A 56,686-nucleotide genomic window follows, 5' to 3' on the forward strand; every position below is an offset into this window, starting at 1 on the left:
CCCGCATAGGTGTTGAGCTTGATGCCCATCTCCTCGGCTTTCGCCGTCGCACCCTCCTTCATCTTCACGAAGAACGGGTTGGTGTCAGTCTTCGTGATCAGGCAGGCGGTCGTCTCCGCCCAGGCCCCGGTCGCCATCAGGCCAAGCGCCGTCGCTCCCAGAATCGCGGTTCTCTTCTTCATGTCAGGTCTCCTCCCTTGCTGAGATGCATTCAGTGCATCCATTGAAACTTCATGGAAAAGTTTTCTCGCGTCCGATCGGGATGCGCGTCGCACCCGCATTCACGATGCCGCAGCATCGCCGGCGAAGCCTCCTCCTTTCCCCGAAGTCACCAAGAGCTAGCGCCCGGAGCTTCCACCTGTCAATAAAAACTTCCAGATGAATTTTTATTTAGGTCAAATTTTCGATGTCGCTTGCGCCCCTCCGGGCCGCCGCGTAGCATCCGATCACCCACGAACCACGCAGGACTAAGCTGCGTGACCTTCCCCGCCGGTGAGAGATGACGACAGCACGCCCCGACAAAACCCTGAATGCCGTGCCGCTCATGGGCACCAACCAACTCACGGTAAGAGACCTTAACGAGCGTCTCGTGCTCCATCTGATCCGCCGCCACGGCACGCTGACGAAAGCCGAGGCGACCCGCGCAACCGGGCTGTCCGCCAACGCGGTCTCAGAGATATTCAAGGCGCTCGAGCAGGACGACCTGTTGCTGCGCGGCGATCCGGTCCGGGGCCGCGTGGGCCAGCCCTCCGTGCCGATGCGCCTCAACCCAGAAGCGAAACACTACCTCGGCCTGAAGATCGGCCGAAGCAGCTTCGACATGGTCGTGGTCGACTTTACCGGCGCCGTCATGGCCCGCCGCTCGGCGCGCCACGGCTTCCCGACCCGGACGGCGCTGGTCACCTTCATCAAGGACAATCTCCGCCCGCTGCTACGCTCGGCAAAACTGAAGCGTGAGGACGTGGATGCCAGCGGAATCGCGATCCCCTCCGAGCTGTGGCACTGGGCCGAGGACTTCGACGCGCCGACCGACGAGTTGGAGAAATGGCGCAGTTTCGACGCCCGCACCGAGCTCGCATCGCTGCTTCCCGGGCCGATCTCCGTCGAGAATGACGGCACCGCGGCCTGTCGTGGAGAGCTGGTTTTCGGACCGCCCACCGACAAGCAGGACTACATCTATTTCTTCGTCGGCACCTTCATCGGGGGCGGCGTCGTTCTCAATGGCAGCGTGTTTTCCGGGCGGTCGGGAAACTCAGGCGGCTTCGGGCCGCTGCGAATTCCCGACGAGCCCGGTGGCCACCGCCTGATCGACCATGCCTCGCTCTCTGTGCTCGAGCGCCTTCTGGCGGAACGGCAGAGCGACCCCGAACGGATTCACGACGACCGTGCCGACTGGTCGCCTCTCGAGCCTGCGCTCTCGCTCTGGATCACGCGCGCGGCCAGAAGCCTCGCCCATGCGATCGTCTCCGCCCAGGCTGTGATCGATTTCGAAGCCGTCATCATCGACGGCGCGTTTCCGCAAGATATCCGCGACAGGCTGGTGGCGGAGGTCGACCGGCATTTCTCGCGCCTCGATCTGCAAGGAGTCTATCACCCCAAAATCCGCGCAGGGCATTTCGGCTCGGTCATCCGCGCCGTGGGCGCCGCGGCTTACGCAATTTCCACCGAATTCATGATCGACCAGAATACCTTGCTCCGGAAAGCGCCTCCCGGGCAGCTGGCGCGGTAAACCCCCATCGCATGACGCGGTCACCCGCGAGCCGGCACGAGCGGCCCCGGGCAAACATTGTTTGCCGCCGCAGACGCCACGCGGAACCGGCATCCCGAATTCTGCGTGGCGCGCGGATCAGCGTCCTTTTCCGCGGGCGCGCCCGTTCCCTTCCCGTCCATTTCTGACGCATACAAACGCGATTCGACTGATTTTCGGCCAGCTGGAAGGGCTTTCCCATGCGGGCATGGCATCATCTCGCTCCGGCGCTGCCGGCATTCCACGGGCGCGAACAGATCCGGGCGGGCCTCGGGGCGCTGCTCGGCATCAGCCTCTGCGCCCTCGTGGTGAGCCTCGGCGCACGGTTCGGGCTTTCCTCGCTCTATCTCGTGGCGCCTCTCGGGGCGACGGCGGTGCTGGTGTTCGGCGTTCCGAACTCGCCCCTTGCGCAGCCGTGGTCGGCGATCGTCGGCAACGTCACCTCGGCCTTGGTCGCGCTGCTCGTGGCCCGCAGCCTGCCCGGCTCATGGTCGGTGGGGATTGCCGTCGGCGCCGCGATCACCGCTATGATGTTCGTGCGCGCGTTGCACCCGCCGGGCGGTGCCGTCGCCTTGCTGACCGCGCTCGATCCGACACATGCGCTCGAGATCGGACCGCTCTTTGCGTTGGTGCCGGTCGGACTGACGACCGCCACGCTGGTCCTTGCCGCGATCGTCTATAACCGGGCCACCGGGCGGGTCTACCCGTTCCGCCAGCCCGAGACGGAGCCGCCGGCGGATGCGCCGCCGCGGCTGGGATTGTCGAGCGCGCAGCTGGGCGAACTGCTCGACCGGTTCAATCAGACGGCCAATCTCGGGGTGGCGGATCTCGGGCGGCTGCTGGCCGCCGCAGAGGCCGAGGCGGCGCAGCACCGCTTCGACGGCACGACCTGCGCCGACATCATGACCACCGATCTCATCACGGTGCGCCCTGACACACCGCTGCCGGAGGCCGCGCGCCTGTTTCGCGCCCATGCCATCAAGAGCCTTCCTGTCATCGACGCCGAGACCCGGCTCTGCGGCCTCGTGCTGCAGGCGGATCTTCTCGACGAAGTCGCCGCGCAGGGCCGGCCGCGCGCCCTGCCCCGGCGGGCGCGGCCCCGCACCGTCTCGGCGGTGATGCGTTCGCCCGACCGCGCGGTCGCCCATGACCTGCCCGTCGGCACCCTTCTCAACCGTCTCGCGGCGCAGGGAACCGAGGTCGTGCCGGTGACGCGGGAGGGCCGTCTCGCAGGTATCCTCACCCGCTCCGATATCATCCGTCTGTTGCTGGACGGGGCCGACGACCGCGCAGCGGCGTAGGCGCGCCTGAAAAGGCGGCGCGCGATCGCGCGGGAGCGGCGGAGATCCCCCCGCCCGTCTGACACGTTCATTGGTTGGTAATATCGCCCTTGAGCGAATAGCCGATCATCAGCACGTCCTTGCGGGTCGTCTCGTCGACCTCATGCGCCGCAAGGACCGACATGATGTCGTCGATTGCGGCCATGTATTCGCTCGTGCTGATATTCATGCCGCGATGCGCCGCCACCATGTCGCGCCCGGTATATTGCTCGGGGCCGCCGCTGCCCGCGCCGAAGAACGCACAGAGTTGCGCCTTGGCGTCGTTCAGGTCGTCCGGCCTTTCGCGATACGGCAGGAAGCGGGCGCTGATCGCGGGGTTTTTCATATGCGCCTCGAGGACATCGTCGACGAGCGCCTTGATCCCGGGCTTTCCACCGAGCCGTTCGTAGAGAGTCTGTTCCATCGTTCTAGCTCCTTGCTGTCTGGAGGCCGTGGCCCCGGGCGCATTCGCGTCCGGGGCGCGACGGCTCATTGCGCGGCCTGCCGCACCTGCTGCGGCTGGATGTTGTGATTGACTCGGAAGAGGTTCGTCGGGTCGTAGCGCGCCTTGATCTCCTGCAACCGGTTCAGGTTTCCGCCATAGGCCTCGGCGAGGCGACCCGCGTCATCCGCGGGCAGGAAGTTCACGTAGACGCTCGGCGCCGCATCCGCCGCCGTGGCGTCGAACAGGTCGCGCGCCCAGCCGATGCAGTCCGCATCCTTCGCCGGGTCGTCCCAGCGGGTGTGGACGTTCATGGTGAAGTGGCTGTCGCGCTGCGGATAGGCGGTCGCGTCCGACGGGACGCGGGCCATTGCGCCGCCGACATGGGCGATGAAGATCTCGCATTGCGGATCGGGAAGCTCCTCCACCGCGCCGAGTATCGCCTCGATCGTGCCGCGGCCGAGCTTCAGGAAGTCCCGGCTCTTCCAGTAATTGCGCGCGCCGGGCGTCAGCAGCGGATCGAAGGCCGCCTGCCATCCGGTAAAGGGATGCGGGCCGATCACGTCGACGATGGGCGTGCCGAGGGCGCGCAGCTCCCGCATCGCCTCTTCGCCCTTGGCCATATCACCCACGTAACAGGCCGCGAAGATCAGCACCTCGCGCCCGTGCCAGTCCTCCGGCAGGAACGGCAGCGGCGGCGCCTTGCGCAGGACCGACCAGACCGTCAGCTCGTCCGGCGCCTTGTCGCATATCTCCTGGAACTTCGGCAGCAGAGTGGCGGCCTCCGCGAAGGGATGGATCACGAGGCCCGACAGAACCTCGGTGCCGATGGCGTGCCCCTGGAATTCGAAGGAGGACACCACCCCGAAATTCCCGCCCCCGCCGCACAGCGCCCAGAAGAGGTCCGGATGCTCCGTCTTCGAGGCCCGGATGCAGCGCCCGTCGGCGAGCACCACATCAGCCGACAACAAATTGTCCACGGTCATCCCGTATTTCCGGGTGATCCAGCCGAAGCCACCGCCAAGCGTCAGCCCCGCGATCCCGGTGGTCGAATTCACGCCGACGGGCACGGCAAGCCCATGCACCTGCGACTCGCGATCGACGTCGCCCAGCGTCGCGCCCGGCTCGGCCCGGACGGTCCCAGCTTCGGGATCGACGTGAACCGAGCGCATGCCCGACAGGTCCAGCATCAGCGAGCCCTCCTCGACCGCGAGACCGGCGATCTGATGGCCGCCGGACCGCACGGCCATCCGAAGTCCCTTTTCCTTGGCAAAGGCGACCGCGCTCTGGATGTCGCTGGCCCCCATCGCATGCACGACCAACCCCGGCTTGCGGTCGATCATCCCGTTCCAGATTGACCGCGCGGCGTCATAGCCTGCGTCTCCCTCGATCAGAGTTTTGCCACGCAAGGCGGCGGCAAGGGCCTCCCGGTCCGCGCCGGTGATCTTCTTGCGCGTGCCGTCCAGCCCGTTCATTTCAATGATATCCGACATGTCTTCCTCCCTCTGAGACCATGGCGCACGGCGACGCGCTCTACCCCTTGCGCGTCTGCCGCGTTTCGATTGCTTGCGGTTCTGAAAGGATGAGCGCGCGGCGCGTCTCAAACCAGTGGCGAAACTGGACCGGCCCGCCCGAGCGGAGAGCATGGGCACGAAGCCGACTAAAGGAATCGCAATTCGTGCTATGCTGGAAACAGCCATGGAGGAGATCTCCGATGTCCAACGCCACCTACTTCCAGTTTTGCCCCGTCGCGATGGCGGCCGAAATCCTCTGCACCCGATGGACGATCGTCCTCGTGCGCGAGCTCGTGGCGGGATCGACGCGCTTCAACGATATCAGGCGCGGCGTTCCGCGGATGTCGCGCACCCTGCTCGCACAGCGCCTGCGGGAACTGGAAGCGGCCGGGATCGTCGAACGGCATCCTGTCGAAGGCTCTCAGGCTGTCGACTATCTCCTGACCGACGCAGGAAAGGACCTTCTGCCGGTTGTCGAGGCCTTCGGAATCTGGGGCCAGAAATGGGTGGAATCCGAGCCGTCTCTGGAACGGCTCGACGTATCTTTGCTGATGTGGGACATGCGCCGCAATCTCGATCCGGCGCCGCTTCCGCCGGGGCGCACCGTCCTCAATTTCCGGTTCCCCGAGCTTGCGGCGTCGAAATCCTCATGGTGGCTGATCGTGGAGGCGAGCGGCGATGTCGATCTGTGTCAGGTCGATCCGGGCTTCGACGTGGATCTTTTCGTCACGACGGATCTGCGCACGATGACAGAGATCTGGATGGGCCTCACCACCGTGTCGAAAGCCGCCCGGAAACTCGATCTCGACGGGTCTCGAGACGTTGTGGCCTCGATGCAGAGCTGGCTGGGCCTCAGCCCCTTCGCGACCGAGCGAAAACTGGCCTCCTGAGCCGCGTCGCCCTGCGCGGGCATGCCCAGGGCGCGCGACGCACCCTCGCTTGAGCGAAGCCATCTCGACAGCGCTCCACCGTTTTCGGCCCGGCCGTCACAGTGGCGTGAGACGTGATCTGGGTCAAAACGGGCCCTCCGCCAAACACGTTATCCCTCTTCTCGAAGGTCGAAACCTCAACACCGAGAAGGGAATAGAAGATGAAACTCACAAGACGCACCGCCCTCGCACTCGCCCTCGCGGCTCTGCCGACGCTGACGATCACGCCTGCAATGGCCGCCGATCCCGCCACCGTGCAGGTCTCGCTCTGGGACAAGGGCGACAACGCGATGGACGATCTGGGACAATTGCCGCCCATGGGCTTCAACATGGCTGGCGCCGGCGAGCGGGTCTCGAAGGCGACGATGGGCGTCACCGCGACACCGGCGGTCGTGCCTGCGGGCAAGGTCACCTTCGAGGTCAAGAACGACTCGAAGGGCACCGTGCACGAGATGATCGTGGCCCCGGTCAAGAGCGCGACCGAGGAACTGCCCTATAACAAGGACGAGATGCGGGTCGACGAAGAGAAGGCCGGCCATCTCGGCGAGGTCTCCGAGCTCGATCCCGGTCAGAGCGGTTCGCTCACGGTGACGCTGAAACCGGGCGAATACATCCTCTACTGCAACATCCCCGGCCACTACGTCATGGGGATGTGGACGCTGGTCCGTGTAGAATAACTTCGACAGGTCCGGCCAACGTCATGCAAAGGCACGGCCCCGGGGCGAGGCTCTAAGGCTAAACCCCGAGGCCGGGACGCGGCGAAGGTCAGCCGCGCCCGCGATAGGGCGGAACACCCTGATCGGGAATCCAGACTCCCTCGGGCATTGCCCCGGTTTGCCAGAATACGTCGATCGGGATACCGCCGCGCGGATACCAGTAGCCACCGATGCGCAGCCATTGCGGCTCGAGGAAATCCGCCAGCCGCCGCGCGATGGAGATCGTGCAATCCTCGTGGAACGCGCCGTGATTTCGGAACGACGTCAGATAGAGCTTCAGCGATTTCGACTCCACCAGCCACTGTCCGGGCACGTAGTCGATCACCAGATGCGCGAAGTCGGGCTGCCCCGTCATCGGGCAGAGCGAGGTGAACTCCGGCGCCGTGAAGCGGACGTTGTAGCTGATATCGGCCTGCGGGTTGCTCACCCTTTCGAGTTCGGCCTCCTCGGGGCTTGCCGGGATGCGGGTCGCGCCGCCGAGTTGCTTGAGATCGCTGTAGATCGAGTTGGTCATTTGGGTCTCCGATGGATCAGACGCCGCGCTTGTTGCCCCAGATCAGGACGTGCAGCTGCGGCAAAATACGGGGGGCGAACCAGCGGTCCGCCATGGCGGTTTCCGTCAGCCAGCCCAGCCGGTCGGCAAGCGCCTGCGGATCGACCGGGACGTCCGGATCGACCTCGGGATTGCCCGGCTGAAGATAGAGCGGCAGATCGGGGTGACGGGCATGGGCGTCCTTGGCCCAATCATAATCCGCACGGTCGAAGATCACGATCTTCATTACGGTGCTGCCGGCAGAGCGTCCGGCCGACACGCAATCGGCGAAGACGTCCCAATCGACCTGCTCCCCGCTCGAGGGCGGCTTCGGCGACAGCACCAGCGTATCCAGATCGCCGAGCCACGGCCGCGTGACAGAGCCCTGCGTCTCGCAGGCGAAGCGGTAGCCGGCGGCTCGCCCAAGCGCGATCAGCGGTCCGAAATCCTGAATGGCCGGGTTGCCTCCGCTGAGCGAGATCGTCAGCGGGCGGTCGCCCGACAGGCGGCGCAGCTCTGCCCAGACTTCCTCGGAACTCATCGGAGCCCACGTATGGCGATAGGCGCTCTCGACCGCGTGGAGACTGTCGCACCACGAACAGCGGTAGTCGCAGCCGCCCGCCCGCACGAAGAGTGTGGGCGCGCCAATCAGCGCGCCTTCGCCCTGAATGGTCGGGCCGAAAATCTCGGCGATTCGCAGCGTCGTCATGGACGGTATTCCGCCCAGGTCTTGGGCGTCTCGCTGACCAGCGCCGCGCTGGTCTCGGGCCAGCGCGCCTTGCACCAGTCGTAGAAATGCTTGGCCATGTTCTCGGCGGTCGAAGGCACGTCCATCACATCGTTTAGGTGCCGATGATCGAAACTCTCGTCGATATAGGTCTTGAGCGGTTTCAGATCGTGATAGTCGCGTACGAACCCGTTCCCATCGAGCGTCGCGGCAGCCAGCTCGACGACGACGATGTAATTATGCCCATGCAACCGCGCGCATTGGTGATCGTCGGACAGATGGGCAAGCTGGTGCGAGGCGGAGAAGTGGAATTCCTTGCGGATGCGAAACATCAGCGGGCCTCCTTGTCGGCGACGGCCTTGGCCCAGAAATCGGGATCGGCATAGACGGTCGGGTCTTCGACGCCCGCCAGATGGAACGCCTCGCGCCGCTCGACGCAGGTGCCGCAACGCCCGCAATGCACCTCGCCGCCCTTGTAGCAAGACCAGGTCTCGGCAAAGGGCGTGCCGTGTCTGGCGCCCTCCGCCACGATGTCGGCCTTGGAGCGATGCACGAAAGGCGTGTGCAGCCGCACATCGGCATAGCCGTCGAGCGCCATGCGCTGCATCGCATCGAAGGCCTCGGTGAAGGCAGGGCGGCAATCGGGGTAGATGAAGTGATCGCCCCCATGGACCGCGGTCGCCACGGCTTGGTCGCGATTTGCGGCAGCCACGCCGAAGCCGATTGCCAGCATGATCGCGTTGCGGTTCGGGACGACAGTGATGCGCATGGTCTCTTCGGCGTAATGCCCGTCGGGCACGTCGATATCGTCGGTCAGCGCCGAACCTGTCAGCGCCGCCCCGATTGGGCGCATGTCGATAAGGTGATGCGGCACGCCCAGACGGCGCGCGGCGGCGGCGGCGTAATCAAGCTCCTTGCGGTGCCGTTGGCCGTAGTCGAAGGAAACGAGCCGCGTGAGATTGCCCTCAGCGGCGACGATATGGGCGAGCGACACGGAGTCGAGGCCGCCCGAGCAGATGACGAGAGTCTTCATTTTTGAACCCTTGTTTTGATGACCGGGTAGGCTGCGACCGGTTGAGCGGGCGTCTAAAGGAAGGACCGCTCCGCCGCAAGGGCGCGCGCGTTGGTCCGTCAGATGGAGGTCCCGGCGCGCAAGGAAGGCAGCGCCCCGCAAACCGGGCAAATTGGAACCGGCGCTTTACCCCAATTTTTCTTGGCTGCGAGCGATGCGGTGGCGATAGGCGTTCCTCCTGAATCCGGGCGAATATCGCATCCCAGTCTCGACGCCTCGAGATCACGCAGGATCAACTTCTGGCGCGCGCTCGCAAGAGGGCAGGCAATCGCTTCCGTCGTTCAAAAGGAGGCGGTAGCGTAATCTTCATGCGCGCTCGAACAGACACATTCCCTGACTGGGTTCCCCGAATTGAGACGGATCGGCTCTTGCTGAGGGCTCCGGTCGAAGAGGATTTCCCGGTCTATTGCGATTTCTTCAGCGACGCGGAGGCCTCCCGCTTCTATGGCGGGCCGCTGTCGCCCGCTGCGGCTTGGGCGAAACTGACGGCGGATGTCGGCCACTGGGTGCTTCGGGGGCACGGTGTCTGGGCGATCGACCTCGTCGAAGAATGGCGATGTGTCGGAACATGCGGCATCGTTCACGCCAACGGCTGGCCTCGCCACGAGCTGACATGGTGGATCGCGCGCGATGCCCGGCGCCGCGGGATCGCCGCCGAGGCGTCGCGAGGGGTGATCACATGGGCGTTGGGTAATGGTTGGGACGCGGTGGAAACGCATATGCGAGACGAGAACGAAGCCGCTCAGCGCCTGACCGAAAAGCTCGGTGGCGAACAGGTCGCCAGAGAGAGATTCCCCGACGGTATCGAGAGAAGCGTGTATCGTTTTCCCCGGCCCCGCGCTTGAAGCCCGGGCTCCGTTGACCACCCGACCACGCGGCGAGGGGCCGCTTTTTTCCGAGCGATAGCAAAAGGCGCCGCGCACCAGAGGCCGCGAGGTGGTGCCCATCCGCACATCGCGGCACCGCCAGCCTGATTATAGATAATAGTTAGCGTTTACGCCTCCGTGCACCTCGATTGGGCAGAGGCTTCATTGATTTTTATTTTATTTCATACTATTAGACGACCCCCAAAGCGCGCCGACAATAGATTTCTTTGCAAATTGAGATATGCCGCGCCGCGTCATCTTCTGACGACCACAGTCAAAAGATGGGTCGCCATGAAAGATCGCGCACATAAAATCTATACTCTTCCGCTGATGGACTTGCTGTCCCGCGCCCATGGCGTGCACAGGGCGAATTTCGATCCGAACAGGATCCAATGCGCCAAGCTGCTTTCGATCAAGACCGGAGGCTGCCCCGAGGATTGCGCCTATTGCGCACAGTCGGCGCGCAACGGCTCCGAGCTCAGCGCATCGAAATTGATGGAAGTGGAGAGGGTTCTTGCAGAAGCGCGCGAGGCCAAGGCGGCAGGCGCCACGCGCTACTGCATGGGGGCGGCGTGGCGCTCGCCAAAGCCACGCGACATGCCCGCGGTCATCGCCATGGTCGAGGGGGTCAAGGCAATGGGGCTGGAGACCTGCATGACCCTCGGGATGCTGGACGACGAACAGGTGGTACAGCTCAGGCAGGCGGGGCTCGATTACTACAACCACAACATCGACACCTCCGAGGAGTTCTATCCCGCCATAGTATCGACCCGCAGCTTCGCCGACAGGATCGAGACGCTCGAGCGCGTGCGGCAGGCCGGGATCAATGTCTGCTCGGGCGGCATTCTGGGCATGGGCGAGACGGCGGAAGATCGCATCAGCATGATCCAGACCCTCGCTGATCTGCCGGAGCCGCCGAAATCCATCCCGATCAACCTCCTGATCCCGATGCCCGGCACCCCGATGGCCGACACGCCGCCGCTCGATCCGTTCGAGCTCGTGCGGGCCATCGCCACGACGCGGATACTCGCGCCGAGCTCCTATGTCCGTCTCTCTGCGGGGCGCAGCGCGATGTCCGATGAGCTGCAGGCGATGTGCTTCTTCGCGGGGGCGAACTCGATCTTCGTGGGCGACACGTTGTTGACGGCTGACAACCCCGAGGACAGCAAGGACGCGTTGCTCTTCGCCCGTCTCGGACTGGTCCCCGAGGCGCTACCAGAGACTGCGGATCAGCCATGACCCCCTATCCTCGTCATGCCTCGCGCCTCGCGCAGCTCGAGGCGAGAGGGCGGCTTCGGGAGCTGATCCCCGGCAAAGGTCTCGATTTCGCGTCGAACGACTATCTGGGACTGCGCGACTCCGCAGAACTCGCCCAAAGCATCACGGACGCGCTGGCACGAGGTATCCCGGTGGGATCGGGCGGCTCGCGGCTGCTGCGGGGCAATGACGCGGAATTCGAGCGGCTCGAAACCGAAGCCGCCGCGTTCTTCGGGGCGGAAGCCTGTCTCTACATGGGCGGTGGCTTTCAGGCCAATCAGGCGATCCTCACCTGTCTGCCGATGAGCGGCGATCTGGTGCTGCACGATGCGTTGGTCCACGCCAGCATGCATGAGGGGATGCGGCTCGGCGCGGCGGACCTGCGCAGTTTTCGCCACAACGACGCCCAGGACGCCGCCGCCCAGATCCGGAGCTGGCGTGAGCATGGCGGCAAAGGCCGGGTCTGGCTGGCCCTGGAGACGCTCTATTCGATGGATGGCGACTTCGCGCCGCTGGTGGATTTCGTCGCGATCGCTCGGGACCATGACGCCACCCTGATCCTCGACGAAGCCCATGCGACGGGTCTCTACGGCGCCGAGGGCCGGGGGCTCGCCCCGATGGGCTGCGACGTGCCGATGATCGTGATCCACACCTGCGGCAAGGCGCTCGGCGCGAGCGGAGCGCTGATCTGCGCCGACAGCGTGATCATCCGAACCCTGATCAACCGGGCGCGGCCCTTCATTTATGCCACGGCGCCCTCGCCGCTGATGGCGGCGGCCGTCCGGCACTCGCTGCATATGCTGCAAACCCAGCCGCGATGGGGAAACCATGCCGCAGCGCTCCGCCAGCACGCCCATCGTGCGGCGGAAAGCTTCGGCCTGGACCATCACGGCAGTCAGATCATACCGCTGATCGTCGGCGAAGATCATGCCGCTACCCGTCTCGCGCAGGGGCTGCAGGCGGCGGGGCTCGACCTGCGGGCCGTGCGCCCGCCGACGGTCCCCAAAGGCACGGCACGGCTGCGCATCTCGCTTACGGGCGGGTTGCAGCCTCGCGACATCGACACCCTGTTCGGCACCCTGTCCACCCTTGCACCGGAGCTTACCCCATGACCTCACCCATCGTCGTCACCGGCACCGATACCGGCATCGGCAAGACCGTCTTCAGCGCGGCGCTGACATTGGCGCTTCAGGCGAGCTACTGGAAGCCTGTGCAGGCCGGGCTGGACGAGGAAACCGACAGCGAAACCGTCGCGCGGCTCACGGGGCGGCCCACCCTGCCGGAGGCATGGCGTCTGCGGACCCCGGCCTCCCCCCATCTCGCGGCGAGGCTGGACCGGGTTGAGATCGGTTCTCTGGAGCTTCCCGAGGTGAAAGGCCCGCTCGTCATCGAAGGCGCAGGCGGTGCGCTGGTGCCCTTGAACGGCAACCGTCTCTATGCCGACCAGATGGCGGACTGGCGCGCGCCCGTGATCGTCGTCGCGCGGACCACGCTCGGCACGATCAATCACAGCCTGCTGACAATCGAAGCCCTGCGCGCCCGGGGCGTGCCGCTCGTCGGTATCGCCTTCGTCGGCGACGAGGTGGCCGACAGTCAGGACACCATCTGCCGCATCGCCGAGCTGCCTTCGCTGGGCCGCCTACCCTTCATGTCCGATCTGACGACACAAGGATTGCGCGATGCGGCCCGGCGGCTCGATCTCGATCGCATCCGGGGAGCACTGTGATGAAGGATATGGCTTTCGAACAGGCGCATGTCTGGCACCCCTATACCGAGCGCGCCCGCCCGCAGCGCCTGCACAGGATCGTTGCGGCGGAGGGAATCTGGCTGACCCGCGACGACGGGGGACGGATGATCGACGCCATGTCCTCGTGGTGGGCCGCGGCCTTTGGCCATGCGCCGGCGCCCCTCGTTCAGGCGCTGAAGGATCAGGCCGAGGTTCTCCCGCATGTGATGTTCGCAGGCCTCACCCATCAGCCCGTGATCGATCTCACCAGACAGCTCGTCGCGGCGATGCCCGCGGGGCTCGATCAGATCTTCTATTCCGACAGCGGGTCGGTCGCGGTCGAAGTGGCGGTGAAAATGGCCGCCCAGTCGCAGGTGAACCGAGGCCATCCCCACCGCACGGACCTCGCAACCGCGCGGGGCGGCTATCATGGCGACACGTGGAAGGCGATGAGCCTGAGCGACCCCGAGACCGGCATGCACGCCCAGTTCGGACGCGCCCTCTCGGCGCAGCACTTCATCCCGCGCCCGCCGATCTCCTTCGACGCGCAGTGGAGCGAGGATCCCGTGCGCAATGGGCTGGCAGAAGTGGAGACGCTGTTCCGCACCCACGGCGACCGCATCGCGGCCTTCATCATCGAACCCGTCGTTCAGGGAGCCGGCGGAATGCATTTCCATCACCCCGGCTACCTGCGCGGATTGCGCGCCCTGTGCGACCACTTCGGCATACACCTGATCTTCGACGAGATCGCCACCGGGTTCAGCCGCACGGGGGCCGATTTCGCGATGGAGACGGCAGGCGTCACCCCCGACATCCTCTGCCTCGGCAAGGCGCTCACCGGCGGCATGATGACCCTCGCCGCCACGATCACGACCAAGGAGCTGGCCGCGACTGTCGGCGCCCTGATGCACGGCCCGACCTTCATGGCCAATCCGCTGGCCTGCGCCGTGGCCTCGGCGGCCATGGATCTGTGGAAAGGCCGCGACTGGTCGGCCCGAGCCCGCGCCATCGAGACACAGCTCGCCACCGAACTGGCCCCAGCCCGAGCCATGACGGGCGTTCGCGACCTGCGCACGCTCGGCGCGATCGGCGTCATCGAGATGGAGGCCCCGCTGCCCGTCGGTCGCGTGCACCGGTTCTGCATGGAAAGCGGTGTCTGGCTGCGTCCCTTGGGACGGCTCCTCTACGCCATGCCGCCCCTGAGCATCGAGCCCGACGAGCTGAGCCGCGTCACCCATGCCATGCTCACCATTGCGAAGGGGCTTTGATGCGAGCGCGTTGGACCAGGCAGCGGGGGCATCCGCATCTGGTGATGTTCTATTCCGGCTGGGCCACTGAGACCGCCGAGATTGAACTTCTGGCAGGCGACAGTGACCTGTTGATCCTGAGCGATTACCGTGACGAAACCTTCGATCCCGCATGGATAGAGAGGCATGACCGGATCACGCTCGTCGCCTATTCGATGGGGGTGGCAGTGGCGGCGCGGCATCTGGGTGGTCTGCGCCCCGAGCGTGCCATCGCGATCTGCGGCGCGACCGACCCACGCCGCACCATCGGCGCGGACATTTATGACGGCACCCTCGCTGGACTCGATCGCCAGAGCCTTGCCCGCTTCGCGCGCCGCGCGGGGCTGCCGCAACCGCAGGCGCCCGACATTGCCGCATTGGGCGACGAGCTGCGCGCGCTCAGAGCTCGCCCCCCGGCGCCGGTCGGCGCATTCGACCGGATCATCGCGGCGCGCAAGGATCGCATCTTCCCCGCCGACGCGATGACCGCTGCCTGGCCAGGCCAGCCGATCGACTGGGTCGACACGGGCCATTTCCCGTTCGCCCACTGGCGGAACTGGCAGGAGATCATCGAATGAAAGAGCGTATCGCCGCAGCCTTCTCGCGCCATTTGGCAAGCTATGACGGGGCAGCCTTGGTTCAGGCCCGGATCGCGGCACGGCTGAGCGAACGCCTGACCCCGATGATGCAACGCGGGGGGCGGGTTATCGAGCTTGGCCATGGCACCGGCCTTCTGACGCGCCACCTTCTGCAGCTGGAGCCACGGGAGCTCTGGCTCAACGACCTCGCAGCGCCGCTGCCCGATCTGCAATGGCCAGAGCGGACCCGCGTCCACGCCCTCGGGGGGGATGCGACCGAAATCGATTTGCCGGATCGCCTTGATCTGGTCGCCTCGACGTCGATGCTGCAATGGCTGGCCGCGCCGCGTGAACTCCTTCGCAAGGCGTCCGACACCCTCGTCCCCGGCGGGCTTCTCGCCGTCACCAGTTTCGGCCCAGGGAATTTCCCGGAACTCGCACGGCTGGGGCTTGCCGCGGGTGCCCCCTCCTATCGTGACGCGGACGGACTGTGCCACGACATGCCCCGGAACATGGAGGTGATCGCCGCGTGGGACGAGACCATCCGTCTGGATTTCCCCGATGCCCGGGCCCTGTTCGGGCATTTGCGCGCGACCGGGGTCAATGGGCTGAGGGGCGGGCAACTGTCGGCGCCGCGCCTGCGTCACCTGATGAAGCGGATGGACCGAGACGGCGCTCTGACTTTGACCTACCATCCGTCCTGCTGTATTGCCCGCATGCCCTGACCTTCGGCCCACACGCCCCCTTGAAAGTCCGAGACCATTCCTGCCGCGCCCACCCCCGACCTGATCGCCGACGAACTGGCCCGCCGCATCATTCGCGGCGAATTGATCGCGGGCGAACGTCTCCGGCAGGATTATGTCGCCGCAGAGTTCAACGTGAGCCATGTGCCGGTCCGCGAAGCCCTGCTCAAACTGTCCGCGCGCGGGCTGGTGGTGTCCCGGCCCAACAAGGGGGTTCACGTCGCGCCGCTGGATCCGCTGGCGCAGCGCGAGCTGAAACTCATGCGGCTGGCGCTCGAACCGCTCACGCTTCTGCACTCGGTGCCCAACCTGACGCCCGCACAGGTGCAACAGGCAGACGAGCTGCGTCAGGCCTGCGATCAGGCCTCCAACATCTACGACTGGGAAGAGCAGAATCGCGCGTTCCACATCAAGATCTACGAGGCCTGCGAGATGCCGCGCCTGCTGGAAGCGGTCGAGAACATGCAGAACCTCGCGGCCCGCTACATCCTCGTTCATTACCGCGCTCGCTGGCGCCCCCGCATCGACAAGGATCACCACGGCATCATGAGCGCGATCCGGCGTCAGGACGCCAAGTCCGCCGCCGCAATTCTGACGCGCCATCTGCAGCGGCTGAACTGAACCGGCCGCGCCGCACGCGGCCTCGACGCGGGAACCTCCGGCGCTGCATCACCCATCCGCCTTGGCGGCGAGCAAGGCGAGCGCCTCGAAACCGCGTTCTTGAAGAACGCGCGCGGCCCGCCACGCCCGAAGGCCCGAGGCGCAGCACAGAACGACCCGCTGACCGGAGGCGGGCTCCAGCGCCGTCAGTTCCGAACCGGGCAGCCTGACGGCCCCGGCGGAAATCGGCGAGGGCGCTTCGTCTTCACCGCGCAGGTCGACCACAAGATCGCCTTCACACAGCATGTCGGCCGACACAAACCGCAGAGGCCTTTCCGGCTCGGGCGTGCCGAGAAAGCTGAACCCGCCGAAGGAAAGCTCCGCCAGATCGGCGGTGAGCATCCGGCCCAAGGCGGGCGGGTCGGTCCCGAGGAGCACGCGCAGCGCGATCTGCGCCTGCAGCGAGCCAATCACACCAACCACCGGGCCCAGCACGCCCGCGGTGGCACAGCTCGCGCCGGAAGCGAGAAGGTCCGGGAAGACCGCGCGCAGCGAGGGTGCCTCACCGCAAAAGCCGCCGACATAGCCGGTCTGGCCCAGAACGCTCGCGGAGATCAGCGGGGTCTGCGCCCTCAGGCAAGCATCGGAAAGGATGTAGGACACCGCGAAACTATCGGCGGCATCGATCACCAGATCTGCCTCCGCCGCGATCTTCTCCGCCCGTTGCGGCCCGAGCGCGGTAGCGCGCGCCTCGACCGCGATCTGCGGGTTGAGGGCGCGCAGCGCGTCGCGCGCGGCTTCGACCTTGGGGCGTCCGAGATCGGCCATCCGATAGAGCGGCTGGCGGTGCAGGTTGCTTTCCTCGACCATGTCGGGATCGAAGATCGTCAGCCGTCCCACGCCCGCCCCGGCGAGATATTGCAGCACCGGACAGCCCAAGCCCCCGGCCCCGATGACGGCAACATGCGCGGCAGTTAGCTTCGCCTGCCCCGCCGCGCCGATCTCGGGCAGGATCATCTGGCGGGCATAGCGGCTCATGGTGCGCAGACCCTCAGCCACGCGCGCACGCGCGCCTCCGGGTCGGGCGCCTGCTGGATGTCGGTCACGACGGCAAGACTATCGGCGCCAGCCGCAAGCACACCGGGCGCGCGCTCTGGCGTCAGCCCCCCGATCGCGACGATCGGCACGTCCCCCGCATGGGCCTTCCAGCGGGTCACACGCTCCAGCCCCTGCGGCGCCCATTTCATCTTCTTCAGCTTCGTCGGATAGACCGGCCCGAGCGCCACATAGGCAGGGTCCTGCCCTAGCGCCCGGTCCAGCTCTGCCTCGTCATGGGTCGACAGGCCAAAGCGTATCCCGGCGCGGCGCAGCGCGGGCAAGTCCGCCGTGTCCATGTCCTCCTGCCCGAGATGGACGAAGCTGCAGCGCAGGTCGAGCGCCTCCTGCCAGTAGTCGTTTACCACCAGCTGCGCACCATGCACGGCGCAGATATCCCGCGCCCGCGCGATCTGGCGGCGGGTCTCGGCGGGCGGGACGTCCTTGAGCCGCAGCTGCACCAGCCGGACGCCCTGCGGCACCAGACGCTCCAGCTGCGCGACATTCGAGGTGATCAGGTAGAACCGCTCCATCACATCAACTCCGCCAGCCCCAGAACCGGGGTCGATGGCACGGCCATGTCGCGCCGCTCCATCGGATCGGCAAGATGCCCCGCACGACCCGCCTGCACCGCCAGCGCCATCGCGCGTGCCATGCCGACCGGGTCGCCGGCTTTCGCCACGGCGGTGTTCAAGAGCACCCCGTCCATCCCCAGCTCCATCGCCTGCGCCGCATCCGAGGGGCGCCCGACCCCCGCATCGACGATCAGCGGCACGGTCGGGAAATGCGCCCGCATCGCGCGCAGCGCATCGGGGTTGCGCAGCCCCTGCCCCGAGCCGATCGGCGCGCCCCATGGCATCAGCACCTCGCACCCGGCCTCCAGCAACCGCTCGCCGACGACCAGATCGTCGGTCGTGTAGGGAAAGACCTTGAAGCCATCCCGCGCGAGGGCCCCCGCCGCCTCGACGAGCGCGAAGACATCGGGTTGCAGCGTGTCGGCATGGCCGATCACCTCCAGCTTGATCCAATCGGTGCCGAAGACCTCGCGCGCCATCCGCGCGGTGGTGACGGCCTCCTGCGCGGAATGGCAACCCGCGGTGTTGGGAAGCACCCGCATCCCGGTCTCGCGCAGCATGTCCCAGAACTGCGTGCCCGCGCCGTCCGTGGCCTCGCGGCGCAGGCTTACGGTGATGACCTCGCAGCCGCTGGCGCGGATCGCCTCGCACAGGATCGCGGGCGAGGGATATTGCGCCGTGCCCAGAAGCAGCGCCGAGGTGAGTTCGGTGTCATAGAGTTTCATCTCAGCCCCCCTGCATCGGCGCGAGCACTTCGAGCCGGTCGCCTTCGGTGAGCCGCGTCGCCGCGCGGTTGGCCCGGGGCACGAACTGTCCGTTCAGCGCGGTGGCGACGGCGGGATTGGCAAAGCCCAGCTCTGCCAGCGCGGCTGCGAGGTCCTGCGCGGCAATCTCATGCGGTTTCGCGTTGACGATGATCTGCATCGGAGCCCTCCGGAAAGAAATGTTGCGTCACACGGGCCGCCATCGCAGGCGCAAGCAGGAAGCCGTGGCGATAAAGCCCGTTGAGATGAAGCGTCCCGCCGTGCCTCTCGAGGCGGGGCAGGTTGTCGGGATAGGCCGGGCGCAGCCCTGCCCCGGTCTCGATCACGCTCGCCTCGGCAAAGCCGGGATGCAGCGTGAAAGCGGCGCTGAGCATTTCGGTCAGCGAGCGCAGCGTGATCGGGCGCGTCGCGGCGCTTTCGATCATCGTCGCGCCGATCATGTAGACGCCCTGCCCGCGCGGCACGAGATAGAGCGGGATGCGCGGGTGCAGCAGGCGCAGGGTGCGGGTGATCTCGACCTCCGGGCAGTGCAGGATGGCCATCTCGCCGCGCACCGGGCGCAGGTCAGGCAGGTCGGCGGCAAAGCCGGTGCAACCGAGATCCACCTGCGCGGGGGCCGGGGTTCCCAACACGATCTCGACCCCGGCGTCACGCGCGGCCCGCGCCAGATCGCGCAGCGCGCGGCGCGGGTCGAGATGCGCCTCCTCCGCGAAATACAGCCCGCGTGCGAACCGCCCCGCGAGGGACGGCTCCATCTCGGTGATCGCCGCCTGATCGAGCGTGCGATGGCCGGAGGTGCGGCGGGCGAAGCGCGTCAGTTCCGCACTGTCGCGCGGAGGGGCGAGGACCAGCGTGCCGCGCCGCGTGACCGGCGTGATCTCGGCCCACCAGTCTGCCGCGCGCGCGCCCAGCGTGACCACTGCCTCCTCGGCGCTTTCGGCTTCGCACCACGGCGCCAGCATCCCGCCCGCATAGCGCGACACACTGCCCGCCCCGATCTCCTCTGCCGCCTCGAAGACCCGCACCGCAGCCCCGGCGCGCGCCAGTTCGAGCGCCGAGGACAGCCCCGCGAGGCCGCCGCCTGCGATGGTGATCATTCGCCCGACCCCTTGAGGGGCACATAAAGCTCCCCGCCTTCGCGGAACTTGGCGGCCATGCTCTCCATCCCCTCTTTCTGCGCCTCGGCGCGGATGTCGTGCGAAATCCGCATCGAGCAGAATTTCGGCCCGCACATGGAGCAGAAATGCGCGACCTTGTGGGCCTCTTTCGGCATCGTCTCGTCGTGGAATTCCCGCGCCGTATCGGGGTCGAGCGAGAGGTTGAACTGGTCTTCCCAGCGGAACTCGAAACGCGCGCGGCTCAGCGCATCGTCGCGCCGCTGCGCGCCGGGCAGCCCCTTGGCCAGATCGGCGGCATGGGCGGCGATCTTGTAGGTGATCACGCCGGTCTTCACGTCGTCGCGGTCGGGCAGGCCCAGATGTTCCTTCGGCGTGACGTAGCACAGCATCGCGCAGCCGAACCAACCGATCATCGCCGCCCCGATCCCCGAGGTGATGTGGTCGTAACCCGCCGCGATATCCGTGGTCAGCGGACCGAGCGTGTAGAACGGCGCTTCGTGGCAGCACTCCAGCTGCTTGTCCATGTTCTCCTTGATCTTGTGCATCGCGACGTGACCGGGGCCTTCGATCATCACCTGACAGTCCTTCGCCCAGGCGATCTTCGTCAGTTCGCCCAGCGTCTCCAGCTCGGCGAATTGCGCGGCGTCGTTGGCATCCGCGATCGATCCCGGACGCAGCCCGTCGCCGAGGCTGAACGAGACGTCGTAGCGCCGGCAGATGTCGCAGATCTCTTCGAAATGCTCGTAGAGGAAGCTCTCCTTGTGGTGATGCAGGCACCATTTCGCCATGATCGAGCCGCCCCGGCTGACGATCCCGGTGACGCGCTCCACCGTCATCGGCACTATGTGCAGACGCACCCCGGCATGGATCGTGAAGTAGTCGACGCCCTGCTCGGCCTGTTCGATCAGCGTGTCGCGGAAGACCTCCCATGTCAGGTCCTCGGCGATCCCGTTCACCTTCTCCAGCGCCTGATAGATCGGCACGGTCCCGATCGGCACGGGGCTGTTGCGGACGATCCATTCGCGGGTGTTGTGGATGTTGCGCCCGGTCGAGAGGTCCATCACCGTGTCGGCGCCCCAGCGGATCGCCCAGACAAGCTTGTCGACCTCTTCCTCCATCGAGGAGGTGACGGCGGAAGTGCCCATATTGGCGTTGATCTTCACGAGGAAATTGCGCCCGATAATCATCGGCTCGGATTCCGGGTGGTTGATATTGGCCGGGATGATCGCGCGGCCTGCGGCGATCTCGTCGCGCACGAAATCCGGCGTCACGTAATCGGGCAGGTTCGCGCCCCAGTCCTGCCCGTCGCGCGGTCCTACGGCCTCGCGCAGCTGGTTCTCGCGGATCGCGACGAACTCCATCTCGGGCGTGATGATGCCTGCGCGGGCATAGGCCAACTGCGTCACCGCGCGGTCGCCCTTGGCCCGCAACGGTTGCCGCCTGACCGGGAATTCCGGCATCAGCCGCGCCCCTTCGGCAAAGCCGTTATCCTCGGGCCGGACATCGCGCCCGGTATATCGCTCGACATCGCCGCGCGCCTCGATCCATGCCCGGCGCAGCGGCGCGAGACCGGCATTGATATCGGTCGTGACCTCGGGGTCGGTGTAAGGGCCCGAACTGTCATAGACCGGCAGCGGTGCTTCCCCGGCAGTGGGGTGCACGGCGATCTCGCGCATCGGCACGCGCAGACCTTCATGCAAAGCGCCCTCGACGTAGATCTTGCGCGACGCCGGCAGCGGACCGGTGGTGATCTTGGGGTTGGGGATGTTCATCGTTTCGGTGCTCCTCAAGCATTCAATCTCAAAGGACACCAATTGAGAGACGCTTGGGAAACCAAAGGCCGAACGGCCTTTTGTCATGGCCCGCAACGATAGAAAGACTCTTCCCGGTCTGCGCGCCTAGCTTCCTACGCCAGTATCAACTGGGTCAGGTTCAAAGGGTCGCGTCACCGGGTTTTCACCCTGTCAGCCTCTCAGTCCCCTAAGCGGGACTCCCCTGCGTGATCCTGTTGTAGGAGCGAAGTGCGAACCTGGCAAGGCGCGTCCGCGCGACATCCGGCGGTCGTGATCGGCGCGCCCGGCGTCAGCGGTTCAAAAGCGCGCCGTCCATCCCAGCGAAACCCCCATCGCTGAACGCTTCCCGGGTTCGTAGACAAGCCCCGCGCCGAGACGACCGATCCCCGCCGTGCGCGAATAGCCGAACTGAAGGTCGGGCTGAGGTGCTGCGCTTTCGATATTCACCGAGGAGGTCGTCATCACCACCTTGTCGGAGCGGGCGTTTCCGACGGCGGCCCCGACGGCGGTCGGCACGCTCATCGTCATCTTGCCCGAAGCAAGCGAGATCGGCGTCGAAATCCCGATGGAGACACGATCATCGCCGGACAGAAACCCTGTCTTGCTCAGGCCCACGGCATAGGCGTTCGAGTGCAGCCCGTTGCCAGAGCGAAGCAAACCGTCTCCGGAGAAGTTCGAACTGCCATTGGCCGCGGTGAACGCGAGAGAGGTGCCGTCACCGAGGGCGACGTTCATGCCGAGCTGAACGAAGCGGGTATCGCTGGACAGGCCGCCACCGAACGCGCCGCCCACCGAGGTTCCCAGGAAGCCGCCGCCTTCATGCAGGCTGCCGACGGTCATCGAGAGCTTGCCGGCGCCAAACCGGGCACTGAGCGAGCCGGCGATGTAATGCGAGGTGATATCGCCAGCCCCGCCGCCTGCCTGCGAAATCGACGCCGACAGCCCGCCGCCGAGGCCGATTTCGTAATGCAGCGCGGATGTGGCATCGAAAGATTTCAGGTATGGCGCGGCCATCGCGGCGCTGTCGACCCAGCCTGTTCCGGCAATCGCGGAACCGTCGCCGCGCGACAGTGACAAGGTGCCGGTGCCCGCGCTCAGATTGATCGCATCCGTCCGTCCCATCGCGAAGGCTTCCGTCGCGGCTCGGGCGGCGCTGGCATCCGCGTAATCCGCCACGAAGCTGCTGGTCGGCACATGATAGCCCCGATCATAGGCATCGGTGACGATCATTCGCTGGTTGGAGAGCGTCGCGCGCAGGGCCCCGGCCACGCCGCGGCTTGCGCTGATCGCGCTTAGGGCGGCGGGCACGGAGGGGCCGTCGAGAGAGCTGGTCGTCTCGACTTTCAGCGTCCCGGCAGGTGCCTGTGCCTGCCGCAGATTGAGCTCTCCCCAGCCATAAACCCGGTCGATGCCGACCGCGCCGAGATCGGTCGCACTGTTCTCGAGGATCTGCACGATTTGCTGACCTGTCAGCTCGGGGAATTCGCTCTTGAGCACCGCGACCGCGCCGGTGACATAGGGCGTCGCCATGGAAGTCCCGCTCATGTAGGCGTAATCGCCGCCGAGATCGCTCGGATAGGTCGAGAGGATGTTCACGCCGGGCGACGCGAGGCAGTAATTCATCGCCTCGCCGCAGCGGTTGGAAAAGCTCGCGATCTGATGGTTGCTGTCGACGGCCACGACGCCGAGGATCGAGCCGTCCATTTCCGGGAAGTATTCCGGCAGGCCGGCCATCACGCTGGGATTGGCGCCGCCGTCGTTACCCGCAGCGAACACGCTGACCATGCCCGCTTTCGCGGCTGCATCGAGCGCGTCGATCGTGGCCGACCCGAGCTGCAGGCGGATCTGGTCGGCGCTCGAAAACTGGTCGATCGTAAGCGTCTTGTCCGTGCTGTCCACATAGGACCAGCTGTTGTTCATCGAGGCGGCCCCGGCCTTGACCGACCGCGTGATCGCATCCGCATAGCTGCCCGCAGGCACCGAGCCTCCGACGCCTTTCAGGATCATCAGCTTGGACCCCCAGGCGATCCCCTCGATCCCCTGCCCGTTCTGCACACCGGCGATGATCCCGGCCACGTGAGTGCCGTGCCCGTCCGTGTCGGTGACATCGGAACTGTTGTCGAAATAGCTGTAGGAGAGGGCACCATCGATATTGTCGGCGAGATCGGGATGGGTCACATCCGCCCCGGTGTCGTAGACCGACACGAGTGTGCCGAACCCGTAGGCCCCTTCAGCATAACGATACGCCGCCTCGGTCTGAGCGAGACCGCCGCTCGCGTAATATTCCTTGGTCTCGAAGCTGCTGACGCCGCCGCCGGTCCCAAGACGCGGCGCAATGCCCGGCGATGGTGGCTGTGTGTCGCTCGCGCCTGAAGAACCCGAGGAACCGCCTCCGCCCGCCCCCGCAGCCGCGGCCAGCCCCACCGCACCGAGACCCAAGAGAAGCAGCATGCTGTTGGAGCCGGTCACCGTAGTGGAATTCGCGGCGATTCCCTGCGAAGAGGTGTCGGCCGCGCCGGGCGCCGCGGGACGGTCCTGCACCAGCCCGTAGGAGACCGTTGCACGACCTGCCAGCCGGATGCGCTCGCTGAGGTCCCGCGCATGGGCCGGGGTCACGACAAGCGACGTAAAAGCCGTCGCCGCCAGCAAATATCCGCCTTTCATCAAAAGCCCTTTCGCTGAAAATTCAGCCCGTTGAGAGGATATTCCGGTCATCATTGCCTGCATGGGAGCTGCGTTCCTGTACGTCCCCACGCGCGTCGACAGCGCCTGTTTCCGGTGCCAATCCAACACGTCGGGATTTGTTGACGGCGATCTATCGCGCCACCGAGAACTCGTAAGGGGGGTCACTTTGAGGCGAACGAGGTGCCGACGATCCTTCGCCGAACCTCCCGATGTCGCCTTCGCGAACGCCTTATGACCGAAATCGCGAAAGGGTGCCTGTCGGAAAAACGCCGAACACGAATAATTGAAGCCCGTCGCCAGTGGTCAGCAGGTCTGAACGGTGCCCTTCCGGCGCGGTCGCCGCGAGGCGTGCTTGAAAATCCGACGCGCGGGTCCGACTATCGAGGGCGCAGCACGCAGGGATGGCTTGACGATGGAAGAGGACAGCGCCGGAGGCAGCCCCGCCTGCTTCGCCCATCTGCTGGTCGACGGACACCCCGTCGATCCCGAGACCGCCCGCGACGTGGCGCGGTTCAGACGGGCCGAGCGCGCGCGGCTGCTCAAGTTACGCACCCTGCGCGCGGACCATCGAGAGCGCGCGACCGCCTGCCTGATCGAAGGTCTCGACCGGATCGTCGCCCCCCGAGCGGCCCGGACCGTCGCCGTCTACTGGCCGATCCGGGGCGAGCCGGACCTGCGACCGTGGATGTGCAGGGTCCACGAGGCAGGGGCGCAGATCCTGTTGCCCGTCGTCACCGCGAAAGATGCGCCGCTGGAATTCCACACTTGGAGCCCGGACTGCCGGATGGCGCGCGGCATCTGGAACATCCTCGTGCCGGCTTCTGGCGAACCCAGACGCCCGGACGTGGTGATCGCGCCGCTCGTGGGTGTCGACGAGACCCTTCACCGCCTCGGCAACGGCGGTGGCTATTACGACCGGACGCTGGCACTGATCGAGACGCCGCCGCGGACCATCGGCGTCGGGTTTGCGGGCTGCCAACTGCCCACGATCTATCCGATGCCCTGGGACGTGCCGATGGACGAGGCGCTCTTGTCGGATGGGACGCACCTGAAGAGGTAGCGCGCTGAAGTATCTGCCTGTCAGGTGACAAAAAAGCTCCCCTCAACGTTCACCGATCGCCACGATCGGCAGCCCGCGACATTCAGTGCTCTCAGCGGGGACGTGCGCAGCCATGGCGCTTGACAGCCTCGGCGCGCGTGAGCATTCGGTCTAAAAAAATGAAAATGCCGGAGGGTTTGCATCTTGCAGTTGACCAGACTTGTCTATTCATCCAGGCACCGCGATCTGCAGCCTGAAACCGTCGACGATATCCTCGAGAAATCCCGCATCAATAATTTGCGTGATGGCATCACGGGCGCCCTGATCGTCAGTGATCGCAGTTTCATGCAACTTCTCGAGGGTGAGCGGGACGCGGTCGCAAAATGTCTGCTCCGCCTGCTGGGCGATCCTCGGCACGACGATATCCGTATCTTATGTGCAGGGGACGCGGAACATCGCCTCTTCGCGGAATGGAGCATGCACCTGATCCAGACGTCCGGGATAAAACGGGAGATCCTGAGCCGCTACGAAATCGACGGCAGCTTCGCACCGGAAAAGATGACACAAGCGGCCATTGAGGATCTCTGCAAGGTTCTGTCGAAAGACGACTGGGAAGAAATCGCCGCCTAGCAGGGAACGACCTCGCCGATCGTTCCGAAGATACCAGCCTTCGTTGAGGCGTCCGCGCCTCCATCTCAAAAGGTTCGTCACCCCCCAGTGGGCGACATCCGCAGACCGGGGCCACCGCCCCGAGGAAGGTCATAGCGCCCGGATCACACGGATCTTCCCGGCTCTTTCCTTGGACAGCGCCAAAGTCCCGCTATGTCTACGAGGACTCTTCGAGGCGATGCGAAGGCGGAGAGACAGAAACGGGGCGCCGGTCGGAAGATCGTCGTGCCGATGGAATTGCGGCGTCCGGCTGTGCATTGCCGAGCCTGACGCACCAACAAGACGGAGATTTCAAGGTGAGTGATAGCGACGATTACGTGCCTCCCCGGGTATGGACTTGGTCTCAGGAAAGCGGCGGACGTTTCGCCAGCATCAACCGCCCCATTGCGGGTCCGACCCATGACAAGTCGCTGCCCGTGGGCGCGCATCCCTTCCAGCTCTATTCCCTCGCGACCCCCAACGGTCAGAAGGTGACGATCATGTTCGAGGAGCTTCTCGAACTTGGTCACGAGGACGCGGAATACGACGCCTGGCTGATCGATATCAGCAAGGGTGACCAGTTCGGCTCCGGCTTCGTCGAGATCAACCCGAACTCCAAGATCCCGGCCCTGATGGACCGCTCCGGTCCCGAGCCGATCCGGGTCTTCGAATCCGGTGCGATCCTGACCTATCTGGCCGAGAAATTCGGGGCGTTCCTGCCGACCGAGCCGGCCAAGCGCGCCGAATGCCTGTCCTGGCTGTTCTGGCAGATGGGCAGCGGGCCCTATCTGGGCGGAGGTTTCGGGCATTTCTACGCCTATGCGCCGACCAAGATGGAATACCCGATCAACCGCTTCGCGATGGAGGTCAAACGCCAGCTCGACGTTCTCGACCGCCGCCTCGCCGAAACGCCCTATCTGGCGGGCGACGAGTACACCATCGCCGATATCGCGGTCTTCCCGTGGTATGGCGGACTGGTGAAGGGATGGCTCTATGACGCGGCGGAGTTCCTGTCGGTGCATGAATACAAGAACGTGCTGCGTTGGGCCGACACGATTTTCGAGCGTCCTGCGGTGAAGCGGGGCCGGATGGTCAACCGCACGAACGGCGATCCGGCGGAACAACTCCACGAACGCCATTCCGCGCGCGACTTCGAGACGAAGACCCAAGACAAGGTCTGAGCGACCGACCCGTTTTGGATGATTTGGCCCCGGCGCAACTGTCGCGCCGGGGCCTTTGCATGAAGCGATATGAACGCGATCGCGACGAAACCGACCGGCACGAGGCCTGTCTTCGGGAACACGCGGCCTCCGGACCTGTTGTTTCTGAATGAGCAAGAAGATCGAACCATCGGCAAGCCACGCGGACGGGTCCGCGGCGACCTCGAATGACGCTCAAGCGGGGCCCGAAGCTGTCCCGACAATGATCGAGCGGCTGCAGCGGCTCACCGAGGGGCAAGAAACCATTACGCTCGGCGAACTGACCAGGGAAGTCGGCTCGCAGGGCCATGCGCCGCTGCTGATGATCGCCGCGATCTTCATGATCCTCCCGGTCGGCATGATCCCCGGCATTGGCGGTGCGCTCGGGACTCTGGTCGCGCTTATCGGGTTCTACACGCTCCTCGGTCGAAACGGCATCTGGTTGCCGGGCTTCTTGGCCAAACGCGAGATCCCGGCGGACCGCGTTCGCAAGGCGGCCGAAAGACTGCGTCCGGCCGCTGACTGGCTGCGCAGGCATATGCATCGCAGATGGGAGCCCCTCGCCCGCGGCAACGTCTCGATCTCCGCGATCGCGGTGATCCTCATCGTGACCGGGGGATCCTTGCTTATCCTCGGGGCCATCCCGGTAACGGTTCCCTTGGTCGGGCTTCCGATCGCGGCGTTCTCGCTTGGGATTCTGGCGCGTGACGGGGTGATCGTGGCCGTCGGTTACGCATTGCTCCTGATCGCTGGCGGCGCCGTCTGGCTGATGCTCTGAGCCGCAATCGCAGCACCAGTTCGGGCCAAGGATCGCTTGATCCGACCTCCCCCCACCTCCGCCTACACCACGTCCTCGGGCGCAAGGCGACAGGCCTTGGCGGGGTCGGTCTCGACTTGCAAGGTAGCGTGTCCGATCCCGTGATGTTCGTGCAGCTCATCGGCCGCGTTCAGCAGGAAAGCGTCATCGGGCCGACCCTCCGGCATCACCAGGTGGCAGGTGAGGGCCGTGTCCGTCGTGCTCAGCGCCCAGACGTGCAGATCGTGCAGGCTGGCGACGCCGGGCAGGTTCTCCAGCCGGGCCCGCACGTCCTCCAGATCGATCCCCGGAGGCACGGTATCCATCGCCAGCTTCACGCTGTCGCGCAGCAGGCCCCATGTGCCCACCAGGATCACCGCGGCGATCACCAAGCTGAAAACCGGGTCCAGCCATTGCCAGCCGAACCACATGATCAGCAGCGCCGCGACGATCACACCTGCGGTGACGGCGGCGTCGGCGGCCATGTGCAGGAAGGCGCCCTTGATGTTGAGGTCGCTGTTGCGGCCGCGCATGAACAGAAGGGCGGTGCCGGTGTTGACGATCAGCCCCACCACGGCGACCCAGAGGATGGTGTCGCTGCCCACGGGCTGCGGGTCGAGCAGGCGGCGAACGGCCTCCCAGACGATGGCGCCGACCGCGACCAGAAGGATGACCGCATTCGCTAGGGAGGCGAGGATCGGCGCGCGTTTGTAGCCATAGGTCTTGCGTCCCGAGGGCGGCTTGCGCTCCAGCCAGGTCGCGAACCAGGCGATGGCGAGGCCGAACACGTCCGACAGGTTATGCCCGGCATCGGCCAGCAGCGCGAGCGAGCCCGAGATCAGACCGAAGGCGGCCTCAAGACAGACGTAGAGCGTATTCAGTGCAATGCCGATGGCAAACGCCTTGCCGAATGTCGCCGGCGCATGAGAATGCCCCGGTCCGCCATGTCCATGGTCGTGGCTGTGACTGTGGTCGTGTGCCATGTCGGCGCGTGTTCCGGCGTTGCTGCTGAGCTCGTGGAGGCAACGACGGAAGGGGCCGAAGGTTCCTTGGCCTGGGTCCGGCCCCGTGGCGCATCGGGCGCGGAGCCATGGCAAAGGTTCGCATAGCCTGGTGGAGACGGCGAGCGAAGCCTCGCGATGACGCCACTTTGCGAAAGGCGTGCTGCAGGCGGAGGCTCCGTGGTCATTTCGTCCCGCGGAGCCTTCCGCGAGCATAGCATAGACCCGCGAGACAGCCGCGCCTCACGCCCTGCCCCGCCTGCCCGGATTCAGCGCCGGTTCATCGCATCGCGCAGCGCCGCGCCGAAGGCACCATTGCCGCTGTCTTTTGCTGGCGCCTTGCCTTGCCCCTTGCCGGCCCCTTTGCCACGGGGGCCTTGCGGGCCGGGTTTACCCTGATCCTGCCCCTTGTCTTGCCGCGCCGGGCCGTTGCCCCGCGCAGGAGCGCCGCCCTCGGATTGCTTGCGCATCGACAGGCCGATCCGTTTGCGCGGGATGTCGACCTCGGTCACGCGCACGCGCACCACGTCGCCCGCCTTCACCACCTCATGCGGATCCTTCACGAAGCGATCGGCGAGCTGGCTGACATGCACCAGACCGTCCTGATGCACGCCGATATCCACGAAAGCGCCAAAGGCTGCGACGTTGGTCACGGTGCCCTCGAGGCTCATCCCCGGCTTGAGATCCTTGATGTCCTCGACCCCGTCGGTGAATTGCGCGGTCTTGAAGGTGGGGCGCGGATCGCGACCGGGTTTTTCCAGTTCCGCGAAGATATCGCGAATGGTGGGCAGGCCGAACTCGTCGGTCACGAACTGCTCTGCACGCAGGCCTTTCAACGCCGTCGGCTGGCCCATGATCTCGCGGATGTCGCGGCCGCAGCTTTGCACGATCTTGCGCGCGACCGCGTAGGCTTCGGGGTGGACGGACGAGGCATCGAGCGGCTCTTCGCCATCGCGGATACGCAGGAAGCCCGCGCATTGCTCGAAGGCCTTGGGGCCGAGCCCTGCCACCTCCATCAGCGCGCGGCGCGAGGGGAAGGCGCCATGCGCGTCGCGATGCGCGACGATGGCCTGAGCCAGCGCGGGACCAAGCCCCGCCACCTGCGCCAAAAGCGGTGCGGAGGCCATGTTCAGGTCCACGCCCACCGCGTTCACCGCATCTTCGACGACCGCCTCCAGCGCCTGCGACAGGCGGCGCTGATCCACGTCGTGCTGATATTGCCCGACGCCGATGCTCTGCGGTTCGATCTTCACGAGTTCCGCGAGCGGGTCCTGCAAGCGCCGCGCGATCGAGACCGCGCCGCGCAAGCTGACATCCAGATCGGGGAATTCGCGCGCAGCCAGTTCCGAAGCCGAATAGACCGACGCCCCGGCTTCCGAGACTACCACTTTCGTCGGCGCGCGCACACCCGGCGGCAGCAGCTTCAGGGTATCCGCGACCATCCGTTCAGTCTCGCGGCTGGCGGTGCCGTTGCCGATCGCGATGAGCTCGATCCCGTGGCGCTTGACCATGTCGATGATCTTCGCCTCGGCGCCGCGCAGGTCCATCTTCGGTTGGAACGGGTAGAGCGTCGCGGTCTCCAGAAGCTTGCCGGTCGCATCGACCACCGCCGCCTTCACCCCGGTGCGGATGCCCGGATCGAGGCCGAGCGTCGCGCGCGGACCGGCCGGGGCAGCCAGCAGCAGGTCATGCAGGTTACGCGCGAAGACCTTGATCGCCTCGTCATGGGCGCGCTGACGCAGCTCACCCAGTAGATCCACATAGAGCGAGACCGAGAATTTCACCCGCCAGGCCCACCGCGCCACGTCGCGCAGCCACAGATCGCCCGGGCGTCCGGCCTGCGTGTCGAGGGTCGCTGCGATCTTGCCGATCGCGCGGTCTTCACCGGTCTCCGGATCGGGCGCGATCTCCATCGTCACGATCTCTTCCTTCGCGGCGCGCAGGATGGCGAGTGCCCGGTGGCCGGGAATGTCGGCCCATTTCTCGCGATGGTCGAAGTAATCCGAAAACTTCGCGCCCGCCTCTTCCTTGCCCGGCACGACGCGCGCGGCGATGAAGGCCTCGGCGCGCATGAAATCGCGCAAATTGCCAAGCAGCTCGGCGTTTTCCGACAGTTCCTCGGTCAGGATGTCGCGCGCGCCGGTCAGGGCGTCCTTCACCGTCGGCACCGCCTCGGTCACGTATTCTTCCGCCAGCACTTCAGGCGCGGCGTTCCGGTCTTCCTGAATGGCGCGCAACAGCGGCTCCAACCCGTTCTCGCGCGCGATCATCGCCTTGGTGCGGCGCTTGGGCTTGAAGGGCAGGTAGATATCCTCGAGCGCCGCCTTGCTTTCGGCCCGCGCGATCGAGCGCGCCAGATCGTCGGTCAGCTTGCCCTGCTCGCGGATCGAGTTGAGGATCGTCTCGCGCCGCGCCTCCATCTCGCGCAGGTAACCCAGCCGCTCCGAGAGCGTTCGCAGCTGCGTATCGTCGAGCCCGCCCGTGACCTCCTTGCGGTAGCGAGCCACGAAGGGCACGGTCGCCCCGCCATCGAGAAGCCCGATCGCCGCGGTCACCTGCGCGGGCTGCGCCGCGATATCCGTGGCAATGGTCTGCGCGATGCGGGCTTGGACGGGGGCGGAATCGGTGTGGGCCAAGGCTGTCTCCTGAAAGTCGGGCCGCCAGCAATACCCGCCTCCTCGAGCGGGGAAAAGGGGCAAGGCCGGGGGCGGGCCGGATTGCGCTGGTCTGTTGACGGACGGATCGGTTCGATATTGGTGTTTGCAGGGAGATTGGCTGCGCCTCTTGTCGCGAAGGCTCTCCATCCGACGGAGTTAGCGTGGTTCGGGACCCCGCCTCAGGCCTTGAGACGAAAATCGGACAGGAAAGCGGCAAGCGCGGAGACTGCCTGCCCCATATCGCCGGCGCTCGCATATTCGGCCGGGTTATGGCTGATCCCGCCCTTGCAGCGCAAAAACAGCATCGCGATCGGGCAGAGATCGGCCATGGCGGAAGCGTCATGCGTGGCCCCCGAGGGTAGCTCCGGCGCGGCCTCTCCGGTCACGTTGCGCACAGCTGCGGCGAGCCCCTCTCGCAGCGCTGCATCGCAGGCTTGGGCGGGCTGCGCATAGGTCTTCTCGATCTCGATCTGCGTCGCCGTCGCCTCCGCGATCTGCGCGCAGAGCGGGCCAAGCGCCGCGCCCATTGCGGCACGGGCCGGGTCTTCGGCGGCGCGGATCTCAATGGTCAGATCGACCCGCGCGGGAATCGCGTTGACCACGTTGGGCGAGACATCGAGCTGCCCGACCGTCGCCCGGATACCGTGATCGCGCGCCATATCGTGCACGCCGCGCACCAGATCCGAGGCTGCCAGCAGCGCGTCGTGGCGCATCTCCATCGGCACGGTGCCCGCATGTCCCGCCTCGCCGGTGATCGTGACACGATGCCGCTCGATCCCGGAAATCGCGGTGACGACGCCGAGCGGCTTGTCTTCGCCCTCAAGCACCGGGCCCTGTTCGATATGCAACTCCACATAGCCCGCGACACTGACCGGATCGCGCGCCAGCGCCGCTGTGCCCTCCGGGTCTCCGCCAAAAGCCTCGAGCGCCGCGCCGAGACTTACGCCCGTCTTGTCCACCATCGCGAAAACGGACGGGTCGAGCGTGCCAGCCAAGGCGCGCGGTCCGATCAGCGCGGTCGGGAAACGCACGCCTTCCTCATCAGCGAAGGCCAGCACTTCCACGGAAAACGGCAGAGCGCGATCGCCAATCGCCTCGAGCGCCAGGCATCCCAGCGCCACCCCCATGATCCCGTCGAACGCACCACCGGCACGCACGCTGTCCTGATGCGAGCCGATCAGCAGCGTGGGTGCCCCCTCAGGCCCTTCCCTCCGCCCGATCAGCGTGCCCGCCGCATCGAGCGTGACCTTGCAGCGCGCTTTCTGCATCCAATCCGTGATGATCTCCAGCGCCGCCTCGTGCTCTGGACCGAAAGGCAGCCGGGTCACGCCGGGACCGGGCTCGGAGACTTTCGCGATCGTCTCCAGCCGCTCTTGCGCTACTGCACCCCAATCCTGCATGGCACCACCTCTATTTATCATGATAAATAGTTGTCTACTCTTTTGATGTGAATTGGTCTAGGAGAAACGCCAGTGTGTTTCCCCAACAGAGATCCGATGCCCCGCAAGCCCGCCACCGAACCGAGACGCTCTCGCCCCGCCCGCGTCGCCGATCAGATCAAGGACTGGGTTGTCGCGCAGCGCCTGAAGAAGGGCGATCGCCTGCCTGGCGAGACGGAGATGATCGAACGGTTCGGCATGGCCAAGGGCACGATCCGCGAAGCGATGCGACTGCTGGAGGCCCAGGGACTGGTGACCACGCGCACCGGGCCGGGCGGCGGTTCCTTCGTGGGGGAAGTCAGCGAAGAACGCGCCAGAGCGCTTCTCGGCAACTACTTCTATTTCAAGGATCTCACCGTCGCGGATATCTACCAGATCCGCCGTGCGCTGGAGCCCGAGGTGGCGGCGAGTCTTGCCGGCAGGCTGTCCGCCGACGAGCTGGCCGAGCTGGAAGCGCTGGTCGCGCGCTACTCCGTCCCTGCATCCACGCCCGAGGAAGAACGCGAGCAGCATGTGCAATCTCTGCAGTTCCACGCAGCGCTGGCGCGGCATTCAGGCAATCCGCTCCTGTCCTTCCTGATCCGCTTCATGGCGCAGATCCTGTCGGACCTGACGGTCTACAAAAAGCTATACGCCCCGCCCAATCGCGAGCTTTGGGAGAGCGGGCGCAACCACCAGATCGCCCTGATCGACGCCCTGCGCGAGGGCCGCGCCGAGGACGCCCGCAAGATCATGGCCGATCACATGGCCACCGCCCAGCGCTTCATGGAGGCGCAGGAGGCGGAGGTGATGAAACGGTTCATCGCCGAGTGACGCGGGTCTTCGCGCCGAGCACCGCGCCCGAGCCTCGGGTGGGCGCTTTGTAACGCGTGTCGCTTAGTGACTTTTTTCGCAAATCCGAGAATCGGTGATGCCTGCGCCAACGCCGCCAATGCGCCCTTCCGGGGGGGGAGGGTTGGGCGCGGCCCCGGGCCGGTCACCCCGCGCCAAGTTCCGACCTACTCAGTCCCGGTCTCGGGCAGCGGGAGGGGTTCGGGCTCGACCAGATCGGGCGCGCGATAAGGGTCGTCGAGGGTCGGCACGACACGCGTCCAGCCGTGATAGGGCTCGGCCCGGGCGGCGGCGAGCAGGTCGGCCAGATCTTCGAGCGGTTTGGCGGAGCGGTCGATGCGCAGCGTCAGCGGCGTGGCTGCACGCGAGGCAACCAGCAACGCTGCCGAGAGCAAGCCGCGACTGTCGCCCCCTGCCCGCGCGCCCGCGACGAGGGCCGCCATCAGCCGGTCGGGCATCGCGCCCTTCGTTGACAGGTAGGTATCGCGCACCGCGGCGATTACCGACCAATCGGCGAGCATATTGCCCGAGACCACCACGCCCGGCCCTTCCAGCGCGCCACAGACCGGAACCGACATTTCCCCGGTAAAATGGCCCGTCTCTCCGTGCAGATCGATCGCGGCCAGTTGGCGGTGGGCGCGTCCGGTATCCGGGTCCGTCACCTGGGCCACAGCGTCGCCGGCGGACATCCCGGTCTTCATCTTCTCCAGCACATCCTCGCCCCAGAGCGTCGAAGGCGCGGTGCCCTGGCTTGCCGACAATCCCGATTCGGCCCCGCCGCGCAGCACCCAGCCTCCGACGCACAGGCTGCCCGTCATGGCCGCCCCGCCAAAGGTGCCTGTTTTTTCGTCATATGCCAGAATTGATACCGTCACGGCGGAACTCCGTTGATCTGCGCTCTTGCATTTATCATGATAATTTGCCCTCATGCAATCATCACCAATAAAAATCAGCCATGCTGAACAGGAGAGGTAACATGACGAAACTCACCCTTACGCGGCGCGGTCTTCTGATCTCGGGCGTGGCGACGGGCGTCCTGATGGGAACCGGTCTGCCCTCGATGGCGGCGACCCCGCCAGGCGTTCTGGTCGTCGGCCAGATCGCGGAACCCAAGGCGCTCGATCCGGCGGCCGTCACCGCTGTGAACGACTTCCGCATCCTGATGAATCTCTATGACGGGCTGGTGCGCTACAAATCCGGCACGCTCGAAGTCGAACCGGCCCTCGCCGAGAGCTGGGACATCTCCGACGATGGCAAGACCTACACGTTCCATCTGCGTCAGGGCGTGAAATTCCATGACGGCTCGGATTTCGACGCCGAGGCGGTGAAGTTCAACTTCGAGCGGATGCTCGACGAGAACCACCCCTATTACCACACCGGCCCCTTCCCGCTCGCCTTCTTCTTCTCGAGCGTGGACACGATCGACGCGAAAGACCCCCAAACCGTGGTGTTCACGCTGAAAGAGCCCTATGCGCCCTTCCTGTCGAACCTCGCCTATCCGACGGGGCTGATCGTCTCGCCGACGGCGGTGAAGAAATTCGACAAGGATTTCGGTCGCAACCCGGTCGGCACCGGCCCCTTCACCTTCAAGGAATGGCGCCCGAACGAGGCCGTCGTGGTCGAGGGCAACCCCGATTACTGGGACACGCCTACCTCGCTCAAGGCGGTCATCTTCCGCCCGATCACGGATGCCAATACCCGCGTGGCCGAGATGCTGGCCGGCGGGATCGACCTGATGGTCGAGGTGCCGCCCGTGGCGCTCAAGGAGTTCCAGAACGACAAGTATCACCTTGTCGAGCAGGCGGGGCCGCATCTGTGGTTCCTGATCCTCGATTGCGCCAAGGGGCCGTTCAAGGACAAGAAGGCCCGTCAGGCCGCGAACTACGCGATCAACAAGGAAGCGATCGTCAACGACGTGCTCGAAGGCACGGCGACGGTCGCCAACGGCCCGACGCCCGCCGCCTTCGCCTGGGCGCATGACGACAGCCTCGACCCCTATCCCTACGATCCGGAGAAAGCCAAAGCGCTTCTGAAAGAGGCTGGCGTGGCCGAGGGCACGGAAGTGACCTTCTACGTCACCGATGGCGGCTCGGGGATGCTCGACCCGGTGGCGATGGGCACCGCGATCCAGGCCGACCTGAAGGCGGTGGGGCTGAACGCAAAGATCGAGACTTTCGAGTGGAACACCTTCCTCGGAAAGGTGAACCCAGGGCTCGACTCGAACGGGCAACATGTCGACATGGCCGAGATGGCATGGATGACGAACGACCCCGACACCCTGCCCTATCTTGCGCTGCGCACCGATGCCTGGCCCGACAAGGGCGGGTTCAACTCGGGCTATTACTCGAACCCTGAGGTCGACAAGCTGCTCGAAGAGGCGCGCACCGCGACCGATCAGTCCAAGCGCGCCGAGCTCTACAAGAAGATGCAGCAGATCGTGCATGACGACGCGCCTTGGGTCTTCGTGGCGAACTGGAAGCAGAACGCGGTGACCAATGACAAGGTGTCGGACTTCACGCTGCAGCCCTCGTTCTTCCTGCTCCTCAAGGACGTGACGAAGGCCTGATCTTTCCGGGGTGCGCGGGCCACGACAGGCCCGCGCACCCCTTTTTCCATCCTTTGCGCGTCACCCAAAGGGAGACCAATGGGCAGCTATATCCTCAAACGGCTCTTGCTGGCGGTGCCGGTGATCCTCGGGATCACGGTGATCGTTTTCCTGATCATGGCGATGATCCCGGGCGACCCGGCCACCGCGATCCTTGGAAGCTATGCCACCCCCGAGAACGTGGCGCGGCTGAACCGCGATCTGGGCCTCGATCAGCCCTTGGTGGCGCGCTATTTCATCTGGCTGGGGAACATGCTTCACGGCGATTTCGGGCAGAGCTTCTCGCTCAACCGTCCCGTTATCGACGAGGTGCTGGAGCGGTTCAACAACACGCTGATCCTTGCAGGTACCTCCTTCGTTCTATGCACGGTTTTCGGCATTCTCGCAGGCGTAATTTCGGCCGCGCGTCAGTATGGATTCGCCGACAAGGCACTCACCTTCGTGGTGCTTCTGGGCATCTCGATTCCGTCCTTCTTCCTCGGAATGATGATGATCCTGATCTTTGCGGTGGACCTGCAATGGCTGCCGGTCTCGGGGATGTATGCGATCTATGGCGGCGGCGACCTGCCCGACCTGATCCATCATCTCACGATGCCCGCGCTGGCACTTGCGGTAGTGGCGACCGGCGTGGTGGCGCGGCTGTCGCGCTCGGCCATGCTGGAGGTGCTGCGGCAGGATTTCATTCGCACCGCGCGGGCCAAGGGTGTGAAAGAGGGCCGCGTGATCTGGGGCCATGCCCTTCGTGCGGCGATGGTCTCGATCATTCCGGTGCTGGGCATTCAGGCGGGCTTCGTGCTGTCGGGCGCGGTCTATATCGAAATCGTCTTCCAGTGGCCCGGCATCGGGCGGATGCTGGTCGATGCGATCTTGCAGCGTGATATCCTGCTCGTCCAAGGCGGCGTCGTCTTCGTCGCCAGCTGCTATGTCATCTTCAACATCATCGTCGATGTCGCCCAGAGCCTTCTAGACCCGAGGATCAAGACATGAGCGCGTTCTTCAAACTTCTCGCGCGCAACCGTCTGGCGCTGGGGGGGCTGATCGTGATGGGACTGGTGGTTCTGATGGCGCTGATCACGCCGCTGCTGCCGCTCGCCGATCCGGATGCGACGAACACCGCGAACCGCTTCCTGCCGCCGTTTTCCGAGGGCGCGTTTCTGGGCACGGATGCATTGGGGCGCGATCTGCTCTCTCGGCTTCTCTGGGGCACGCGGTTGTCGCTGGCCGTGGGCTTTGCCGCCGCGCTTTTCGCGGCCGTCGCGGGCGCTGCGGTCGGCATCATCGCGGGCTTCTATGGCGGGCGGACCGACAACATCATCATGCGCGCCGTCGATATGCTGATGGCGTTCCCGTATATCCTGCTGGCGCTGGCGATCGTGGCCGCTCTCGGCCCCGGCCTCGTGAATGCGTTGATCGCGGTGGCGGTGGTCAATATCCCCTTCTTTGCGCGCAACATCCGCGGCATCACCGTGGGCCTCGCACATAAGGAATTCGTCGATGCGGCGAAGCTCGCGGGCATGTCCAATGCACGCATCATCACCTCGGAGATTCTGCCCAACGTGGTGCCCGTCATCGTGATCGCGATGTCCACAACGATCGGCTGGATGATCCTTGAGACCGCCGGCCTGAGCTTCCTCGGCCTCGGCTCACAGCCGCCGCAGGCCGATCTCGGGAGCATGCTGGGCGAGGCGCGCTCGGCGCTGATTACCAACCCGCATACCTCGGTCATTCCCGGCCTCATGATCCTGATCATTGTGATGAGCATCAACCTGCTGGGCGACGGCGTGCGCGACGCGCTCGACCCGCGGCTGAAATCGGGCGCGCTGAGCCGCCCCATGGCCGCGACCCGCGTTGAACGCAAGGACCGTCCTGCGCCCGAACAGCCGACCGACGGCATCCTGAGCCTTGAGGAGCTGCACACCCAGTTCCACGTGAAGGACCGCATCTACAAGGCTGTTTCGGGCGTCTCGCTGTCGGTCAAACCTGGGGAATGCCTCGGGGTGATCGGCGAGAGCGGCTCGGGGAAATCGGTGACGGCATTGTCGATCATGGGGCTCGTGGCGTCACCGCCCGGCGTCATCACCGGGGGCGCTGCACGCCTTGAAGGCCGCGACATGATCGGCGCGCGCTATGGCGATCTGCGAAGTCTACGCGGTCGCCGCGTCGCCTATATCTTCCAGGACCCGCTGGCGACGCTCCACCCGCTGTACAAGGTTGGCGATCAACTGGTGGAAGCGATCTCGTGCCATCACCCGATCTCGAAATCCGAAGGGCGCGAAAAGGCGATCGAACTCCTGAAATCCGTGCGCATCCCCAATGCGGAGAGCCGCGTGGACAGCTATCCGCATGAGATGTCGGGCGGCATGCGTCAGCGCGTCGGCATCGCGATGGCGCTGGCCAACGACCCGGACGTGATCATCGCGGACGAGCCCACCACCGCGCTCGACGTGACGGTGCAGGCGCAGATCCTTTCGCTGCTCGACGATCTGCGGCGGGAACGCGGGCTCGCGATCATCTTCATTACCCATGATTTCGGCGTGGTGGCCCAGCTGTGCGACCGCGTGGCGGTGATGTATGCGGGCCGGATCGTCGAGGAAGGCCCGACGATGGAGATCCTGCGCGCGCCCGCCCACCCCTACACGTCGCGCCTGATCGCCTGCGTGCCTGAACTGGGCGAGGGCAAACGCAAGCTCGAGGCGATCCCGGGCCTGCCGCCTTCGGTCGACAATCTGCCGGCAGGCTGTGCCTTTGCGGATCGCTGCCTGAAGGCGCAACCAGCCTGCAAAGAAGGCGAGATACCGCTCGAGGGGACCGGATCGCGCACCGTGCGCTGCCTCTATCCCGAGCCCCGTTTCGCGGAGGAGACCGCATGAGCATCGCCCTGCAGATCACGGACCTGTCGAAGACCTTCCCCCTCGGCAAGAAGCTGTTCGGCGGCACGAAAGGAGCCGTGAAAGCGGTCCACCCGATGACGCTGAGCGTGCAGACAGGTGAGACGCTCGGCATCGTGGGCGAGTCCGGCTGCGGCAAGTCCACGCTGGCGCGGATGTTGGTGGGCCTCCTGCCGCCCACCACCGGCACGATCGAAATCGAGGGCTCGGCCCTCGACAACGCGGACCCGGCCGAATTCGGCAAGCGCATTCAATATGTATTTCAGGACCCGATCAGCAGTCTCAATCCGCGCAAGACGATCCGGCAGATCATGGATGCGCCGCTGAAGCTATTGCACGGAATGGACCGCGCCGCGCGCGAGAAACGTATTCTCGAGATTTTCGACAGCGTGAACCTGCGCGCCGATTTCCTCGACCGGTATCCGCATGAGTTCTCCGGCGGTCAGGCGCAGCGCATCGGCATCGCACGCGCGCTTGCGGCGCAGGCCCGCATCCTGATCCTCGATGAACCCGTCTCCGCGCTCGATGTCTCGGTGCAGGCGCAGGTGCTGAACCTGCTGGCCGATCTGAAACGCGAATTCGGACTAACCTACCTGTTCATCAGCCACGATCTGGCAGTGGTCGAGGCGGTCAGCGACCGGATCGCGGTTCTCTATTTTGGCTCGGTGGTCGAGGAAGGCCGGGCCGAGGAGATTTTCGCCCATCCGCGCCACCCCTACACGAAGCTGCTGGCGGAAAGTGCGCCCGTAGTCGGTCGCGCGCTATCGGACCCGGAGCAGGGCCAAGCGGAACTGCCGAACCCGCTCAATCCGCCGAAGGGCTGCGCCTTCGCAAAACGCTGCCCTTATGCGAGCGAGCAATGCCTCGGCGCTCCCCCGCCCCTGACCGAAATGGGCGCCGATCAGAGGGTCGCCTGCTATCACCCCCTGCCGCCACCCGGGCACCTCTGACATTACCCTGATCGGGTGGCGGAGTTGATTTCCAGAATTTCCGCAGGCGAGTAGGGCTGTCCAGTCTGGTCCACGAGGTCGTGGAACCAAGCGCCGTCCTCGCCGATCTTGGTCGTGCCTGACACACCGTCGGGCCAAGGCAGCCAGGTTTGACTGCGGCCGCGCACGAAGCCCCATTGCAGCGCTCCGACGCCGGTTTCGCGAAACAGCGGGATCTGCTCGGCGATCGTGCTGTCGAGACTGCGTGCCATCCATTCAGTGCAGATCAAGGGCCGCTTCAGCGCGCTGAGCGCCGCGATCGTCGCCTCCATTCTCGCGCGCGGCACATAGGCGTGGAAGGTCAAGACATCGGAGAGCGCGAGCGCGGTTCGGTCAATCTCCGTCGCGTAGGATGTGCCCTCTCCAGGCACCGACCACGCGGCCACGGTAAGCGGCTGGCTCGGGGCGCACTCCCGCGCCCAGGCGAAGCAATCACGCATCAGCGACAGGCTCGCTTGCTCAAGCCTATCTGGATAGCTCTCATAGCGACCGGAGCGAAAAATCATCCGGTTTCCCGGCTCGTTATAGAGATCCCACAAGATGACGCGGGAATCTGCGCGGAACCGCATGACGATCGCGCGCAGATAGGTTTCCAGCTCGGGCCGACGGGACGGATCCTCGACGATCGCTCTGCCGGGGCTGCCCACGGCGCGACTGTTATGGACGGCGGGCACGGGGTCGGGCTGTGGCCCGGGCGTGGCCGGCTCGCCAGAGAATTCGCAATCGTCGAACGGGCAGAGGATGACGCCAAGACCGTGCGAAGCCGCGATGGCCAGAAAGCGGTCCACCCGGTCGAGCAGCCCGGTCCCCTCGGCCTGCCAGACGACGAAGGGCAGATTGACGCGCACGACGTTGAACCCGATCTCGCGCGCCCAGCCCAGCTCGCGTTCGATGACCTCGGGGGCGAAATCCGCGCCGCGCCAGAACTCGACGAAGTTGACCGCGACGCTCGGCAGGTAGTTGAAGCCACAAAGCCATCCGATCTCGCGGCGCCATGCCCAGGCGCGTTCAACGCTCCACCGGTCTGCCTGCTCAAGCCTGTCGTCTTTCATCATATCCTCATGGGGCTGGGAGGTCCGGAGGCGTGCCGGTCGGACGCCTCCGGGGGTGACTGCGAACGCAGCCGGTTACTGGTCGAGGATGTCCTGCACCTCGTTCTGCGCTTCGGCGAGGGCCTTCTTCGGGTCCTTTCCGGTCAGCCAGATCGATTGCAGGTTGCGGTTCAGCGCGTCCTGAATCTTGCTGTATTCCGGCGACGCCGGCGTATCGCGCGCGATCTTCTCGGTGCCCACGTATTCGGCACGGTGCGGCAGATCGCGATAGGCCTTACTCTCGAGCACCGACTTACGCACCGCCATGTGGCCCGTGCGCGCCCAATCCGCGTCGTGATTGTAGATGAAGGCTGCGACCTTCAGCGCGGCCTTGTATTTCTCGGGGTTCCGATCCTTCAGCGTCGAGGGGATCGCCCAGGTGTGGTTGTCAGCCCAGGTGGCGGGCTGGTCGAAGAGCTGCGGGAAATCGGAGACGTAGTAGTCCTTCAGCCCGGTATCGGGGTTCTCAGCCTGCTTGGTATATTCGTTGACCACCCAAGTGCCGTTGACCAGCACCGCCGCATTGCCATTGAGGAATTCCTGCTGGCTGTCGGCATAGTTCAGCTTGGGGTTGGCATAGCCGCCATCGAAGAGCTGGGTGATCGCCTTGACCGCGTTGAGGGCCTCGGGCGTATCGATCGTCGCAGTATCGCCGTCGAAAATGTTCGAGCCCTGCTGCCAGATCAGAGACAGGACCAGCCGCACACCGATCGGGAATTGCGAGAAATCGGCGGCGAGATAGTCCTTGCCGGTCGCTTCCTTCACCTTCTTGGCTTGGGCGAGCAGTTCCTCGGGGCTGTGGGGAAGGATCGGCTTGCCGTCCTTCACGAGGCCCGCCTGCTTCATGATGTCCATGTTCACGTGCCAGAGGTTGGCGTGGAAATCCATCGGCACGGCGACGATCTTGCCGTCATATGTCACGGCCTTTTTCGCCCCCTCGGTCCAGTCGGACGTGTCGATGCCCGCGGCTTCGAGGTCCGGCCCGATATCGGCCAGAGCGCCCAGCGAGGCGAATTCGGGGATCGAGGAGCGGTGAATGACGAAGATATCGGGCGGATCGCCCGCCGCGAACATCGCCTTCACGTGGTCGTAGTAATTTCCCCAATCGGTCGGCAGAGTCTTCACCGTCACATCGGGAATTTCCTGGCTGGCCGCATTGATGATCGACTGGATGATGCAGGCTTCGCCGACGCTGGTATGCGTGTCGGTTCCCGCATCCTCGCAGGCGCCGAAGAACCGCGCGAGATTGACGGTGACGGGCTCGGCCGCAGCCGGGCTTGCCAGCCCCGCCGCAAGCGCCAGGCCCAGAGCAAGATGTTTCATGATTTCCTCCCGTTTGAATGGGGCAAGTGCGCCCCGGTTATCCCTTGCTTCCGCCTACGGTCATCGCTTGCACGACGTAGCGCTGGAAGATCAGGAAAAGGACGACGACCGGAAGCGAGGCGATCACACCCGAGGCCATCACGCGGCCCAGCCCTTCCGATTGCGCGAAGTTCGATTGCAGGCTCGCAAGGCCCAGCGTGATGGTGAACATCTCCTTGTGGCTCGCCGAAACCAGCGGCCAGAGATAGTCGTTCCACGCGTAGAGAAACGTCAGGATCGCGAGGGTCATCATTGCGGGACGCGCGAGGGGCAGCATCACGAACCAGAAGATTTGGAACGGCCCTACCCCGTCGATGCGCGCAGCATCCTCGATATCCTTCGGCGCGGCCTTGAAGAACTGCATCATCAGAAAGACGCCGATCGGCACTGCCACCCGCGGCAGGATCAGCGCGCCATAGCTGTTGTGCCAACCGAAATTGGCAAACATCGTATAGAGCGGAATGAAGATCGCCTGTTCCGGCACCATCAGACCGAGCAGGATGAAGATGGTGATGGCCGTCTTGAACCGAAATTGGAGCCGTGCGAGCGCATAACCTGCAGTCGTCGAGACGGCGAGCACCGCGAAGGTCATGCCCCCCGCCACGACGATCGAATTGAGAAACCAACGCGGCGTATCCCCGAAGGAAAAGAGCTTCGCGTAATTGTCCCACGTGAAGGGGATCGGAATCATCCCCAGCCAGGTCGAAGCGGTGGTTCGCGCCAGAACCTCGTTCGGCTGGAACGAGAGCGATACCATCCAGAGCGTCGGCACGAGCCAGATAAAGGCGGGAACGGCGAGCGCTATGCAAAGCCAGTAATAGCTACGTTTCGACGTCATTCGCTTTTCTCCCGACCGATGAGGAACTGGATCACGGCGAAGACGCTCATGATCGCGAAGAGAAAGACCGCCATGGCCGAGGCGCGCCCGATCTCGCTGTCGCGGAAAGCCGACTGGTAGATGTAGCGCACCAGCACCTGCGTGCGGTCATCCGGGCCGCCCTGCGTCATCAGGTGCGACTGCCCGAAGACCTGGAAATGCAGAATGATCTGCAAGACGACGACGAGCGTGATGGTCCGTTTGAGGTTCGGCAGGGTGATGAACCAGAACGATTTCCATCCTCGCGCATTGTCGAGGGCCGCCGCCTCGTAGATTTCGCGGTTGATGTCCTGCATCCCGGCGAGGAACAGGATCATGGCGATGCCGAGCGACCACCAGATCGTCGTGACCACGATCGCCAGCATCGCGAAATGCGGATCCGTGAGCCAGCTGACCGGAGACCCGCCGAATACCTGGATCACGTTGTCGATCAGCCCCTGCGTAGGCGAGAACATGATCTGCCAGATCAGGGTTACGACCGTCACCGAGAGAACCTGGCTCAGGAAGAACAAGGTGCGGAACACGGCCATCATCCGGGTCTCGCGATTGAGCGCTGCCGCCAGCAGAAGCGCCGCAATCGTGGTGCCGGGGGCTGCGAGCGCCACGAACAGCACCGTGTTGCCGACGGTCGGCCAGAACCTGCGATCGAACCAGCGACCGCCTTCACCGGGCGTGAAGCCGAGGAGGAGAAAGATGAGTAGCGCCGCGATCGCGATCGGGATCGCGCTGCGGCCACTCAAACGACCCGCCCGGTGAAGTCCAAACGCACCGGCCAGAACGGCAAGCGCGAGAAGCTGAATGAGGGGGTGCGAGACCGGCCCCCAGGTGATGTTTCGTCCCCACAGCATGTGAACGTAATTGTGCAGCCCGACCCATTTCGCCGCCGCGGGGTTCATCGCCACCGCGAGGAGGTTCCAGTCATGCAGGCTGATCCAGACGCCTTTGAAGAAAGGGTAGACGAGAAAGGCGCAATAGGTGGCGAGAAATGGGGCCAGAAGCGCCCATGCCGCCTGCTGCTGCGAGAGCGTCCTTTTGCGTTTCCCGATCGTTTGCCGTGCCATGCGCCTCCTCCCAAAGCTCGCATTAGCCCTTGTGCTAATAATATTAGCAATGTCAGATAGAGACCGTCGCCTGTCAACAAATTTTCCTCGGACCCTGGATTTCCCCGATGCAAGAGCCTGAAAAGAAAAAGCAAAAAAAAGCGAAAGTGACGATGAAAGACGTGGCTCTCGCAGCCGGGGTGTCGCAATCGACGGTATCGTTCGTGCTGAACGGGCAGGAAGACATGCGGATCGGCAAGGAGACTCGGGATCGGGTTCTCAAGGCCGCCGAGACATTGGATTATCGATACCGTTCTGCCGGGCGCCCGCCGTCGCGCAGCCGCCCGACGACTTACGGCTTCATGATCGACGAAATCGCGACGAGCCCCTTCGCGTCCATCTCCATCGAGGCGTTCCAGGAGCAGGCCTGGTCCGACGGCGCGCTTGTCGAGATCGCAATGACCGGTGGCGATCCGGGCTACGAGCAGCAGGTCCTGCAGAAATGGCAACGCGACGGGATCGACGGGGTGGTCTATGCCTCGATCCTGACGCGCGAGGTGTCACCACATCTCGCGCTTCGCAAGCATCGCGCTGTGCTGCTCAATTGCCATGACAAGGAAGGCCTGTTCCGCGCGGTGGTGCCTGCGGAGCGGCGCGGCGGCCACGCCGCGACCATGGCCCTGATCGGCGAGGGCTATCGACGGATCGCCTTCATCGCGGGTGAAGCCTGGATGGAGGCGTCCGAGCAGCGTCAGGAGGGTTTCATCCGCGCGATGCACGAAAGCGGATTGGAGCCTGAACCCGAGTTGATCCGACAGGGGAATTTCATGCCGAGCGGCGGCTACCGCGAAACCCGCGAGTTGCTCTCCCTCGATGCGCCCCCCGAGGCGATTTTCTGCGCCAACGACCTGACCGCACTCGGGTGTTACGAAGCGCTGAAGGAACACGGCGTGCACGTCGGAGCGGATATCGCCGTGGTCGGTTATGACGACCAGGAGATTGCGCAGCACCTCTCGCCCGCGCTCTCGACGGTGCTTCTTCCGCATGGCGAGATGGGACGATGGTGCGCCCAGCAGCTGCGGGCGAAATCGACCCTGCTTCCGCGCGTCGAGCGCATGGCCTGTCCTTTCGTTGCGCGGCAGTCGCATTTGAGAGCGCCACTTACGACCGATTAAAGCCTCGCTTCGGCTGGCATCACGCTTCCATGGAGCCTTCGCTTCGGTCTGACCCTCTCGGCCACATCCCTCCGACGGTGGAAGCTGGCATTCAAGCACCGACCTCGGGCGCCTATTGACGGAGCGATATCAAAGGTGCGTCCGGCGTCCGCCGAGCCGGTGCAGGCCGGCTTTCGACGAAGACGCCATTCATGACCTTTCAGACCAGTGGGACCGCTTTCAAGACGATGTCGTCCAGCCCCTCGCCGCCGGCGGCTGCATAGTCCCGCAACTGCGCGCGCATGCGCGGCTCCCAGAAGTCGGCGATGTGGGCGGCAACTTTGGCGGGGGCATCGTCGCCCGGCTGGGTCTTGAAGAAGGTGGCGATCTGGTTCGCCATGCGGATCATCTTGTCAGGCGACATTTGCAGCCTCTTCATTGATACGATTTGGATGGGAATAAAGGCCAGCCACCGGCCGCGGGTGGACGCGGCAAGTGTGATCCCAGCCCGCTCGACAGAGAGCTGGGAGCTGATTGCAACCGCGCCGTGGCCCGCCTGGATCAGCGCCACTTTGCGCGGGCGCCCGGCCCGGCGCCCCGACATGCGTCCGCAAACTCATTCCGCCGCGGGCAGGATGCGGCGCGAGCGTTCGGCCTGTGCCGCGTAATCCTCCTGCCAGTCCGTCGGCCCGTTTGAGGGCGAGACCTGGACTGCCGTTACCTTGTATTCCGGGCAGTTGGTGGCCCAGTCGGAATAGTCGGTGGTGATGACGTTGGCCTGCGTATCGGGGTGGTGGAAGGTCGTGTAGACAACGCCAGGGCTGACGCGATCTGTCACCTTTGCCTTCAACGTCGTCTCGCCCGACCGCGAGGCCAGCTTTACCCAGTCACCATCGTTCAGGCCACGGTTCTCGGCGTCATGCGGGTGGATCTCCAGCACGTCGCCGTCATGCCACACCACGTTGTCGGTGCGCCGGGTCTGGGCCCCCACATTGTATTGCGACAGGATGCGCCCGGTGGTCAGCAGCAGCGGGAAGCGTGGGCCGGTCTTCTCGTCTGTGGCCACGTATTCGGTGACGATGAAACGCCCCTTACCCCGCACGAAGCCGTCGACATGCATCAACGGTGTGCCCTCCGGGTGGTCTTCGTTGCAGGGCCATTGGATGGAGCCCTTTTCCTCCAGAAGGGCGTAGTCCACACCCGCAAAAGAGGGCGTCGTCGCAGCGATCTCGTCCATGATTTGGCTGGGATGGGTATAAGACCACCCTGCCCCCATGGCATTCGCCAAGAGTTGCGTGACTTCCCAGTCAGCGTAGCCATTCTTGGGTGCCATGACCCGACGCACGCGATTGATGCGGCGTTCGGCGTTGGTGAAGGTTCCGTCCTTCTCGAGGAAAGTCGATCCCGGCAGGAAGACATGGGCGTAATTCGCCGTCTCGTTCAGGAAGAGGTCATGCACGATAACGCAGTCCATAGCCGCCAACCCGGCCGCCACATGTTTGGTGTCGGGGTCGGATTGCAGGATGTCCTCGCCCTGACAATAGAGCCCCTTGAAGCTGCCCTCGACTGCCGCATCCAGCATGTTGGGGATGCGCAGGCCGGGCTCCGGGTCGATCTGAACGCCCCAGATGGTTTCGAAAATCTCGCGCACCTCGGGCAGTTTCACGTGGCGATAGCCCGGCAGCTCATGCGGGAAGGACCCCATGTCGCACGAGCCCTGCACGTTGTTCTGCCCGCGCAGCGGATTCACGCCCACACCGGGACGGCCGATATTGCCGGTCAGCATTGCGAGGTTGGCAATTCCCATAACGGTGGTCGAGCCCTGCGAATGCTCGGTCACGCCCAGCCCGTAATAGATCGCGCCGTTGCCGCCACGGGCAAAGGTACGGGCCGCAGCACGCAGTTCCTCAGCGGGAACGCCGGTCAGAAGCTGGGTCGCCTCGGGGCTGTGTCGGGCCTCCGAGACGAACTCGGCATAGACCTGGAATTCGTCCCAGTCACAACGTTCGCGGATGAACGCCTCGTCCATCAGGCCTTCGGTGACGATCACGTGTGCCAGGGCGGTGACGACGGCGACGTTGGTGCCCGGCGTCAGGGCCAGATGATGAGAGGCCTCGATATGCGCCGATTTCACAAGGTCGATGCGGCGTGGGTCGATCACGATCAGCTTGGCCCCGGCGCGCAGGCGCTTTTTCAGGCGGCTGGCGAAGACCGGATGGCCGTCGGTCGGGTTCGCGCCGATGACGATCACCACATCGGTTTGCTCGACGCTGTCGAAATCCTGTGTGCCAGCGCTGGTGCCAAAGGTCTGGCCCAGCCCGTAGCCGGTCGGCGAATGGCAAACGCGGGCGCAGGTGTCGGTGTTGTTGTTGCCGAACACCGCGCGGGTCAGTTTCTGCACGAGGAAGGTTTCCTCGTTGGTGCAGCGGCTGGAGGTGATCACTCCGATGGACTTCTTGCCATAGGTGTCCTGCAACGCGCGCAGGCGGTTCGCGGCAAAGGTCAGCGCCTCGTCCCAGCTGACTTCGCGCCACGGCTCGTCGATGGTGTCGCGGATCATCGGGTTGAGGATGCGGTCGCGGTGGTTGGCATAGCCATAGGCAAAGCGGCCCTTGACGCAGCTGTGCCCACGATTGGCCTTGCCGTGCTTGTAGGGGACCATCCGGACGAGATCGTCGCCCTGCATTTCCGCCTTGAACGAGCAGCCCACGCCGCAATAGGCGCAGGTGGTCACGACGGACCGATCCGGCGTGCCCATCTCGATGATGGATTTTTCCTGCAAGGTCGCGGTCGGGCAGGCCTGCACGCAGGCTCCGCAGGACACGCAATCCGACGACAGGAAGTCATCGCCGGCGCCACCCGCCGACACGCGGCTGTCAAACCCGCGCCCCGCGATGGTCAGAGCAAAGGTGCCCTGCACCTCTTCGCAGGCGCGGACGCAGCGGTTGCAGACGATGCACTTGGACGGATCGTAGCTGAAATACGGGTTGGAGTCGTCCTTGGGCAGCCATTCGGGATTGGCCTCGCCGCTGGTGTTGCGGGCGGAGAAGTGATTGGCCAAGCCGCCGTTTTCCGGCGCCTTGTAGCGCACGTCGCGCAGCCCGACAGCGCCCGCCATGTCCTGCAACTCGCAGTCGCCATTGGCCGAGCAGGTCAGGCAGTCCAGCGGATGGTCGGAGATATAAAGCTCCATCACGCCCTTGCGGATCTTGCGCACCTTGGTCGAGTTGGTGTCCACCACCATGCCCGGCGCGACCGGCGTCGTGCAGGAGGCCGGGGTGCCCCGGCGGCCTTCGATTTCCACAGCGCAAAGGCGGCAGGATCCGAACGCCTCAAGATTGTCCGAAGCACAGAGCTTGGGGATTTGGATGCCGATTTCGGCAGCGGCGCGCAGCACCGACGTGCCCTCGGGCACCGTGACCTCGAACCCGTCGATGGTCAGGGTGACCGGCTTGCCCTTTCTGGCGGGCGTGCCCATGTCGCGGTCGACTGGAATGATGAAATCCTTCATTCGGCGGCCTCCTTCAGGCGAGCGAAATCGTCGGGGAAATGGGTGACGGCGGACATGACCGGAAACGGCGTAAAGCCTCCCAGCGCGCAGAGCGAACCGTCCTTCATCGTCTCGCACAGGTCGGCCAGCAGCGGCAGCGCGTCGGCGTCGCCCTGTGCGATGCGGTCGATGGTTTCGACACCGCGCACCGCGCCGATCCGGCAGGGGGTGCATTTGCCACAGCTTTCGATGGCGCAGAACTCCATCGCGAAGCGCGCCATGCCCAGCATGTCGGTGGTGTCGTCAAAGACGGTCAGGCCCGCATGGCCGATCAACCCGCCCGCCGCGTCGAACTCCTCGTAGCCCAGCAGTGTGTCGAACTTGCTGAGCGGCATGTAGGCCCCCAGCGGCCCGCCAACCTGCACCGCCTTGACCGGACGGCCCGACAGAGTGCCGCCCCCGAGATCGTTGACCACCTCTCCGAGGCTGATGCCAAAGGCGGTTTCGAACAGCCCGCCGCGCGCCACGTTGCCTGCGATCTGCAGCGTCACGGTCCCACGCGACCGGCCAAGGCCGAAATCGGCATAGGCCTGCGCGCCCTTTTCGAAGATTACCGGCACCGTAGCGAGGCTGATGACGTTGTTAACCACGGTCGGGCGTCCAAGGAACCCCTCGAGCGCGGGCAGCGGCGGCTTGGCACGGACTACGCCGCGCTTACCTTCGAGCGAGTTGAGCAATGACGTTTCCTCGCCGCAGACATAGGCGCCCGCGCCTTTGCGGATTTCCATCTCGAAGGCGCGGCCAGAGCCCAGAACGTCAGGGCCCAGCAGCCCCTCGGCCCGGGCGACCTCCACCGCACGGGTCATCACGGCAATCGCGTCAGGATATTCCGAGCGCAGGTAGACGTAGCCCTTGGTGGCACCGACGCCGATCCCGGCGATGGTCATGCCCTCGATCAGGGTAAAGGGGTCGCCTTCCATCAGCATGCGGTCGGCAAAGGTCGCGCTGTCGCCTTCGTCGGCGTTGCAGACGATGTATTTCTGCGGCGCGTCAGCATCGTGCACGGTCTGCCACTTGATGCCGGTTGGGAAGCCAGCGCCACCCCTTCCGCGCAGGCCGGACGTCTTGACTTCGTCAACGATCTCCTGCCCGGTCATCGCCAGCGCGCGGCGCAGCCCGGCAAGGCCACCATGCGCCCGATAATCGGCCAGCGACAGCGGATCGATCACGCCGACACGGGCAAAGGTGAGGCGGGTCTGGCGCTTCATCCAGTCAAGGTTTTCGACCGGGCCAAGCGCCTTGGCGCTGCTACCATCCAGAATACCCGCCACATCGGACGGCTCGGCAGGACCAAAACCGTGGCGCACGCCATCCACTTCGACCTCGACCAGCGGTTCCAGCCAGATCATCCCGCGTGAGCCGGTCCGCACGATCTGTGCCTCGGGGGCCGCAGCGCGCAGGGCGGAAACCACTTCCTCGGCCCCCAGTGCCTTGGCCGCGCTGTCCATCGGAACGTAAATTTTCATGCGTCGATCTCCGCCAGCAGCTTGTCCAGTTTCGCGGCATCGACGCGCCCCACCACCCGGTCATCCACCATCGCGGCGGGCGCACAGGCACACATCCCAAGGCAATAAACCGGCTCGATCGTCACCGCGCCATTGGCGGTGGTGTCGTGCCATTCGAGCCCCAGCTTGGCCAGCAGCGCATCGGCCACCGCCGCGCCGCCAACCGACCGGCAGGCCTCGGCGCGACAGATTTTCAGAACATGACGCCCGGCGGGCTTTTCGCGGAAGTCATGGTAAAAAGTAATCACGCCATGCAATTCGGCGCGGGTGATGTTCAGGGCATCACAGATCGCCCCGTGAGCCTGCGTGGGGATATACCCGAACGCCTCCTGCAAAGCATGCAGCATCGGCAGAAGCGGCCCTTCGAGGGCGCGGTGGGCGTCGACGATCCGAGCGATCTCGTCGCCGTCGATAACGGTGGCAGGCTGGGCCATGGCTGTCGTCCTCCAATTTGGCATACGTTGGCACACGGTAGGGAGCGCTGATCAATAACGGCGTTCCGTGGGGCGATAGGAATTTTGGATCAAGCGGCGGGCAGGCGCCTGGCTTCGGCTAGAAGCGCCGACAGAACGGGGGTTCGCGGGTCACGCTGCGGCAGGATCAGCGCGACCTTCTGTGGCCGCGACGCGCCTTCGAGCGGCACCAGCGCGACGTCCTTGCCGCCCGCGACGAACTCGGCCACGTCCTGGGGCAGCACGGTCATGCAATGGCCCGACGCCACGCTCGCGACGAGCGCGATGATGGAATTCGCCTCGATACGGGTCGCCGGGGTGACGCCGCTTTCGGCAAAGAGCCGATTGATGATCCGCCGGTTCTGCATGTCAGGTGTCAGCAGTGCCAGCGTCTGCCCTTTCAGGTCGGACCACGACATCTTGGGCTTATCCGCAAATGGAGAATTGCGGGCACAGACGACTATATAGCTTTCGTCATAGAGTTCTGCAGTATCGACCCGGCCGAGAGGCTCGTTTTCCAAGTAGGAAATCCCGGCATCGGCCTCGAAATCGTCGAGCATTTGCAGGATCTCGCGCGAGTTGCGCGACAGGATGGTGAAGCGCACGCCCGGATGACGCTTGGCGAAGGTGGTGCAAAGCCGCCCGGCCCAGGTCTGCGCGGTGGGGATCACCGCCAGCCGCACCTCGCCAGTCAAGCCGTGCCGACTGTTCCGCATCTCGTCTTGCAATTGCCGCGCATCCTCGACGATGCGCTTGGCCCAGGACAAGGCGGTCTGGCCTTCAGGTGTCAGCCCGCCAAACCGCGAGCCACGATGCACCAGCTGCACGCCCAGCTGCGCTTCCAGCTGCTTGATCCCGGCGGACAGCGTCGGTTGCGCGATATTCATCCGCTCGGCCGCACGCCCGAAATGCCCCTCTTTGGCCAGCGCGATGAACATTTCCAGCTTTTCCAGCATCGGCGGTCTTTCCTGCGGCGCTCACATAGAAGGCCGGGGCGCGCAACGCACGCCCCGGCCCGATTTCATCATTCACCCGGAACGGCTTGCAGTTCCGGTTCGTCGTGGTGGTGGTGTTCCTTGACGGGCTTCATCATCAGGTTGGCAAAGAACGCCACGACCAACAGCGCCGCCATGCAATACATGGTGGTGTTGTAGAGCGACGGGGTCGGGTCAATCGTGCCGGCGGGCGCGATTTCCATCAGCTTGGCGATAGTCACGGTCTTGGCCGCGGCCAGCTGATCCAATTGCGTCAACGGGGCGCCGAATTTCTCGGCAAAGGCCGCCGGATCGACCTTGGCGGCCAGATCCTGGATCGCGTTCGTCACCGACATCTGCCGCAGCGAGGTGATGGCCAGTGGCCCCAGCACGCCCGCGGTGGACCACGCCGTCAGCAGCCGCCCGTGGATGCCGCCCACATGCATGGTTCCGAACATGTCCGCGAGGTATGCCGGGATCGTCGCGAACCCGCCGCCATACATCGAGAAGATGATCATCGTCGCGGCGTAGAAGCCGATCAGGTAGACGATCGACGGGTTGGTGGCCACGGCTGTGGCGAAATAGGGGATCGACAGATACAGGATCGTGCCCAAGAGGAAGAAGCACATGTATGTCGCCTTGCGCCCGATGTAGTCCGAGGTCGACGCCCAGAAGAAACGCCCCACCATATTGAAGACCGAGATCATCAGCACGTAGGTCGAGGCGAACGCTGCCGTGACCACCAACGGCATCACCGTGCCGAAGATTTCCGACATCATGGTTTTGGCCACGCCGATCACGCCGATACCGGCGGTCACGTTGAAGCACAGCATGAGCCACATCTGCCAGAACTGCGGCGTCTTCAGCGACTGATCGATATGGACGTTGTTCTGAGACACCATGCCCGAGGCGACGGGCTTGGGCTGCCATCCGGCGGGCTTCCAGTCTTCGGCAGGCACGCGATACTGGAACGAGGCCAGGATCATGACGATGAAATAGACGATGCCCAGCGTCATGAAAGTCTGTGCCGCCCCCGTATTGCCGGTGCCCACGACATAGACACCCGCCTGACCGCCGAAATCCGCTGCTTGCGCGGCACTGGCCACCACGACCTCGACCTTGCCCGCGGCGGTTTCGGCAAAGACACGACCGTTCTCGACCACGGTCGCGACAGCGTCTCGCGCGCCGAGGAAGTCGGGGGCCTTCTGGAACACGCCCAGCAGCCAGCCTTGCACCGGAGCCGCGATCATCGCGCCGCCGCCGAAGCCCATGATCGCCATGCCCGTCGCCATGCCCCGCCGGTCGGGGAACCAGCGGATCAGCGTCGACACCGGCGAGACATAGCCCAGCCCCAGCCCGCAACCGCCCAGCACGCCGTAACCCAGATAGATCAGCCAAAGCTGGTGCGCGGCGATGCCGAACGAGCCGATGATGAAACCGCCGCCCCAAAGGAACGCGGCCACCACGCCGACCATGCGCGGCCCGACGTCTTCCAGCCACTTGCCCGCGAAGGCCGCGGCGAGGCCCAGAAACACGATCGCGACCGAGAAGATCCAGACGACCGAGCTCAGCGACCAGTCTTCGGCGGCGGGCGCGACCACGCCCAACGCGCGGGTCAGCGCCGGGTTGAACACCGACCAGGCGTAGACGGAGCCGATGCACAGATGAATGGCGATGGATGCCGGCGGAACCCGCCAGCGGTTGAAACCGGGTTCGGCGACGATGTGGCTTTTGTGCAAAAAGCCCAGCGCCCCGCCAGAAGCGTTGCTCATTTAGTTTCCTCCCATGTTCTTGACGGAACGCCCCGGTCTCCTCCCCGAGCCGCTCCGGCGGCATGCAACGGCATGCGCGGACATAAGCAGGCAATTCAGCCCTTGCGTTGTCAAGAAAATTATTATTTGTTATCAGTTACTTATGAGGACACAATGTCCTGCCGCGCTCTCTCGCTTTCGAATAAGTTGGACATTTTGTCCCGACCCACCCGACGCGGGTCCGCGAAATCTGGTCATTGTGTCCGGATCAATCGGCAACAGCGGCGGGCAGGACGATTTCAAACCGGCTGCCACCTCCGGGCATCGAGCGCACGGAAATCCGTCCGCCGGCGCGACTCACGAGTTGCTGGCTGATCGACAGGCCCAGTCCCGTGCCCTGCGCCTGCTTGGTGGTGAAAAACGGGTCGAAGATGCGCGGTAGGACCGACGGGTCGATGCCGGTGCCGGTATCCTCTACGCTCAGAATGACCTCGCCGGCGTCCTCGGCCGTGGCCACGCGAAGTGTCCCGCCGCCGGGCATGGCTTGGACTGCGTTCAGTATCAGGTTGACGATGACCTGCTGCAATTCCGTCCGCGACATATGTACTTGCGACTTGCTCTCGGTCTCAACCACACTGGTGATGCCCGCCGCCTGAATCTGGTGCCGGGTCAAGACGAGGCAATCACGGGCTACTTGCGAGAGGTCCACCAGCCTGTCTGCGCCGGAATATTCCTCGGGGCGCGCGAAATGCAGCAGCTTCGAGACGATGACACCGATGCGATAGACTTGGTCGTCGATCAGGCGGAACTCTTCTTCGGCCCGGCGGCCGTCCTCGCCAAGGTTGCTGCGCGCAAGGTCCAAATTGCCTTGGATCACCGCGACCGGATTGTTGATTTCATGCGCGACAGAAGCCGTGATCTCGCCCACGGCGGCCAGTTTCTCGGAGATGATCAGGCGTTCGGTAGTTCGCTCCAGCCGCTGGTTGGCCTCGTGCAACTCGCGGGTGCGCTCCTCCACGCGGTGCTCCAGCGTCTCACCCCATTGTCGCAGCTCGCGGTCGCGTTGTTGGAGCCGGTCTAGCAGGCTGTCGAAATGTCGTGCGACCTGTGCGATCTCGCCATCCGTTTCGACCGGAGCGTTGCGTGCCCCCAGATCGCCGCTTTCCACCCGGTCGATGGTGCGGGTCATCCCTTCGAGCGGGCGAAAGATACGCCGGGCCCATCGCAGGAAAACAGGAACCGACGCCAGTGCGATGAACAGGAACGCAAGGCTCAGCGTGATGACCGAATTGCGCTTGGCCGCGCTGAACGGCGCTTCGAGAAAGCCGACATAAAGCATCCCGACCGGTGTGCCGAAACTGTCGAGAATGGGTTCATAGGCCGAGATATACCAGTCATTGACGACAAAGGCGCGATCCAGCCAGATGTATCCTTCGCCCAGAACCCGTGCGCGGACCGCGGCAGAGACACGCGTTCCCAGCGCCCGCACATTCTCAAAGAGGCGGACATTAGTGGAAATACGCACGTCATCCAGAAACAGCGTCGCCGTGCCTTGGCTACCCTCGGGCAGGCTTTCGGCGCGGTAGACGAGTGCGTTGATCGTATCGATGAAACCGAGGTTTCGGTTCAGCAGGACGCCCCCCGCCAAGGCCACCCGCGTCCCGTCCGGAAGCGTCAGCGGGGCGGCTGAATGAATGACCATGCCGCGCGTCTCGACGGTGCGCTCCGTGGGCACCGCGCCGCGGGTGGGAACCAAGGGAATTTCCGCTTGCGCAGCCAGATCGGGGGATATCGCTGCCAAGGTATCTGCATCGAACACGTCGATCTTGCTTTGCCACTTCCCATCGAGCGCATCTTTTACGACGGGCCACGTCGTATCCCGCGTGATATGCAGGAAATCGAGCCCGAGCCGCGCACGTTCCTCCTCCAGAAAGGCGTCGGTCGTGCCGTTCTCGAGCGCGGTTTGCAGCGCCACAGACCGCGCGACGGCATCGATATGCTCACCAGAGGTCTCAACCAGCCGCCCGAGATATTGATCCGCGATGGTCAGGTCGCCGGTGACCTTGTTGAGCAGGATCGCGTCCACCTTGCCCGACCAGCGCCAGATGGTGCCGCCCAGCAAGACCGGCAAGAGCACAAGCATCGGCAGCAGCGCGATCACCAGCAAGCGCACGCGGACGGATCGCAAGGCTTTTGGCGCGCGCAGCATTACCTACAGGCCCCAGGCCGCGCATTTTCGGTCAATCGTCTTGCGCGAGACACCCAAGCGCCGTGCGGCCTCGGCCCTGTTACCGCCAAGCGCCTCGAGAGCGCGAAGAATTTCGCGCTTTTCCATGTCCTCCAGAGGCGCGATTTCGCCCGGCGCAATGGCGTCCCCGAGCGTTTCCAGCCGGAACCGCCCAAAGATCAGCGCGCGCTCGACAAAATTGTGCAGCTCACGAATATTTCCAGGCCAGTCGTGGCGCAGCATGGCCGACCTGACTGCGGAGGTCATCTCGACCATCGGTAGGTTGAGCGCTGCCGCGATTTCGGTCTGGAACAGCTCGGCGAGGTCCAGAACATCGGTGCCGCGATCCTTGAGAGGGGGCATGGCCACCTCGATGACGTTGATGCGAAACAGCAGGTCCTCGCGGAAATGACCCTCTTGGACAGCCTTTTGCAGCGACTTGCTGGACGCGATGACAAAACGCAGATCCAGTTGCACGTCGCGGCCGGTGCCGATGGGTCGGATCACGCCGTCTTCGAGCACGCGCA

Annotated in this window: 51 protein-coding genes, 1 pseudogene and 1 riboswitch (1 of these 53 cut by a window edge); of the genes and pseudogenes, 22 read left to right on the forward strand and 30 right to left on the reverse strand. The window is 65.0% G+C overall.

The window, feature by feature from the left end:
• A pseudogene (locus B6V75_RS17740) lies at positions 1–182 on the reverse strand (sugar ABC transporter substrate-binding protein); the annotation flags it as partial.
• Positions 183–499: 317 nt separating this feature from the next.
• On the opposite strand from B6V75_RS17740, the gene B6V75_RS17745 reads away from it, so the two are divergent.
• Both B6V75_RS17745 and B6V75_RS17750 read left to right on the forward strand, forming a co-directional pair.
• Positions 500–1,729, forward strand: a complete 1,230-nt coding sequence (locus B6V75_RS17745) for an ROK family transcriptional regulator (RefSeq protein WP_088720566.1) — start codon at positions 500–502, stop codon at positions 1,727–1,729.
• Between the two features lie 218 nt (positions 1,730–1,947).
• Positions 1,948–3,048, forward strand: coding sequence for an HPP family protein (locus B6V75_RS17750; protein ID WP_088720567.1), 1,101 nt, complete (start codon positions 1,948–1,950; stop codon positions 3,046–3,048).
• Positions 3,049–3,115: 67 nt separating this feature from the next.
• On the opposite strand, the gene B6V75_RS17755 is transcribed toward B6V75_RS17750, so the two are convergent.
• Complete coding sequence (locus B6V75_RS17755; RefSeq protein WP_088720568.1) at positions 3,116–3,490, reverse strand: group 1 truncated hemoglobin; 375 nt, start codon at positions 3,488–3,490, stop codon at positions 3,116–3,118.
• Positions 3,491–3,555: 65 nt separating this feature from the next.
• Positions 3,556–5,001, reverse strand: coding sequence for an FAD-binding oxidoreductase (locus B6V75_RS17760; protein ID WP_088720569.1), 1,446 nt, complete (start codon positions 4,999–5,001; stop codon positions 3,556–3,558).
• 221 nt (positions 5,002–5,222) lie between these two features.
• Here B6V75_RS17760 and B6V75_RS17765 point away from each other — a divergent pair, with 221 nt between their 5' ends.
• Together B6V75_RS17765 and B6V75_RS17770 are read left to right on the forward strand one after the other, a co-directional pair.
• On the forward strand, positions 5,223–5,912 hold the full coding sequence (locus B6V75_RS17765) for a helix-turn-helix domain-containing protein (protein WP_088720570.1): 690 nt from the start codon (positions 5,223–5,225) through the stop codon (positions 5,910–5,912).
• Between the two features lie 200 nt (positions 5,913–6,112).
• The gene (locus B6V75_RS17770; protein ID WP_088720571.1) at positions 6,113–6,628 is read left to right on the forward strand and encodes a plastocyanin/azurin family copper-binding protein; all 516 of its coding nucleotides are present in this window, start codon (positions 6,113–6,115) and stop codon (positions 6,626–6,628) included.
• An 88-nt stretch (positions 6,629–6,716) separates the two neighbouring features.
• Here B6V75_RS17770 and queF read toward each other — a convergent pair whose 3' ends face one another.
• From queF to queC, 4 genes are read right to left on the reverse strand one after another with little or no spacing between them, the layout of a single operon-like run.
• Positions 6,717–7,181, reverse strand: coding sequence for a preQ(1) synthase (gene queF, locus B6V75_RS17775; protein ID WP_075777284.1), 465 nt, complete (start codon positions 7,179–7,181; stop codon positions 6,717–6,719).
• Positions 7,182–7,197: 16 nt separating this feature from the next.
• Positions 7,198–7,908: a 7-carboxy-7-deazaguanine synthase QueE gene (queE, locus tag B6V75_RS17780; RefSeq protein WP_088720572.1), complete on the reverse strand. Its 711-nt coding sequence runs from the start codon at positions 7,906–7,908 to the stop codon at positions 7,198–7,200.
• Positions 7,905–8,258 carry a 6-carboxytetrahydropterin synthase QueD gene (gene queD / locus B6V75_RS17785; protein WP_088720573.1) on the reverse strand — a complete coding sequence of 118 codons (354 nt, stop codon included), beginning with the start codon at positions 8,256–8,258 and terminating at the stop codon, positions 7,905–7,907. The genes queE and queD overlap by 4 nt, the downstream gene beginning before the upstream one ends.
• Positions 8,258–8,959, reverse strand: a complete 702-nt coding sequence (gene queC, locus B6V75_RS17790) for a 7-cyano-7-deazaguanine synthase QueC (RefSeq protein WP_088720574.1) — start codon at positions 8,957–8,959, stop codon at positions 8,258–8,260. The genes queD and queC overlap by 1 nt, the downstream gene beginning before the upstream one ends.
• Before the next feature lie 407 nt (positions 8,960–9,366).
• Between queC and B6V75_RS17795 the strand changes: the two genes are divergently transcribed.
• The 8 genes from B6V75_RS17795 (at position 9,367) to B6V75_RS17830 (ending at position 16,075) form a co-directional block, all read left to right on the forward strand.
• Positions 9,367–9,843: a GNAT family N-acetyltransferase gene (locus B6V75_RS17795; RefSeq protein ID WP_240496999.1), complete on the forward strand. Its 477-nt coding sequence runs from the start codon at positions 9,367–9,369 to the stop codon at positions 9,841–9,843.
• A 312-nt stretch (positions 9,844–10,155) separates the two neighbouring features.
• Positions 10,156–11,103, forward strand: coding sequence for a biotin synthase BioB (gene bioB, locus B6V75_RS17800; RefSeq protein WP_088720576.1), 948 nt, complete (start codon positions 10,156–10,158; stop codon positions 11,101–11,103).
• The gene (locus tag B6V75_RS17805; protein WP_088720577.1) at positions 11,100–12,233 is read left to right on the forward strand and encodes an 8-amino-7-oxononanoate synthase; all 1,134 of its coding nucleotides are present in this window, start codon (positions 11,100–11,102) and stop codon (positions 12,231–12,233) included. Before bioB ends, B6V75_RS17805 begins: the two co-directional genes overlap by 4 nt.
• Positions 12,230–12,847: a dethiobiotin synthase gene (gene bioD / locus B6V75_RS17810; protein WP_088720578.1), complete on the forward strand. Its 618-nt coding sequence runs from the start codon at positions 12,230–12,232 to the stop codon at positions 12,845–12,847. The genes B6V75_RS17805 and bioD overlap by 4 nt, the downstream gene beginning before the upstream one ends.
• Positions 12,847–14,115, forward strand: a complete 1,269-nt coding sequence (bioA, locus tag B6V75_RS17815) for an adenosylmethionine--8-amino-7-oxononanoate transaminase (protein WP_088720579.1) — start codon at positions 12,847–12,849, stop codon at positions 14,113–14,115. Before bioD ends, bioA begins: the two co-directional genes overlap by 1 nt.
• Positions 14,115–14,711 (forward strand): pimeloyl-ACP methyl esterase BioG family protein, encoded by a 597-nt coding sequence (locus B6V75_RS17820; RefSeq protein ID WP_088720580.1) that lies wholly within the window; start codon positions 14,115–14,117, stop codon positions 14,709–14,711. The genes bioA and B6V75_RS17820 overlap by 1 nt, the downstream gene beginning before the upstream one ends.
• A complete protein-coding gene (locus tag B6V75_RS17825; protein WP_088720581.1) occupies positions 14,708–15,436 on the forward strand; it encodes a methyltransferase domain-containing protein in 729 nt (242 codons plus the stop codon). The genes B6V75_RS17820 and B6V75_RS17825 overlap by 4 nt, the downstream gene beginning before the upstream one ends.
• 75 nt (positions 15,437–15,511) lie before the next feature.
• Complete coding sequence (locus tag B6V75_RS17830; protein WP_276206188.1) at positions 15,512–16,075, forward strand: GntR family transcriptional regulator; 564 nt, start codon at positions 15,512–15,514, stop codon at positions 16,073–16,075.
• A gap of 48 nt (positions 16,076–16,123) precedes the next feature.
• Here the strand turns inward: B6V75_RS17830 and B6V75_RS17835 are convergent, their stop codons facing one another.
• The 7 genes from B6V75_RS17835 to B6V75_RS17865 all read right to left on the reverse strand — a co-directional run bounded on the left by B6V75_RS17835 (position 16,124) and on the right by B6V75_RS17865 (position 24,063).
• Positions 16,124–17,092, reverse strand: a complete 969-nt coding sequence (locus B6V75_RS17835) for a HesA/MoeB/ThiF family protein (RefSeq protein WP_088720583.1) — start codon at positions 17,090–17,092, stop codon at positions 16,124–16,126.
• Positions 17,089–17,682, reverse strand: coding sequence for a thiamine phosphate synthase (locus B6V75_RS17840; RefSeq protein ID WP_088720584.1), 594 nt, complete (start codon positions 17,680–17,682; stop codon positions 17,089–17,091). Before B6V75_RS17840 ends, B6V75_RS17835 begins: the two co-directional genes overlap by 4 nt.
• Positions 17,682–18,449 carry a thiazole synthase gene (locus tag B6V75_RS17845; protein ID WP_088720585.1) on the reverse strand — a complete coding sequence of 256 codons (768 nt, stop codon included), beginning with the start codon at positions 18,447–18,449 and terminating at the stop codon, positions 17,682–17,684. Before B6V75_RS17845 ends, B6V75_RS17840 begins: the two co-directional genes overlap by 1 nt.
• Position 18,450: 1 nt before the next feature.
• Positions 18,451–18,648 (reverse strand): sulfur carrier protein ThiS, encoded by a 198-nt coding sequence (gene thiS, locus B6V75_RS17850; RefSeq protein WP_088720586.1) that lies wholly within the window; start codon positions 18,646–18,648, stop codon positions 18,451–18,453.
• Entirely contained in the window at positions 18,617–19,585 is a 969-nt protein-coding gene (locus B6V75_RS17855; RefSeq protein ID WP_088720587.1) for an FAD-dependent oxidoreductase, read from the reverse strand. The genes thiS and B6V75_RS17855 overlap by 32 nt, the downstream gene beginning before the upstream one ends.
• Positions 19,582–21,378, reverse strand: a complete 1,797-nt coding sequence (gene thiC / locus B6V75_RS17860) for a phosphomethylpyrimidine synthase ThiC (protein ID WP_088720588.1) — start codon at positions 21,376–21,378, stop codon at positions 19,582–19,584. Before thiC ends, B6V75_RS17855 begins: the two co-directional genes overlap by 4 nt.
• A 114-nt stretch (positions 21,379–21,492) precedes the next feature.
• Positions 21,493–21,613: riboswitch (TPP riboswitch) on the reverse strand.
• A gap of 83 nt (positions 21,614–21,696) precedes the next feature.
• Complete coding sequence (locus B6V75_RS17865; protein ID WP_168174511.1) at positions 21,697–24,063, reverse strand: S8 family peptidase; 2,367 nt, start codon at positions 24,061–24,063, stop codon at positions 21,697–21,699.
• Positions 24,064–24,496: 433 nt separating this feature from the next.
• Between B6V75_RS17865 and B6V75_RS17870 the strand changes: the two genes are divergently transcribed.
• From B6V75_RS17870 to B6V75_RS17885, 4 genes are all read left to right on the forward strand, one after another.
• Positions 24,497–25,144, forward strand: coding sequence for a 5-formyltetrahydrofolate cyclo-ligase (locus B6V75_RS17870; protein WP_088720590.1), 648 nt, complete (start codon positions 24,497–24,499; stop codon positions 25,142–25,144).
• Positions 25,145–25,327: 183 nt separating this feature from the next.
• On the forward strand, positions 25,328–25,753 hold the full coding sequence (locus tag B6V75_RS17875; RefSeq protein ID WP_157771545.1) for a BLUF domain-containing protein: 426 nt from the start codon (positions 25,328–25,330) through the stop codon (positions 25,751–25,753).
• Positions 25,754–26,088: 335 nt separating this feature from the next.
• The gene (yghU, locus tag B6V75_RS17880) at positions 26,089–26,952 is read left to right on the forward strand and encodes a glutathione-dependent disulfide-bond oxidoreductase (RefSeq protein WP_088720591.1); all 864 of its coding nucleotides are present in this window, start codon (positions 26,089–26,091) and stop codon (positions 26,950–26,952) included.
• A gap of 241 nt (positions 26,953–27,193) precedes the next feature.
• Positions 27,194–27,748 (forward strand): exopolysaccharide biosynthesis protein, encoded by a 555-nt coding sequence (locus B6V75_RS17885; protein WP_240497000.1) that lies wholly within the window; start codon positions 27,194–27,196, stop codon positions 27,746–27,748.
• 62 nt (positions 27,749–27,810) lie between these two features.
• On the opposite strand, the gene B6V75_RS17890 is transcribed toward B6V75_RS17885, so the two are convergent.
• The 3 genes from B6V75_RS17890 to B6V75_RS17900 form a co-directional block, all read right to left on the reverse strand.
• Entirely contained in the window at positions 27,811–28,749 is a 939-nt protein-coding gene (locus B6V75_RS17890) for a cation diffusion facilitator family transporter (protein ID WP_075777264.1), read from the reverse strand.
• Between the two features lie 287 nt (positions 28,750–29,036).
• Positions 29,037–31,403: a Tex family protein gene (locus B6V75_RS17895; protein WP_088720593.1), complete on the reverse strand. Its 2,367-nt coding sequence runs from the start codon at positions 31,401–31,403 to the stop codon at positions 29,037–29,039.
• 200 nt (positions 31,404–31,603) lie between these two features.
• Positions 31,604–32,824 (reverse strand): M20 family metallo-hydrolase, encoded by a 1,221-nt coding sequence (locus B6V75_RS17900; RefSeq protein ID WP_088720594.1) that lies wholly within the window; start codon positions 32,822–32,824, stop codon positions 31,604–31,606.
• 96 nt (positions 32,825–32,920) lie between these two features.
• On the opposite strand from B6V75_RS17900, the gene B6V75_RS17905 reads away from it, so the two are divergent.
• Complete coding sequence (locus B6V75_RS17905; RefSeq protein ID WP_088720595.1) at positions 32,921–33,676, forward strand: FCD domain-containing protein; 756 nt, start codon at positions 32,921–32,923, stop codon at positions 33,674–33,676.
• Between the two features lie 185 nt (positions 33,677–33,861).
• On the opposite strand, the gene B6V75_RS17910 is transcribed toward B6V75_RS17905, so the two are convergent.
• The gene (locus tag B6V75_RS17910; protein WP_276206187.1) at positions 33,862–34,623 is read right to left on the reverse strand and encodes a DUF1028 domain-containing protein; all 762 of its coding nucleotides are present in this window, start codon (positions 34,621–34,623) and stop codon (positions 33,862–33,864) included.
• Between the two features lie 47 nt (positions 34,624–34,670).
• Here B6V75_RS17910 and B6V75_RS17915 point away from each other — a divergent pair, with 47 nt between their 5' ends.
• The 4 genes from B6V75_RS17915 to B6V75_RS17930 all read left to right on the forward strand — a co-directional run bounded on the left by B6V75_RS17915 (position 34,671) and on the right by B6V75_RS17930 (position 40,137).
• On the forward strand, positions 34,671–36,260 hold the full coding sequence (locus tag B6V75_RS17915; RefSeq protein WP_088720597.1) for an ABC transporter substrate-binding protein: 1,590 nt from the start codon (positions 34,671–34,673) through the stop codon (positions 36,258–36,260).
• Positions 36,261–36,338: 78 nt separating this feature from the next.
• Positions 36,339–37,286 carry an ABC transporter permease gene (locus B6V75_RS17920; RefSeq protein ID WP_088720598.1) on the forward strand — a complete coding sequence of 316 codons (948 nt, stop codon included), beginning with the start codon at positions 36,339–36,341 and terminating at the stop codon, positions 37,284–37,286.
• Positions 37,283–39,169, forward strand: a complete 1,887-nt coding sequence (locus B6V75_RS17925; protein ID WP_088720599.1) for a dipeptide/oligopeptide/nickel ABC transporter permease/ATP-binding protein — start codon at positions 37,283–37,285, stop codon at positions 39,167–39,169. Before B6V75_RS17920 ends, B6V75_RS17925 begins: the two co-directional genes overlap by 4 nt.
• The gene (locus B6V75_RS17930; RefSeq protein WP_088720600.1) at positions 39,166–40,137 is read left to right on the forward strand and encodes an oligopeptide/dipeptide ABC transporter ATP-binding protein; all 972 of its coding nucleotides are present in this window, start codon (positions 39,166–39,168) and stop codon (positions 40,135–40,137) included. Before B6V75_RS17925 ends, B6V75_RS17930 begins: the two co-directional genes overlap by 4 nt.
• Before the next feature lie 2 nt (positions 40,138–40,139).
• Here B6V75_RS17930 and B6V75_RS17935 read toward each other — a convergent pair whose 3' ends face one another.
• The 4 genes from B6V75_RS17935 to B6V75_RS17950 form a co-directional block, all read right to left on the reverse strand.
• Positions 40,140–41,228: a cellulase family glycosylhydrolase gene (locus tag B6V75_RS17935; RefSeq protein ID WP_088720601.1), complete on the reverse strand. Its 1,089-nt coding sequence runs from the start codon at positions 41,226–41,228 to the stop codon at positions 40,140–40,142.
• Positions 41,229–41,303: 75 nt separating this feature from the next.
• Positions 41,304–42,590, reverse strand: a complete 1,287-nt coding sequence (locus B6V75_RS17940; protein WP_088720602.1) for an extracellular solute-binding protein — start codon at positions 42,588–42,590, stop codon at positions 41,304–41,306.
• Positions 42,591–42,627: 37 nt separating this feature from the next.
• Positions 42,628–43,467 (reverse strand): carbohydrate ABC transporter permease, encoded by an 840-nt coding sequence (locus B6V75_RS17945; protein ID WP_088720603.1) that lies wholly within the window; start codon positions 43,465–43,467, stop codon positions 42,628–42,630.
• Positions 43,464–44,567 (reverse strand): sugar ABC transporter permease, encoded by a 1,104-nt coding sequence (locus B6V75_RS17950; protein ID WP_088720604.1) that lies wholly within the window; start codon positions 44,565–44,567, stop codon positions 43,464–43,466. Before B6V75_RS17950 ends, B6V75_RS17945 begins: the two co-directional genes overlap by 4 nt.
• 152 nt (positions 44,568–44,719) lie before the next feature.
• Between B6V75_RS17950 and B6V75_RS17955 the strand changes: the two genes are divergently transcribed.
• Complete coding sequence (locus B6V75_RS17955; RefSeq protein ID WP_168174512.1) at positions 44,720–45,721, forward strand: LacI family DNA-binding transcriptional regulator; 1,002 nt, start codon at positions 44,720–44,722, stop codon at positions 45,719–45,721.
• A 199-nt stretch (positions 45,722–45,920) separates the two neighbouring features.
• Here B6V75_RS17955 and B6V75_RS17960 read toward each other — a convergent pair whose 3' ends face one another.
• The 8 genes from B6V75_RS17960 to B6V75_RS17995 all read right to left on the reverse strand — a co-directional run.
• The gene (locus B6V75_RS17960; protein WP_088720615.1) at positions 45,921–46,124 is read right to left on the reverse strand and encodes a formate dehydrogenase subunit delta; all 204 of its coding nucleotides are present in this window, start codon (positions 46,122–46,124) and stop codon (positions 45,921–45,923) included.
• 192 nt (positions 46,125–46,316) lie between these two features.
• Complete coding sequence (gene fdhF, locus B6V75_RS17965) at positions 46,317–49,211, reverse strand: formate dehydrogenase subunit alpha (RefSeq protein WP_088720606.1); 2,895 nt, start codon at positions 49,209–49,211, stop codon at positions 46,317–46,319.
• On the reverse strand, positions 49,208–50,716 hold the full coding sequence (locus B6V75_RS17970) for a formate dehydrogenase beta subunit (protein ID WP_088720607.1): 1,509 nt from the start codon (positions 50,714–50,716) through the stop codon (positions 49,208–49,210). Before B6V75_RS17970 ends, fdhF begins: the two co-directional genes overlap by 4 nt.
• Entirely contained in the window at positions 50,713–51,189 is a 477-nt protein-coding gene (locus tag B6V75_RS17975; protein ID WP_088720608.1) for a formate dehydrogenase subunit gamma, read from the reverse strand. The genes B6V75_RS17970 and B6V75_RS17975 overlap by 4 nt, the downstream gene beginning before the upstream one ends.
• Positions 51,190–51,278: 89 nt before the next feature.
• Complete coding sequence (locus B6V75_RS17980; protein ID WP_088720609.1) at positions 51,279–52,163, reverse strand: LysR family transcriptional regulator; 885 nt, start codon at positions 52,161–52,163, stop codon at positions 51,279–51,281.
• A gap of 68 nt (positions 52,164–52,231) precedes the next feature.
• Positions 52,232–53,953: an OFA family MFS transporter gene (locus B6V75_RS17985; protein WP_088720610.1), complete on the reverse strand. Its 1,722-nt coding sequence runs from the start codon at positions 53,951–53,953 to the stop codon at positions 52,232–52,234.
• 247 nt (positions 53,954–54,200) lie between these two features.
• Positions 54,201–56,141 carry an ATP-binding protein gene (locus B6V75_RS17990; protein ID WP_088720611.1) on the reverse strand — a complete coding sequence of 647 codons (1,941 nt, stop codon included), beginning with the start codon at positions 56,139–56,141 and terminating at the stop codon, positions 54,201–54,203.
• A gap of 3 nt (positions 56,142–56,144) precedes the next feature.
• Positions 56,145–56,686, reverse strand: the final stretch of a protein-coding gene (locus B6V75_RS17995; protein WP_088720612.1) for a sigma-54 dependent transcriptional regulator. The gene runs 811 nt beyond the window's last position; only the last 542 of its 1,353 coding nucleotides appear in the window; its start codon lies beyond the right edge, outside the window; its stop codon occupies positions 56,145–56,147.

Origin of the sequence: Thioclava sp. F1Mire-8 (assembly GCF_002213165.1) — a bacterium.
Classification (GTDB): domain Bacteria; phylum Pseudomonadota; class Alphaproteobacteria; order Rhodobacterales; family Rhodobacteraceae; genus Thioclava; species Thioclava nitratireducens.

What these genes read in the sequence shown, in the direction of transcription:
- B6V75_RS17745 (WP_088720566.1), top strand. Translation starts at nt 500, where the DNA reads ATGACGACAGCACGCCCCGACAAAACCCTGAATGCCGTGCCGCTCATG.
- B6V75_RS17750 (WP_088720567.1), top strand. Translation starts at nt 1,948, where the DNA reads ATGCGGGCATGGCATCATCTCGCTCCGGCGCTGCCGGCATTCCACGGG.
- B6V75_RS17755 (WP_088720568.1), bottom strand. Translation starts at nt 3,490, where the DNA reads ATGGAACAGACTCTCTACGAACGGCTCGGTGGAAAGCCCGGGATCAAG.
- B6V75_RS17760 (WP_088720569.1), bottom strand. Translation starts at nt 5,001, where the DNA reads ATGTCGGATATCATTGAAATGAACGGGCTGGACGGCACGCGCAAGAAG.
- B6V75_RS17765 (WP_088720570.1), top strand. Translation starts at nt 5,223, where the DNA reads ATGTCCAACGCCACCTACTTCCAGTTTTGCCCCGTCGCGATGGCGGCC.
- B6V75_RS17770 (WP_088720571.1), top strand. Translation starts at nt 6,113, where the DNA reads ATGAAACTCACAAGACGCACCGCCCTCGCACTCGCCCTCGCGGCTCTG.
- queF (WP_075777284.1), bottom strand. Translation starts at nt 7,181, where the DNA reads ATGACCAACTCGATCTACAGCGATCTCAAGCAACTCGGCGGCGCGACC.
- queE (WP_088720572.1), bottom strand. Translation starts at nt 7,908, where the DNA reads ATGACGACGCTGCGAATCGCCGAGATTTTCGGCCCGACCATTCAGGGC.
- queD (WP_088720573.1), bottom strand. Translation starts at nt 8,258, where the DNA reads ATGTTTCGCATCCGCAAGGAATTCCACTTCTCCGCCTCGCACCAGCTT.
- queC (WP_088720574.1), bottom strand. Translation starts at nt 8,959, where the DNA reads ATGAAGACTCTCGTCATCTGCTCGGGCGGCCTCGACTCCGTGTCGCTC.
- bioB (WP_088720576.1), top strand. Translation starts at nt 10,156, where the DNA reads ATGAAAGATCGCGCACATAAAATCTATACTCTTCCGCTGATGGACTTG.
- B6V75_RS17805 (WP_088720577.1), top strand. Translation starts at nt 11,100, where the DNA reads ATGACCCCCTATCCTCGTCATGCCTCGCGCCTCGCGCAGCTCGAGGCG.
- bioD (WP_088720578.1), top strand. Translation starts at nt 12,230, where the DNA reads ATGACCTCACCCATCGTCGTCACCGGCACCGATACCGGCATCGGCAAG.
- bioA (WP_088720579.1), top strand. Translation starts at nt 12,847, where the DNA reads ATGAAGGATATGGCTTTCGAACAGGCGCATGTCTGGCACCCCTATACC.
- B6V75_RS17820 (WP_088720580.1), top strand. Translation starts at nt 14,115, where the DNA reads ATGCGAGCGCGTTGGACCAGGCAGCGGGGGCATCCGCATCTGGTGATG.
- B6V75_RS17825 (WP_088720581.1), top strand. Translation starts at nt 14,708, where the DNA reads ATGAAAGAGCGTATCGCCGCAGCCTTCTCGCGCCATTTGGCAAGCTAT.
- B6V75_RS17835 (WP_088720583.1), bottom strand. Translation starts at nt 17,092, where the DNA reads ATGAGCCGCTATGCCCGCCAGATGATCCTGCCCGAGATCGGCGCGGCG.
- B6V75_RS17840 (WP_088720584.1), bottom strand. Translation starts at nt 17,682, where the DNA reads ATGGAGCGGTTCTACCTGATCACCTCGAATGTCGCGCAGCTGGAGCGT.
- B6V75_RS17845 (WP_088720585.1), bottom strand. Translation starts at nt 18,449, where the DNA reads ATGAAACTCTATGACACCGAACTCACCTCGGCGCTGCTTCTGGGCACG.
- thiS (WP_088720586.1), bottom strand. Translation starts at nt 18,648, where the DNA reads ATGCAGATCATCGTCAACGCGAAACCGCATGAGATTGCCGCGCAGGAC.
- B6V75_RS17855 (WP_088720587.1), bottom strand. Translation starts at nt 19,585, where the DNA reads ATGATCACCATCGCAGGCGGCGGCCTCGCGGGGCTGTCCTCGGCGCTC.
- thiC (WP_088720588.1), bottom strand. Translation starts at nt 21,378, where the DNA reads ATGAACATCCCCAACCCCAAGATCACCACCGGTCCGCTGCCGGCGTCG.
- B6V75_RS17865 (WP_168174511.1), bottom strand. Translation starts at nt 24,063, where the DNA reads ATGAAAGGCGGATATTTGCTGGCGGCGACGGCTTTTACGTCGCTTGTC.
- B6V75_RS17870 (WP_088720590.1), top strand. Translation starts at nt 24,497, where the DNA reads ATGGAAGAGGACAGCGCCGGAGGCAGCCCCGCCTGCTTCGCCCATCTG.
- B6V75_RS17885 (WP_240497000.1), top strand. Translation starts at nt 27,194, where the DNA reads ATGATCGAGCGGCTGCAGCGGCTCACCGAGGGGCAAGAAACCATTACG.
- B6V75_RS17890 (WP_075777264.1), bottom strand. Translation starts at nt 28,749, where the DNA reads ATGGCACACGACCACAGTCACAGCCACGACCATGGACATGGCGGACCG.
- B6V75_RS17900 (WP_088720594.1), bottom strand. Translation starts at nt 32,824, where the DNA reads ATGCAGGATTGGGGTGCAGTAGCGCAAGAGCGGCTGGAGACGATCGCG.
- B6V75_RS17905 (WP_088720595.1), top strand. Translation starts at nt 32,921, where the DNA reads ATGCCCCGCAAGCCCGCCACCGAACCGAGACGCTCTCGCCCCGCCCGC.
- B6V75_RS17910 (WP_276206187.1), bottom strand. Translation starts at nt 34,623, where the DNA reads ATGAGGGCAAATTATCATGATAAATGCAAGAGCGCAGATCAACGGAGT.
- B6V75_RS17915 (WP_088720597.1), top strand. Translation starts at nt 34,671, where the DNA reads ATGACGAAACTCACCCTTACGCGGCGCGGTCTTCTGATCTCGGGCGTG.
- B6V75_RS17920 (WP_088720598.1), top strand. Translation starts at nt 36,339, where the DNA reads ATGGGCAGCTATATCCTCAAACGGCTCTTGCTGGCGGTGCCGGTGATC.
- B6V75_RS17925 (WP_088720599.1), top strand. Translation starts at nt 37,283, where the DNA reads ATGAGCGCGTTCTTCAAACTTCTCGCGCGCAACCGTCTGGCGCTGGGG.
- B6V75_RS17930 (WP_088720600.1), top strand. Translation starts at nt 39,166, where the DNA reads ATGAGCATCGCCCTGCAGATCACGGACCTGTCGAAGACCTTCCCCCTC.
- B6V75_RS17935 (WP_088720601.1), bottom strand. Translation starts at nt 41,228, where the DNA reads ATGAAAGACGACAGGCTTGAGCAGGCAGACCGGTGGAGCGTTGAACGC.
- B6V75_RS17940 (WP_088720602.1), bottom strand. Translation starts at nt 42,590, where the DNA reads ATGAAACATCTTGCTCTGGGCCTGGCGCTTGCGGCGGGGCTGGCAAGC.
- B6V75_RS17945 (WP_088720603.1), bottom strand. Translation starts at nt 43,467, where the DNA reads ATGACGTCGAAACGTAGCTATTACTGGCTTTGCATAGCGCTCGCCGTT.
- B6V75_RS17950 (WP_088720604.1), bottom strand. Translation starts at nt 44,567, where the DNA reads ATGGCACGGCAAACGATCGGGAAACGCAAAAGGACGCTCTCGCAGCAG.
- B6V75_RS17955 (WP_168174512.1), top strand. Translation starts at nt 44,720, where the DNA reads ATGAAAGACGTGGCTCTCGCAGCCGGGGTGTCGCAATCGACGGTATCG.
- B6V75_RS17960 (WP_088720615.1), bottom strand. Translation starts at nt 46,124, where the DNA reads ATGTCGCCTGACAAGATGATCCGCATGGCGAACCAGATCGCCACCTTC.
- fdhF (WP_088720606.1), bottom strand. Translation starts at nt 49,211, where the DNA reads ATGAAGGATTTCATCATTCCAGTCGACCGCGACATGGGCACGCCCGCC.
- B6V75_RS17970 (WP_088720607.1), bottom strand. Translation starts at nt 50,716, where the DNA reads ATGAAAATTTACGTTCCGATGGACAGCGCGGCCAAGGCACTGGGGGCC.
- B6V75_RS17975 (WP_088720608.1), bottom strand. Translation starts at nt 51,189, where the DNA reads ATGGCCCAGCCTGCCACCGTTATCGACGGCGACGAGATCGCTCGGATC.
- B6V75_RS17980 (WP_088720609.1), bottom strand. Translation starts at nt 52,163, where the DNA reads ATGCTGGAAAAGCTGGAAATGTTCATCGCGCTGGCCAAAGAGGGGCAT.
- B6V75_RS17985 (WP_088720610.1), bottom strand. Translation starts at nt 53,953, where the DNA reads ATGAGCAACGCTTCTGGCGGGGCGCTGGGCTTTTTGCACAAAAGCCAC.
- B6V75_RS17990 (WP_088720611.1), bottom strand. Translation starts at nt 56,141, where the DNA reads ATGCTGCGCGCGCCAAAAGCCTTGCGATCCGTCCGCGTGCGCTTGCTG.